Origin of the sequence: Streptomyces omiyaensis, from assembly GCF_014650895.1 — a bacterium.
GTDB lineage: Bacteria > Actinomycetota > Actinomycetes > Streptomycetales > Streptomycetaceae > Streptomyces > Streptomyces omiyaensis.
In genome coordinates this window covers 56,212-113,882 of the sequence record NZ_BMVV01000016.1, presented here as the reverse complement: position 1 = coordinate 113,882, position 57,671 = coordinate 56,212, and the positions used below count along the sequence as shown (strand labels likewise).

The 57,671-nt window shown below is 74.0% G+C and carries 45 protein-coding genes (2 of these 45 only partly in view); 24 read left to right on the top strand and 21 right to left on the bottom strand.

What is annotated here, in order from left to right; all coding sequences use genetic code 11:
* On the bottom strand, positions 1–1,813 hold the beginning of the coding sequence (locus IE287_RS24795; RefSeq protein ID WP_189851379.1) for a non-ribosomal peptide synthetase/type I polyketide synthase. It extends 10,799 nt beyond the left edge of the window; only the first 1,813 of its 12,612 coding nucleotides appear in the window; the start codon lies at positions 1,811–1,813; its stop codon lies beyond the left edge, outside the window.
* 380 nt (positions 1,814–2,193) lie between these two features.
* Entirely contained in the window at positions 2,194–2,991 is a 798-nt protein-coding gene (locus IE287_RS24790; RefSeq protein WP_189851378.1) for a helix-turn-helix transcriptional regulator, read from the bottom strand.
* A gap of 155 nt (positions 2,992–3,146) precedes the next feature.
* Between IE287_RS24790 and IE287_RS24785 the strand changes: the two genes are divergently transcribed.
* From IE287_RS24785 to IE287_RS24770, 4 genes are all read left to right on the top strand, one after another.
* Positions 3,147–3,701, top strand: coding sequence for a hypothetical protein (locus IE287_RS24785; RefSeq protein WP_189851377.1), 555 nt, complete (start codon positions 3,147–3,149; stop codon positions 3,699–3,701).
* Positions 3,702–3,878: 177 nt separating this feature from the next.
* Positions 3,879–4,394, top strand: coding sequence for a hypothetical protein (locus tag IE287_RS24780; RefSeq protein ID WP_189851376.1), 516 nt, complete (start codon positions 3,879–3,881; stop codon positions 4,392–4,394).
* Between the two features lie 169 nt (positions 4,395–4,563).
* On the top strand, positions 4,564–5,805 hold the full coding sequence (locus IE287_RS24775) for a hypothetical protein (protein WP_373307893.1): 1,242 nt from the start codon (positions 4,564–4,566) through the stop codon (positions 5,803–5,805).
* A 217-nt stretch (positions 5,806–6,022) separates the two neighbouring features.
* Positions 6,023–6,940 carry a YihY/virulence factor BrkB family protein gene (locus IE287_RS24770; protein WP_189851375.1) on the top strand — a complete coding sequence of 306 codons (918 nt, stop codon included), beginning with the start codon at positions 6,023–6,025 and terminating at the stop codon, positions 6,938–6,940.
* A 31-nt stretch (positions 6,941–6,971) separates the two neighbouring features.
* On the opposite strand, the gene IE287_RS24765 is transcribed toward IE287_RS24770, so the two are convergent.
* Positions 6,972–8,270: an MFS transporter gene (locus IE287_RS24765; protein ID WP_189851374.1), complete on the bottom strand. Its 1,299-nt coding sequence runs from the start codon at positions 8,268–8,270 to the stop codon at positions 6,972–6,974.
* Between the two features lie 138 nt (positions 8,271–8,408).
* On the opposite strand from IE287_RS24765, the gene IE287_RS24760 reads away from it, so the two are divergent.
* The gene (locus IE287_RS24760; protein WP_189851373.1) at positions 8,409–9,311 is read left to right on the top strand and encodes a winged helix-turn-helix transcriptional regulator; all 903 of its coding nucleotides are present in this window, start codon (positions 8,409–8,411) and stop codon (positions 9,309–9,311) included.
* A 134-nt stretch (positions 9,312–9,445) separates the two neighbouring features.
* Here IE287_RS24760 and IE287_RS24755 read toward each other — a convergent pair whose 3' ends face one another.
* Positions 9,446–10,660, bottom strand: coding sequence for a trans-sulfuration enzyme family protein (locus tag IE287_RS24755; protein ID WP_189851372.1), 1,215 nt, complete (start codon positions 10,658–10,660; stop codon positions 9,446–9,448).
* 209 nt (positions 10,661–10,869) lie between these two features.
* Here IE287_RS24755 and IE287_RS24750 point away from each other — a divergent pair, with 209 nt between their 5' ends.
* Entirely contained in the window at positions 10,870–11,328 is a 459-nt protein-coding gene (locus IE287_RS24750; RefSeq protein ID WP_189851371.1) for a hypothetical protein, read from the top strand.
* A 95-nt stretch (positions 11,329–11,423) separates the two neighbouring features.
* On the opposite strand, the gene IE287_RS24745 is transcribed toward IE287_RS24750, so the two are convergent.
* Both IE287_RS24745 and IE287_RS24740 read right to left on the bottom strand, forming a co-directional pair.
* A complete protein-coding gene (locus IE287_RS24745) occupies positions 11,424–11,720 on the bottom strand; it encodes an STAS domain-containing protein (protein ID WP_189851370.1) in 297 nt (98 codons plus the stop codon).
* Positions 11,717–15,910 carry a SpoIIE family protein phosphatase gene (locus tag IE287_RS24740; RefSeq protein ID WP_373307892.1) on the bottom strand — a complete coding sequence of 1,398 codons (4,194 nt, stop codon included), beginning with the start codon at positions 15,908–15,910 and terminating at the stop codon, positions 11,717–11,719. The genes IE287_RS24745 and IE287_RS24740 overlap by 4 nt, the downstream gene beginning before the upstream one ends.
* A gap of 361 nt (positions 15,911–16,271) precedes the next feature.
* Here IE287_RS24740 and IE287_RS24735 point away from each other — a divergent pair, with 361 nt between their 5' ends.
* Positions 16,272–16,628 (top strand): STAS domain-containing protein, encoded by a 357-nt coding sequence (locus IE287_RS24735; protein WP_189851369.1) that lies wholly within the window; start codon positions 16,272–16,274, stop codon positions 16,626–16,628.
* A gap of 60 nt (positions 16,629–16,688) precedes the next feature.
* Here IE287_RS24735 and IE287_RS24730 read toward each other — a convergent pair whose 3' ends face one another.
* The 8 genes from IE287_RS24730 to IE287_RS24695 form a co-directional block, all read right to left on the bottom strand.
* Complete coding sequence (locus IE287_RS24730) at positions 16,689–18,338, bottom strand: fused response regulator/phosphatase (protein WP_189851437.1); 1,650 nt, start codon at positions 18,336–18,338, stop codon at positions 16,689–16,691.
* Positions 18,338–20,185, bottom strand: a complete 1,848-nt coding sequence (locus tag IE287_RS24725; RefSeq protein WP_229883705.1) for an ATP-binding response regulator — start codon at positions 20,183–20,185, stop codon at positions 18,338–18,340. The genes IE287_RS24730 and IE287_RS24725 overlap by 1 nt, the downstream gene beginning before the upstream one ends.
* Positions 20,182–21,234, bottom strand: a complete 1,053-nt coding sequence (locus tag IE287_RS24720; protein ID WP_229883704.1) for an anti-sigma regulatory factor — start codon at positions 21,232–21,234, stop codon at positions 20,182–20,184. Before IE287_RS24720 ends, IE287_RS24725 begins: the two co-directional genes overlap by 4 nt.
* Positions 21,231–21,653, bottom strand: a complete 423-nt coding sequence (locus tag IE287_RS24715; RefSeq protein ID WP_189851367.1) for an ATP-binding protein — start codon at positions 21,651–21,653, stop codon at positions 21,231–21,233. The genes IE287_RS24720 and IE287_RS24715 overlap by 4 nt, the downstream gene beginning before the upstream one ends.
* Positions 21,650–22,027: an STAS domain-containing protein gene (locus IE287_RS24710; protein ID WP_189851366.1), complete on the bottom strand. Its 378-nt coding sequence runs from the start codon at positions 22,025–22,027 to the stop codon at positions 21,650–21,652. The genes IE287_RS24715 and IE287_RS24710 overlap by 4 nt, the downstream gene beginning before the upstream one ends.
* Positions 22,024–22,869: an STAS domain-containing protein gene (locus tag IE287_RS24705; RefSeq protein WP_189851365.1), complete on the bottom strand. Its 846-nt coding sequence runs from the start codon at positions 22,867–22,869 to the stop codon at positions 22,024–22,026. The genes IE287_RS24710 and IE287_RS24705 overlap by 4 nt, the downstream gene beginning before the upstream one ends.
* Before the next feature lie 352 nt (positions 22,870–23,221).
* A complete protein-coding gene (locus IE287_RS24700; protein WP_189851364.1) occupies positions 23,222–24,976 on the bottom strand; it encodes a lectin in 1,755 nt (584 codons plus the stop codon).
* Positions 24,977–24,998: 22 nt separating this feature from the next.
* Positions 24,999–27,854, bottom strand: a complete 2,856-nt coding sequence (locus tag IE287_RS24695) for a PQQ-dependent sugar dehydrogenase (RefSeq protein ID WP_189851363.1) — start codon at positions 27,852–27,854, stop codon at positions 24,999–25,001.
* A gap of 372 nt (positions 27,855–28,226) precedes the next feature.
* Here IE287_RS24695 and IE287_RS24690 point away from each other — a divergent pair, with 372 nt between their 5' ends.
* The 14 genes from IE287_RS24690 to IE287_RS24625 all read left to right on the top strand — a co-directional run bounded on the left by IE287_RS24690 (position 28,227) and on the right by IE287_RS24625 (position 45,930).
* Positions 28,227–30,626 (top strand): RICIN domain-containing protein, encoded by a 2,400-nt coding sequence (locus IE287_RS24690; RefSeq protein ID WP_189851362.1) that lies wholly within the window; start codon positions 28,227–28,229, stop codon positions 30,624–30,626.
* Positions 30,627–30,947: 321 nt separating this feature from the next.
* Entirely contained in the window at positions 30,948–32,129 is a 1,182-nt protein-coding gene (locus tag IE287_RS24685) for an ROK family transcriptional regulator (protein ID WP_189851435.1), read from the top strand.
* A gap of 336 nt (positions 32,130–32,465) precedes the next feature.
* Entirely contained in the window at positions 32,466–33,989 is a 1,524-nt protein-coding gene (locus IE287_RS24680) for a sugar ABC transporter ATP-binding protein (protein ID WP_189851361.1), read from the top strand.
* Positions 33,986–35,011, top strand: coding sequence for an ABC transporter permease (locus tag IE287_RS24675; RefSeq protein WP_189851360.1), 1,026 nt, complete (start codon positions 33,986–33,988; stop codon positions 35,009–35,011). The genes IE287_RS24680 and IE287_RS24675 overlap by 4 nt, the downstream gene beginning before the upstream one ends.
* Positions 35,012–35,065: 54 nt before the next feature.
* On the top strand, positions 35,066–36,118 hold the full coding sequence (locus IE287_RS24670) for a substrate-binding domain-containing protein (protein ID WP_189851359.1): 1,053 nt from the start codon (positions 35,066–35,068) through the stop codon (positions 36,116–36,118).
* A 128-nt stretch (positions 36,119–36,246) separates the two neighbouring features.
* Positions 36,247–37,509 carry a Gfo/Idh/MocA family protein gene (locus tag IE287_RS24665; RefSeq protein ID WP_189851358.1) on the top strand — a complete coding sequence of 421 codons (1,263 nt, stop codon included), beginning with the start codon at positions 36,247–36,249 and terminating at the stop codon, positions 37,507–37,509.
* A 9-nt stretch (positions 37,510–37,518) separates the two neighbouring features.
* Complete coding sequence (locus IE287_RS24660) at positions 37,519–38,526, top strand: sugar phosphate isomerase/epimerase family protein (protein ID WP_189851357.1); 1,008 nt, start codon at positions 37,519–37,521, stop codon at positions 38,524–38,526.
* 104 nt (positions 38,527–38,630) lie between these two features.
* A complete protein-coding gene (locus IE287_RS24655; RefSeq protein WP_189851356.1) occupies positions 38,631–39,812 on the top strand; it encodes an inositol-3-phosphate synthase in 1,182 nt (393 codons plus the stop codon).
* On the top strand, positions 39,809–40,939 hold the full coding sequence (locus IE287_RS24650) for an SCO3242 family prenyltransferase (protein WP_189851355.1): 1,131 nt from the start codon (positions 39,809–39,811) through the stop codon (positions 40,937–40,939). Before IE287_RS24655 ends, IE287_RS24650 begins: the two co-directional genes overlap by 4 nt.
* Positions 40,936–41,823 carry a sugar phosphate isomerase/epimerase family protein gene (locus IE287_RS24645; RefSeq protein WP_189851354.1) on the top strand — a complete coding sequence of 296 codons (888 nt, stop codon included), beginning with the start codon at positions 40,936–40,938 and terminating at the stop codon, positions 41,821–41,823. Before IE287_RS24650 ends, IE287_RS24645 begins: the two co-directional genes overlap by 4 nt.
* Positions 41,820–42,509 (top strand): EboA domain-containing protein, encoded by a 690-nt coding sequence (locus IE287_RS24640; protein ID WP_229883702.1) that lies wholly within the window; start codon positions 41,820–41,822, stop codon positions 42,507–42,509. Before IE287_RS24645 ends, IE287_RS24640 begins: the two co-directional genes overlap by 4 nt.
* Positions 42,479–43,327 (top strand): TatD family hydrolase, encoded by an 849-nt coding sequence (locus IE287_RS24635; RefSeq protein WP_189851353.1) that lies wholly within the window; start codon positions 42,479–42,481, stop codon positions 43,325–43,327. Before IE287_RS24640 ends, IE287_RS24635 begins: the two co-directional genes overlap by 31 nt.
* A gap of 15 nt (positions 43,328–43,342) precedes the next feature.
* Positions 43,343–44,515, top strand: coding sequence for a metabolite traffic protein EboE (eboE, locus tag IE287_RS24630; RefSeq protein WP_189851352.1), 1,173 nt, complete (start codon positions 43,343–43,345; stop codon positions 44,513–44,515).
* Entirely contained in the window at positions 44,512–45,930 is a 1,419-nt protein-coding gene (locus tag IE287_RS24625; protein ID WP_189851351.1) for an alkaline phosphatase family protein, read from the top strand. Before eboE ends, IE287_RS24625 begins: the two co-directional genes overlap by 4 nt.
* 213 nt (positions 45,931–46,143) lie before the next feature.
* Here IE287_RS24625 and IE287_RS24620 read toward each other — a convergent pair whose 3' ends face one another.
* The gene (locus tag IE287_RS24620; protein WP_189851350.1) at positions 46,144–46,794 is read right to left on the bottom strand and encodes a TetR/AcrR family transcriptional regulator; all 651 of its coding nucleotides are present in this window, start codon (positions 46,792–46,794) and stop codon (positions 46,144–46,146) included.
* A 61-nt stretch (positions 46,795–46,855) separates the two neighbouring features.
* Here IE287_RS24620 and IE287_RS24615 point away from each other — a divergent pair, with 61 nt between their 5' ends.
* Positions 46,856–47,710: a class I SAM-dependent methyltransferase gene (locus IE287_RS24615; protein ID WP_229883701.1), complete on the top strand. Its 855-nt coding sequence runs from the start codon at positions 46,856–46,858 to the stop codon at positions 47,708–47,710.
* Positions 47,711–47,986: 276 nt separating this feature from the next.
* Positions 47,987–49,177 (top strand): oxygenase MpaB family protein, encoded by a 1,191-nt coding sequence (locus IE287_RS24610; protein ID WP_189851349.1) that lies wholly within the window; start codon positions 47,987–47,989, stop codon positions 49,175–49,177.
* A gap of 48 nt (positions 49,178–49,225) precedes the next feature.
* Here the strand turns inward: IE287_RS24610 and IE287_RS24605 are convergent, their stop codons facing one another.
* Together IE287_RS24605 and IE287_RS24600 are read right to left on the bottom strand one after the other, a co-directional pair.
* Positions 49,226–50,404 carry a TetR/AcrR family transcriptional regulator gene (locus tag IE287_RS24605; RefSeq protein ID WP_189851348.1) on the bottom strand — a complete coding sequence of 393 codons (1,179 nt, stop codon included), beginning with the start codon at positions 50,402–50,404 and terminating at the stop codon, positions 49,226–49,228.
* Between the two features lie 96 nt (positions 50,405–50,500).
* Complete coding sequence (locus IE287_RS24600) at positions 50,501–50,998, bottom strand: DUF4334 domain-containing protein (protein ID WP_189851347.1); 498 nt, start codon at positions 50,996–50,998, stop codon at positions 50,501–50,503.
* A gap of 278 nt (positions 50,999–51,276) precedes the next feature.
* Between IE287_RS24600 and IE287_RS24595 the strand changes: the two genes are divergently transcribed.
* On the top strand, positions 51,277–51,894 hold the full coding sequence (locus tag IE287_RS24595) for a TetR/AcrR family transcriptional regulator (protein WP_189851346.1): 618 nt from the start codon (positions 51,277–51,279) through the stop codon (positions 51,892–51,894).
* Between the two features lie 41 nt (positions 51,895–51,935).
* Here the strand turns inward: IE287_RS24595 and IE287_RS24590 are convergent, their stop codons facing one another.
* The 4 genes from IE287_RS24590 to IE287_RS24575 all read right to left on the bottom strand — a co-directional run.
* Positions 51,936–53,429: an aldehyde dehydrogenase family protein gene (locus IE287_RS24590; RefSeq protein ID WP_189851345.1), complete on the bottom strand. Its 1,494-nt coding sequence runs from the start codon at positions 53,427–53,429 to the stop codon at positions 51,936–51,938.
* Positions 53,426–54,373 carry an oxygenase MpaB family protein gene (locus IE287_RS24585; protein WP_189851344.1) on the bottom strand — a complete coding sequence of 316 codons (948 nt, stop codon included), beginning with the start codon at positions 54,371–54,373 and terminating at the stop codon, positions 53,426–53,428. Before IE287_RS24585 ends, IE287_RS24590 begins: the two co-directional genes overlap by 4 nt.
* Before the next feature lie 421 nt (positions 54,374–54,794).
* Complete coding sequence (locus IE287_RS24580) at positions 54,795–55,814, bottom strand: NAD(P)H-dependent flavin oxidoreductase (protein WP_189851343.1); 1,020 nt, start codon at positions 55,812–55,814, stop codon at positions 54,795–54,797.
* Positions 55,807–57,671: the 3' portion of a 3-hydroxyacyl-CoA dehydrogenase NAD-binding domain-containing protein gene (locus IE287_RS24575; RefSeq protein ID WP_189851342.1), read on the bottom strand. It continues 298 nt past the right edge of the window; 1,865 of the gene's 2,163 nt are visible here — the last part of the coding sequence; the start codon falls outside the window, past its right edge; its stop codon occupies positions 55,807–55,809. The genes IE287_RS24580 and IE287_RS24575 overlap by 8 nt, the downstream gene beginning before the upstream one ends.

Here is a 57,671-nt window from a genome sequence, read left to right as displayed (position 1 = left end):
AGCGGTCCCGCAGCACGTGGCGGCGTATCTTGCCGCTGGTGGTGCGGGGGAACCGGCCGGGAGGCAGGGCGACGACCCGCACGTCGTCGTGGAAGAGGGCCTCGCCCACCCGGTCCGCGACCCGCCGCAGCACCTCGTCGGCCGAGCGCGGCGGACGGGCCCAGGCGACGCACACCAGCACGCGCTCGCGGCCGGTGGCGGGGTCGGTGGAGCCCACCACCGCGGCGGTTCCGGGCGGCAGCCCGGGCGTGCCGGCGGCGACCTCCTCCAGGTCGGCGGCGTGGAACTTCAGCCCGTTCAGGAAGAGGACGTCCTTGTGCCGGCCGCTGACGCACAGCCGCCCGTCCCGCAGGAAGCCCAGGTCGCCGGTGCGCAGCCAGCCCTCGGCCGTGAAGGCCGAGGCGGTGGCGTCGGGCAGCCCCCGGTAGCCGCGGGCGAGCTGCGGCCCGCGCACCTCGACGTGTCCCACGCGGCGGTCCCCGAGCACCCGTCCGCCGTCACCGACGATCCGCACGGAGCAGCCGGGCACGGGGTGGCCGAGGTCCATGAGTTCGACGACGTCACCGGCCGTACCGGCGGTACCGGCGGTACCGGCCGGGTCAAGGGCCCCGGAAACCCGGGAAGTCCGGGCACCCTCGGAGGACTCGGAGGCCCTGGTAACCCCGGAAGTCCCGGAGACCCCGGTATCCCCGGAGGCCCCGGCAATCCCGGAGACCTCCACCACCCGGCCGCGGCCGAGCGCCCCCCGGTCCACCGCCAGCGGTACGGCGATCTCGCCCGGCGGGGGGAACGTCACGGCGAGGGTCGCCTCGGCCAGCCCGTAGACGGGCTGGAGGGCGTGCGCCTCCAGTCCCGCGCGCCGCGTGCGGCGGACGAAATCGCGCCAGACGGAGGCGGAGATCGGTTCGGCCCCGACGACCACCCGGCGCACGCTGCTGAGGTCGAAGCGGGCCATGTCCGCGTCCGGTATCCGCCGGACGGCCAGCGCGAGCGCGAAGTTGGCGGCCGACAGGTGCGTGGCGCGGTGGGCGGTGGCCGTCTCGAACCAGAGACCCGGCCGCCGGGCGAACGCCAGGGGCCCGATCTTGACCTGCCGCGCACGGGCGGCGAGCGGGGCGAGATGCGTGCCGATCAGACCCATGTCGTGGAAGTACGGCATCCAGCTCACCACCACGTCGGCCTCGCCCAGATCGGACACGGCCACGATCTGGCGCAGGTTGGCCGTCACCGCCGCGTGGGTGAGTTCGACGCCCTTGGGCTGTCCGGTGCTGCCCGAGGAGAACTGCACGAACGCCAGGTCGTCCGGCCCGCACGGCACGGCCGTGCCGGGCCCGGCCGCGTCGGACGGCGGCGCACCGGGTCCGGTCCCCTCGGCCTCGGCCTCGGCCGCGTCCGGTGCGCCGCCGTCCGGCAGTCCGTCCACCCGGAGCACGACCGCCTCCGCCCCGGCGGGCAGGCCGCGCGCCACCTCTTCGCCCGCCGCGTCCACGAACAGCGGCGGCCGGCCCAGGTGCTCCCACACCGGCCCCACCCGGCGGGCGTCCGCGGCGAGCGGGACCGGGACCAGCCCGGCACCGATCAGCCCCCAGAACATCACCTGGAAGTCCTCGCTCCGCTCGGCGAGCAGGGGAACGCAGGTGCCGGGCTCCACCCCGGTCGCCCGCAACCCGCCGGCGACCCGCAGGGCGTCGGCCAGCAACTGCCGGTACGTCACGGCCAGCTCGGTCCCATCGCCGCGCACGTGCACCGTCAGCTGCTCGGGGGCCTCCCGGACGGCGTCCAGCAGGACGTTCCAGAGGGTGTCATCGCTCATGTCGTCTGCTCACACCGATTCGAAGGGGACCGTGCCACGGGCGGCGCTCCGCGCGCGGGTCCGCGCGAAGGAGCCGAGCCGTGCGGCAGGGCGGGAGGGGCCGGGCGGCTCGCGCTGTCGCGAGCCGGTCCGTACGGTAGCCCAGCGATCTTGCCGTGGCGTATCGCCCGCCTGGTCACGTCCACCGGCCGATGCCGGGCACCGGCCCCGTCCCGCGCTTCCCGGCCCGGCTTCCCCGCCTCGGCCACGCGCCCCGTGACGCCCGATCCGGTGACCGGCGCTCTCCGGGAGGGGCTCGGAGCCCGCCTCGGCCCGGAAGGCGAGGACGATGCCTGCCGTCCGACCCGGGAGGCGAGCCGTCCGGGAACGGCGACCGGGACTCAGCCGGCCCGGTCGCCGGGGCGCGGCAGCAGGCCGGCGTCCTGGGCGCGCAGCACGGCGCCGAGCCGGTCCGCGGCCCCCAGCTTCCGGTACAGCGCGTTCAGGTGCTTGTGGACGGTGCGCGGCGAGATGCCGAGCCTGCGTCCGATCACCTCGGCGGTCAGCCCCGTGGCCAGGAGGTGCAGCACGTGCGTCTCGCGCGGGGTCAGCGGTGCCGCCAGGGAGCGGTTGGCCTGCCGTCTGCGCTCGCTCCCGGAAGCCGCCCGCAGCGCCGACAGGAGGGACCGGTGGGCCGTCGCGGCCGTGAGCAGCGGCTGGACGCGTGTGGCGTACCGCTCGTCGTGCCGGGAGAAGTCGCCGCCGGAGCGGTGCACCAGGAACCCGCTGACGTGCGGCCCGCGTCCCGGCAGCGGCAGGCCGAACACGTGCCGCGTCCCGAACGCCTGGTGGAGGGCGTCGGCCGTCGGACTGCTCCGCCAGGTCCGCGCCCCCACCACCCGTGCGGCGCTCTGTGGCGTCCAGTCGCCACTGGCCCCGTAGCGGTCGATGAACGGGTACCCCGAGCGGATGTGTTCCTGCACCGGGTCGTCACCGGCGCCGATCTCCGGCAGGCGCCGGGGGGACCGGATCACCACGCTGCCCCGCTCGCGCGTCCAGGGCACCTCCTTGACCACGATCAGCTCCCCGTCGAGCGCCGCCAGCAGTTCCTCGGTGAGCATCGGCCAGACGGACTCGGGGCTTTCGGCGCTCATCACCTCGACCGCCAGGTCCAGCATGCGTGCGTACCGGTCCGACATGACGGCCACCCCTGACGTCCCCGCGGGCTGTGCCTTCCCACGGTAACCCGCCGCCGTCCATACGCACTTCTCCCCATGGTCCGCCCCGGAGGGTTCCCGCCATGATCGGCGGCGGACGGACCACGGGGTCCGCCGGTCCCACGGGGAGATCGCCCATGTTCGCGAAGACATCGGCCGCGGCGGCCGCGCCCGTCGACGCGCCGCCGCAGGCCCGCCGTCGCCGCCACGCGCTGCTCGCCGCCGTGCTCGGCACCACCGCCTGTCTGGGGGTCACGGCGCCCGCGGCGACGGCCGCCGGGCAGCGGGCGGGAGCCACCCACTGCGTCACCGTCCTGAACGGCGTCGAGCGGGGCGAGGGGGAGTCGACGGTCCGCAGCCGCACCTGCTTCTCGGGACCCGGTGCGGGCGAACGCGCCGAGCGGGCGGCACCGGCCGGCGCCACCCAGCTCATGCTCTGGGCGGAGCACGGCGACTGGGGCGGCGTGTACGACCGCGTCTACGGCTACGACGGCCCGTGCGACGCGGCCGGTTACAGCTTCACGCCGAGCACGTGGTGGTCGAACAACCTGTCCTCCTTCCAGGTGATGGGCGGCTGCAACACGTCGTATCTGAGCGGTCCGCGGGGCAACGGCTCGTTCACCGGGCAGGTGTCGTACGTCGGCGCCGCGCTGAACGACGCGGTCACCTACGTGAAGGTCTGGCGCGGCTGACACCCCGACCACCGACCGCCGCGTGCCGGCCACCGACCACCGACCGCCGCATGCCGGCCACCGACCACCGGCCATCGCGTGCCGGCCACCGACCACCGACCACCGCATGCCGGCCACCGACCACCGGTCATCGCATGCCGGCCACCGACCACCGACCACCGAAAGGGCATCCTCGACATGCGTCCACTGCCTTCCGTCCTCGCCTCCCTCGCCGCGGTGTGCGCCGTCGCGGCCGGCCTGGCCGTCACGGGGCCCGTCGCCCCGGCGCGGGCCGCCGCGTCGGACTGCACGGGCGGCGCCCGGGGCTTCCGCGACCACCCGGACAACGCCTCCGGCGACACCGACAAGCCCCGCAGGCTGGACCTCGGCGGCGGTGTCGTCATCACCCTGGAGAAGGGGGTGTACGGGGACCAGCAGATCGGCTTCGGGAAGATCAGCGGCCCCACCCGTCCGGGCGACAAGGTGTGGATGGACTGGCGGGCCGCCGGCTGGGACGACGGGGGCAGGCCCGAATGGCCGGTCCGCCCCTGGCTCCAGTGCGGCCCCTTCACCGTCCAGAGTCACGGCCAGAGCCTGACGACCCCCTTCAAGCGCACCAGCACCGACCCCCAGTACCAGTTCCGGGTGTGCGGTTCGCTCGCCTCCGACGGCGTCGTCCGCTGCGCCACCCGGAACGGCGTCGACTGGTGGTGATCCGCCGGCACCGCCGGCACCGGCGCACCCCTGAGGTCCGCCGTGGGGCGGGAGCCGGAACACCGGCACCGCACCCCACGGAGGACCGCGCTCCCGGGAGTGGGCGCTCCGGCCCACCGACCCTCCGGTCAGGCCTCGCGTGCGAGGCCTGCGCACGTCTGGACGATCCATGACCCTGTCCCGTACACGATCCCGTACGCCTTCCTCCTCCGCACGACGCCGCCCGTGGGGGCGGCCGGCCCAGGCCGGCCCGCTCGCCGCCGTCCTCGCGGCGCTCGCGGCGCTGGTCCTCGCGGTCTCCCCGCCGGCCGCGGCCCTCCCGTCACCCCATCCGATGCCCGCGACCGGGCGTGCGGACGTGCCGTCCGGAGTGACCGCGGGTGTCGCCGTCTTCGACCGCGCCTCCGGCTCCTTCACCGAACAGGTCAACCCGTCCCTGCCCTTCCGCTCGGCCTCCGTGGTCAAGCTCCTGATCGCGCTGGACCTCCTGGGCGACCGCGGACCCGACGCGCTCGGCGCGCAGGACCGCGCACGCGTCGACGCCATGCTGCGCGCCAGCGACGACGCCGCGGCCGGCCACTTCTGGACCGTCAACGGCGGCGGCGCGATCATCGACCGGATGGTGCGCAGGCTCGGCCTCACCGACACCTCCCGCCCCCCGGCGACCCACCCCGGATACTGGGGGTACACCGCGCTCTCGGCCCGGGACGCCGTCAGGACCTACCGGTACCTGCTGGACACCGCGCCCGCCCCCGTACGCGACTACGTCATGGGCGCCCTGCGCTCCTCGACCCGCTGCGCCGCCGACGGCTACGACCAGCACTTCGGCGTTCCCGGTGCCTTCGAGCGTCCCTGGGCGGTCAAGCAGGGCTGGTCGGGCTTCGACTCGGGCGGTTGCACCACACCGGCCGCGGCCGCATCACCGGCCGGGGCCGCACCACCGATCGCCGCCGCACCGGCCGCCCGCACCGGCGGTCCGGCCGCCGCGGACGTGGACCTCGCCCGGCCGGCCCTGCACACCACCGGCACCGTCGGCACCGGGGACCGCACGATCGTGGCCGTCCTCACCCTGCACCCGGGCGGCACCTCGTACGGCAAGGCGTACACCGACCTGGGCCGGCTGACCCGCTCCCTGGACGTGCCCGGAGCCACGCGCCCCGCCGGGACGTGGATCGGCACGTGGGGCAGCGGCGTCAACGTCCGCGCGGAAGCCACCACGGAGTCCCGGAAGCTGACGGCGCTGCCCGCCGGCGTCGAGGTCCTGGTCTCCTGCCAGAAGCGGGGCCAGGAGGTCAGCATCCCTCCCTACACCAACGACTGGTGGGTCTACCTGCCCCAGTACGGGGGCTACCTCACCAACATCTACCTGAACGTCCCCGAGAACCAGGTCCCGGGCCTGCGCCTGTGCTGAGCCGGGCGGCGGACCCGTCCGCCACGGCGGGGCCGGGCCGGGGCCGGCCCCGCCGTCCGACGGGTACGCGGACGGTTCCGCCGCGGGGCCCGCGGACCACGCCCCGCGCCCGTGGGGCCGGACGAGGACCGCCGGCGCCCGGCCGTACGGGGCGGACCCCGCCGGCGGTCACCGGGAAGCGGCGGATGGGAACGGCCGCACCGGGCAGGAGACCACCGTGACCTCGAACACTCTCCGCACGCGACGGAGCACCCCGGGGAACCGGCCCGCCGGCCTGCCGGGACGCGCGGGCCCGCTCCTGCGGACCACCGCCGTGCGCCTCTGGGAGGACAACGTCGCCGACCACGCGGCGGCGCTCACCTACTACGCGGTGCTGGCGCTCGTCCCCGCCCTGCTGGTCCCGGTCTCGCTGGTGGGGCTGGCCGGCACCGGCACCCGCGAGCGCCTCATCCGCGACCTCACCTCCTACCTCCCTCCCCAGTCGGCCCAGGTGCTCCGGGAGACCCTGGAAGGCCTCACCTCGGCGCCGTCCTCGCTGTGGCCGCTGATCGTCACCTGCGTCCTGAGCGCCCTGTGGTCGGCCTCCAGCTACCTGGCGGTCTTCCGCCGCGCCCTGTATGCGATGCACCGGCTGCCCGACACGCGGCCGCCGCTGCGCGCGGCACACGTCCTCGTCCTCACCGCCGGCGCGCTGCTGGCCCTGCTCGTCACGGGCGCCGCGTGCCTGGTCGCGACCGGTCCCGTGGTCCGCCGGCTCGCGGTGGCGACCGGCCACCCCGACGCGGACTCCATGGCCGTCCTGCGGTGGCCGGTGCTCCTCGTGATCGTCACCGGGCTGATCCTCGTCCTCTACCGGACCGGTCCCGCCCGGGCCCGCGGCGGCCGCCGGGGTTACCCGGGCGGCGTCCTGGCGGCCCTCCTGTGGCTCGGCGCCTCGGCGCTCTTCACCCTCTACACGCAGTTCGGCACCTACAGCCGCCTCTACGGTTCGCTGGCCGGGATCGTCGTCTTCCTCGTCTGGCTGTGGTTCGGCAACCTGGCCCTCCTCGCCGGCGCGCAGTTCGACGCGGTGCTCGCGGGGGCCGGCGAACGGACCGAAGAGACGCCGGAGGACTCCGGGAACGCCCCCTCCTGAGGACGGGCACGGGGCTCCGCCCGGGAGCCCGTCAGGACGCGGGGCGGGGCGCCGCCGGGCCGGCGCCGGCGTGCCGGACGAGGTCGCGGTGGCGGCCCACCCCGGTGGTGAAGAGGTAGAGCGGGGGCAGGAGGGCGGCGGCGCAGACGGCCCAGAGGGCGGTGTGGGCGCCGAAGCGGGTGGCGAGGAGACCGGCGGCGACGGCGCCGAGCGGCAGCGCGCCCCAGGAGACGAAGCGGACCGTGGCCATCACGCGGGAGAGCAGCTCCGGCGGCGACTGGGTCTGCCGGTAGGTGCGGGTGGTGATCGAGCCGATGACGGTGCCGAAGGCGAAGCCGGCGTTGCCCAGGGCGAACCAGTACGCGTCCTGCCCCGACGTGGTCAGCGGCGCGAGCAGGAGCAGCGCGCCACCGGCCAGGTCGGCCACGATGATGCCCCGCGCGGTCCCGAGCCGGGTGGTCACCCGGACCGCGACAGCGGCGCCGGCGAGACCGCCCACCCCGTCCATGGCGAGGACGAGGCCGAGCTCCAGGGGACCGAAGCCGGCCTCGCGGACCAGGTAGAGGGGGGTGAGGGCGAGGAGGGCCGCGTTGAGGAAGTTGGCGGCGGTCGCCCAGATCATGCAGGGCCGCATGACCGGGTGACCGGTGACGTACCGCCACCCCTCGCGCATCAGCCGGAGCGCGCTCTCGTCGCCGCGGTGCGCGGGGCGGCCCTCGGGGAGGGTGCGCAGCAGCACGGCGGAGGCCAGGTAGCTGGCGGCGTCCACGACGAGCGCGCCGACCGGTCCGGTCACGCCGATCAGGACGCCGCCGAGGGAGGGGCCGGCGGTGTCGGTGACGGAGTGCGTGCCGGACATGACGCTGTTGCGGGCGGCCAGCTCCCGGGCCGGGACGACGGCGGGCAGGAAGGTCGAGTTGCCGATGTCGAACAGGACGGTCGCCGCGCCGGTGACGAGCGCCGCGCACAGCAGGTGGGGGTAGGTCAGGGTGCCGAGCCACCAGGCGAGCGGCAGCGACCCGAGCGCCGCGCACCGCACCAGGTCGAGCGCGACCTGGAGCCGGCGCAGCGGGACGCGCTGGGCGACGACGCCGGCCGGGAGGCTGAGCAGCAGCCAGGAGACCTGTCCGGCGGCGGCGAGCAGGGCGACCTCGAAGGCGGTGGCGTCGAGGACGGTGAGGGCGACGAGCGGCAGGGCGAGCGCGGTGACGGCGGTGCCCGCGCCGCTGGTGGTGGAGGCGGCCCAGAACCGCCAGAAGACGCCCGGCGGCGAGGTGTCCGGCACGTCGTCGTGTCGGTCCTGCTGAGGAATCGTTCGTGCCCCGCCCATGCGGCGACCACCCCCGGAACTGGTCAGTCTCTTTCGGGAACCTTTTGGTTCCGAGTGAGTTTCTATAGGGAACTGACCTCATGGCGCAAGATGGTCCCCAGGAGCGGCCGCCGTGCGCGCAGGAGTGGAGACGCTGTGATGAGATCGGTGCCCGAGCGGGACGCCGCCTGCGCGATCGCGCAGGCGGCGGCAGTGGTGGGGGACTGGTGGAGCCTGCTCCTGGTCAGGGAGACCGCGCGCGGGCACCACCGCTTCGACGCCCTCCAGGAGGAGCTGGGCATCTCCCGGAAGGTGCTCACCGAGCGCCTGGCCCACCTGGTGGAGGCGGGGGTCCTGGAGAAGGTCCCCTACCAGGACAGGCCCGTGCGGCACGAGTACCGGCTGACGGAGAGCGGTCGGGGGCTGCTGCCGGTGCTGCTGTCGATGCAGGACTGGGCGGACCGCTGGATCTTCGGGGACGGTTCGCTCAGCGGCACCGCCGACGGGACGGGCGCGGAGGCGCGGCGGGTGGCGGCCCTCGTCGGCGAGCGACTGCCGCGCCTGGAGCTGCCGGGCCACCGGGACGGCGCGCCGGTGGACCCGGTGGCCGGCGCAGCCGCCACGGTCCTGTTCTGCTATCCGGCGACAGGCAGCCCCGGCCCCCTGCCGGAGGGCTGGGCGGGCATCCCCGGCACCGTCGGCTGCACGCTGGAGAACCGCCTCTTCCGGGACGCGTACGACGACTTCCGCGCCGCGGGTGCGGAAGTGCACGGCGTCAGCACCCAGCGCCCGGACGAGCAGCGGGTGTTCGCGGTCGAGGAGGGCCTGCCCTTCACGCTCCTCTCGGACGTCGACCTGCGCCTCGCCGCCGCCCTGCGGCTGCCCACCTTCCGCGCCGGGCAACTGCTGCGCCTGAAGCGGGTCGTCCTGGTCCTGGACCGCGACCGCACGGTCCGGCACGCGCGCTTCCCGGTGACGGACATCCCGGCGGCGGTCGCCGAGGCGCTGGCGGAGGCCCGGCGCCTGGCGGCGGACGGAACGGGGCGCGCGGTCACCTCCTGACGCCCCGCCGCCCCGGAAGCCCCCGGCCGGACCACCGCCGATCGGGGCCACCCGGTGTCCGGCCCCTGTCCCCACCGACGTGCCTGCCGCCGTGTCGGTCACGGGCGCCCCTGTCCGCGCCCGCACGCACGCTCCTAGAGCGCGGACGCCTTGCCCAGGGCCTGCTCCAGGTCCGTCCACAGGTCCTCGACGTGCTCGATGCCGACCGAGAGGCGGACCGTGCCGGGGCCGATGCCGGCCGCCTCCAGGGCGGCGGCGTCGAGCTGGCGGTGCGAGGTGGACGCCGGATGCATGACCAGGGTCTTCACGTCGCCGAGGGAGACCGAGAGGGAGGCCAGCCGGACCGCCTCGACGAAGGCCCGGCCGGCGTCCCGCCCGCCCGCGAGGTCCAGCGAGACCACGCCGCCCGCACCGTCCGGCAGCAGCCGCTCGGCGAGCTCCCGGTCCGGATGGCCCGCGAGGCCGGGGTAGCGGACGGCGGCCACCGCCGGGTGCCCGGCGAGCCGGCCGGCGATCTCGGCGGCGGAGGCGCAGTGGCGCTCCATCCGCAGGGACAGGGTCTGCATGCCGCGCAGGGTGAGCCAGGCGGCGAAGGGGTCGGTGCTGGCACCCGCCTCGACGGCGAAGTGGCGCAGCCGGGAGAGCAGTTCCGGGTCGTCGGCGACGACGACGCCGCCGAGGACGTCCGCGTGGCCGGCGAGGTACTTGGTGGCCGAGTGGACGACCAGGTCGGCGCCGAGCGCGAGCGGGCGGCAGAGCAGCGGGGAGGCGAAGGTGTTGTCGACGGCGACCGGGACGCCCGCCTCGCGGGCCACGGCGGCGAGGGCCGGGACGTCGGAGACGCGGGTGGTGGGGTTGGCGATGGTCTCCAGGTAGAGGAGGCGGGTGGTGGGCCGCAGCGCGGCGGCGACCTCCGCCGGGTCCGTGCCCGAGACGTGGGTGACCTCGACGCCCCAGCGCTCCGCGAGGTCGGTGAGGACCGCGTACGTGCCGCCGTACAGGCAGCGCTGGGCGATGACGTGGCCGCCGGCGGAGAGCAGACCGAACAGGACGGCGTTGATGGCGCCCATGCCGGAGGCGAAGGAGAGCGCGCCGGCGCCGCCCTCCAGGCGGGCGACCGCGTCCTCCAGGGTGCGGACGGTGGGGTTGCCCATGCGGCTGTAGAGGAAGGACCCGCCCGACTGCATGGAGTCGGCGAGGGCGTCGGCGGACTCGAAGCCGAAGACGTGCCCCTGGTGGAGGGGGACGCCGAGGGGCACGCTGCCGGTGATCTCGACCCGGGGCGGATGGACGGCGAGGGTCTCGGGACGGAGACCGCCGGCGGCGGAGTGATCGCGTTCGCTGTTCATGGGGCCAGTCTCGGGAACGGCCCGCCGCCGTCGACAGGGCCAATTCCGTTTCCGTGGTTCCCCGTCGGCACGTGACCCGGCCGAGCCCCTCCCCGTCCGCCGCGCGTGCGGGGTCTTCCGGAGGGGGCCGGATCGGTCACGATGGAGGACCGCCGGGCAGTGGGCGCGGGCCGAGCGAGGGGGGCGTCCTGGACGGGCAGCGGGAGCGGGTGGGACCGGCGCCGTGGCTCGCCCTCGCCTGCCTGGCCGGGCTCGTCCTGGCCTACGCCGTGCTGGCGAACTTCACCGGAGAGCCGCGGGCGGCCCTGTGGGGCGAGCCCGGCACCGTGAGCGAGATCGGCTGCCGGACCCACGACGCCACCGCGGCCGACGGGGGAACGCCGGAGTCCTGCTCGGGCACCTTCACCCCGGACGGCGGCGGTTCGCCGTTCGCGGCCACCGTCGAGGGCGACATCGGCTCACCGCCGGTCCGCGCGCGGCTGGACGACGCCTCCGGGACCGCGTACCTCTCGCCCACGGTGTGGGCGGGCGTGCTCCCCGTGGGGCTCTCGCTCCTCCTCGCCGGCCTTCCGGTGACGGTGACGGTGCTGTACGCGCGTCACGCCCGCGCACAAGGCGCGGGGCGCCGCCCCCGAGGACCGGAGCGGCCCGGTCCGGCGCGGGACTGAGCCGGCGCCGTCCCCTCCGACGCGGTCCGGCCCCGGCGTCCCGGGCCGTCACTCGACGGGGCCGGCGCGGGACGCCCGGCTCCCCCCTGCCGCCCTCAGCCGTCCGTCTCGCGGACGGTGGTGAGGTCGGCGAGACCGGAGACCGCCAGCACGGGGGCGATCAAGGGGGACGTGAGGAGTTCGATGCGCTCGTGACGGGCGAACAGCACGCTCAGCGCGGCGCTGTCGAGGTACTCCACCGCCGTGAGATCGACGACGATGCGGCCCGGCAGCGCGTCGAGAGCCGAGGCGAGGGCATCGGCGTTGCTCATGTCGATCTCACCGGCCGCCTTCAGGACCGGGGTGTCGTCCGCCCGGCGGCCGGGGGTGAGGAGGAGCGGAGTCGTGGTCATGGAGTGATCCTCGTGTGCATGTCGACGGTGGTCCCGGCAGGACCGGGAACGATGGTGACCTGCTGCATCAGAGCACGCATGAGGGCCACTCCGCGTCCGCGGCGGGGGAGCGCCCGGGGGTCGGGCCGCTTCCAGCGGCCGGTGTCCTCGACGCGGAGGCGCAGTGCGGCGCCCGAGGTCTCGGCGTGGAGACGCACGGTGTCGCCGGGGGAGTCCCGGTGACCGTGCTCGATCGCGTTGGCGCACGCCTCTCCGGCCGCGACGAGGACGTTCTGGGCCGTGTCCGCGGGCACGTCGCACTGCTTGAGCCAGCCGCGTAGGGCCTGGCGGACGGTCGCGAGCTGTCCCGACTCGGCGGGGAACACGAGGTCGAGGGGAGCGGGGTGGCGGTAGAGCAGCAGCGCGACGTCGTCGTCGTAGCCGTCCGCCGGCGCCAGACGGGCCATCAGGTCGCCGGCGAGGGCGTCGAGGTCCGTGCCGCGGCCGTCCTGGACGGCACGGCCCGCCCGGGCGATGCCCTGGGTGAGCGGCACCCCGCGGCGTTCGACCAGGCCGTCGGTGTACAGCAGGAGGGTGGAGCGGGCCGGCATGACGCACGTGCCGGTCGGACGGTCCCTCCCGGGAAGGACGCCGAGCGGGATGGAGCGGCCCTCTTCCAGCAGGACCGTGGCGCCGTCCGCGGGGGTGAGGATGCCCGGGGGGTGGCCGGCGCTGGAATAGCTCAGGCTTCCGGTTCGCGGATCGAGCACGCCGCAGAACACCGTGGTGCACAGCGCGCCGGGGACGCCGACCGCGAAATGGTCCAGTGCCATGAGGACCCGGGCCGGATCCGGCTGCTGCAGGAGCAGTGCCCGGCACGCGCTGCGGAGCTGCCCCATGACCGCGGCGGCTCCGAGCCCGCGGCCGACGCAGTCCCCCACGACGATGCCCATGCGTCCGTCGGCCAGGGGCACCGTGTCGTACCAGTCCCCGCCCACCTCCAGGGGCCGGACGGCGGGTTCGTAGCGCACGGCGAACCCGCCGGGAAGCCGGGAGGGACCGAGGATGGCCCGCTGCAGGGCGAGCGCGGTCTCCCTTTGCCGGTCGACCTGCCGGGCACGGCCCAGTGCCTGCGCCAGTCGCCCGGCCAGCAGGGACAGCAGCAGTTCGTCCTCCCCGCTGAAGGGGCGCCGGAGGCCGAGGTCCACCCGGAGCGCGAGCGGGCCGTCGGGATGCTCCACCAGGATGCCCGCGCCGTGATCGTCCGCCACCGGTGTGAGCGGGGGCCGCCCGCTCAGCCCGGTCAGCAGCCGCCGTTCGCCGGCGGGGAGCCGGTCCCACGTCACCGGCGCTCCCGCCACGGTCAGTTCGGGCCGCTCCCCGGCCGTGAAGACGGCTGCCGTCACCCGGTGGGCACGCCACAGACCGCGCAGCTCCTCCAGGGCGCCGGCGAGGACGCCGGTCGTACTGTCCGCCTCGGACATCCGGGAGCTCAGAGCCGCCAGGGCGTTGTCGCGCCGGACGGCGTGGTGCTCGGCGGTGACGTCGCGGAAGGTGCCCACGACGACACGCCGCCCGGTGTCCGGGTCCTCGGCCCGGGCCACGGTGACACTCACCCAGACCCGTCGCCCGTCGCGATGGGTGAAGGGGACGGTGGCGGACCCCTCTCCTGCCCGGGCCAGCCGGGTGAAGGACTCCTCCGCCTGGCGGTGGGCCTCCGGGTCGCGCCGGGAGTCGGGCCACCACGGATGCGGGGTCGGATGGGGCAGCTCCTGGGGGCCGTAGCCGAGGATGCCGGCGAAGGCGGCGTTGGTCTCGATGACCGCGCCCTCCTCGTCACAGACGAAGAAACCCTCCTGAAGGGAGTCGACGAGGGCGGTGCGCCAGCGCGCGTGGTGGTTGCGCAGCCGGGAGAGCTCCACCGCGGCGCGCACCCGGGCGAGGAGTTCGCCGGCTGCGAAGGGTTTGACGAGGTAGTCGTCCGCGCCGGCCCGCAGGCCTTCGATGGAAGCCTCCTGGCCGGCCCGGGCGGAGAGCAGCAGAACGGGGACGGTGGCGGTGCGGGGGTCGGCGCGCAGCGCGGCCACGAGCGCCAGGCCGTCCAGGCGGGGCATCATGACGTCGCTGACGACCAGGTCGGGGGCCTGCTCTCGGATCGCGGCGAGAGCCTCCTGGCCGTCGTGCACGCTCCGCACCTCGTGACCGGCACCGGACAAAAGACGGGTCAGGTACTCGCGCATGTCCGCGTTGTCGTCGGCCACGACGATCTTCGTCGAGCCGGCTGCCGCGCGGTTCCGGGCCGGTTCCGGGACGGTTCCCGCCGCCGGGCCGCTTGCGACGGAGACCGGATCCCCTTCCTGCGCCGGTTCGGGAAGCCAGCGCAGCGCCTCCTGCAGGTACGGCTCGGCGGTGTCGCCCGTGGTGGCCGGCGGGCCCGCGGGGGCCACTGCTTCCGGAGGCAGGTGCGCCGTACCGAAGGGCAGGCGCACCGTGAACCGTGTGCCCCGGCCCTCGGCGGACCGGACCGTGATCACACCGCCGTGCAGGAGCACCAGCTCCCGGACCAGGGCGAGTCCGATGCCGCTGCCCTCGCCGGAGCGCGCGCGGGCGTGCGCGACGCGGTGGAAGCGCTCGAAGAGCCGGGGGACCTCGTGTTCCGGCACCCCCGTGCCGGTGTCCGTGACCACCACCACCGCCTGCGCCCCCTCCGCCCGCACGGAGACCCCGATCGTCCCCTCGAAGGTGAACTTCAGCGCGTTGGAGAGCAGGTTGAGGACGACCTTCTCCCACATGCCGCGGTCCACGTACACCGGGACCCGCAGCGGCCGGCAGTCGACCACGAGACCGATCCCGGCCCTGTCGACGGCGGAACGGAACACGCTGGCCAGGTCGGCGGTGACCGCGGCCAGGTCCACGGGCTCGTAGCGCGCCTCCACGCGCCCGGCCTCGATGCGGGAGAACTCGAGCAGGTTATTGACCAGCCGGCCCATCCGCAGTCCGTTGCGGTGGATGACGTCGAGTTCCTCGCGCACCGCGGCACCGGCGTCGGCCAACCGGGTCCGCAGTTCCTCGACGGGACCCATGATCAGGGTCAGGGGGGTCCTGAACTCGTGGCTGATGTTGGAGAAGAAGGTGGTCTTGGCCCGGTCGAGCTCGGCGAGCTCCTCCGCACGCCGTTGCTGCGCCCGATAGCTGCGGGCACGGGAGACGCCGGCCGAGAGGTGTCCCGCGACCAGCTCGACGAAGCCGCGGTAGTCCTCGTCCAGCGGCCGGTAGCGGTTCAGGGCGGTCACGAGGAAGCCGTACGGCGTGGTGTCCTGGCCCGGCAGCGGCGTGATCAGCGCGTGCGTGGGCGGTTCCGGCCAGGCACCGCCGGGCAGGGCCGCGTGGGCCGGACCGTCCAGCGCCACCGGAACGGTCTCCTGCCGGGTCTCCCGCCCCGCCGGCCACGGCACCGGCCACGGGGCCGACGCGTCGTCGGCCACCAGCCTCTCGGGGGCCGCGGGGTGCCCCGCGGCGATTCCGGTCGACGCCTCCAGCCGGGCCGAGCCGTCCTCCTGGAACAGGTACGTGAGGGTGAACGGCAGGTCCTTGGTGTTGCGCTCCAGCTGCCGGCTGGCGAAGGCGACCGACTCCTGCTCGGTCAGAAGCGCGAGGGGAACCGACCCCAGGTCCCGCAGCGTGCTCATCCGGCGTTCGGCGACGACGCGGTCGGTCTCCTCGCTGACGACGCACAGCACGCCGACGACCCGGCCGTCGTCGTCCCGGAGCGGACTGTACGAGAAGGTGTGATAGCTCTCCTCGGAGAACCCGGAGCGCCGCAGGAACAGCAGCAGGGCCTCGTCCCACGTGGAGCTTCCGGCGAGGACGCTGTCGACACGCGGCCGCACGTCCTCCCAGACCTCCGCCCAGACCTCCCGCACCGGCCGGCCGAGCGCCCAGGGATACTTGCGTCCCAGCGTGTCGCGCCGGTAGGCGGCGTTGCAGAAGAACGTCAGCTCGGGCCCCCACGCCATCCACATGGAGAAGCGGGACGACAACAGGATGCTGACCGCGGTGAGCAGACTCTGCGGCCAGTCCTCCGGGCGGCCCAGCGGAGTCGCCGCCCAGTCCACTTCCGCGAGGTCACGGCCGATCTCCGGATCGGCGGCGAACGCCCCGGGCGGGCCCGCTTCCGGCACGGGGGACTTCAGGCCCTCGCCCTCGACCACCGACAGTCCTCCCTTTTCCGTGTTCCGCCGTTCCCCGCATCACGCCGTCGCACCGGGTTCGTGGGGGCGCCGGCCACGCGCGCCTGCCCCGATCCCCGGCCGACACGCCCGCGTGCCGCGAGAACAGGGCATGATCCGTAGGATAAACCTGTCACCGCATCCGAGGGCGTGTGCGCATGACCCGCGAGGCCGCGGCGGAGAAGCGGGGTCCGGTGCGCATGGGCCCGCCCGGCAGGGAGGCCGGTGACACATACTTCGTCGAGCCGTGGAGAGGCGGAGGACATCGGGGACGAGGCCGTTGCTCCACACCTCCTCGCCCGGACCGGCCGCCCGTACCCACCCCAGCCGCACAGGAGAACCGGTGAACGAGCACACCCTCACCGTCAGCCCCCGGCCCGCCGCACCGGGCGCCACCGTCTTGGTCGTGGACGGTGAACTCGACCACCACACCGCGCCGCTCCTCGCCCGGTGGCTCGGGGGGGAGCTGTTCGCCCCGGGCGCCCGTGTCGTCCTCGATCTCACCGCGCTCACTTACTGCGACTCCACCGGGGTGACCGTCCTCGTCGGTGCCTACCAGAAGGCGCATGCGACCGGGTGCGCCCTTTCCCTCGCGGGCGTGAACGACGACCTGACCCGCGTTTTCACGATCATGGGCCTGGACCAGGTCTTCAGTTTCGCGCCCACGGCCGCCGACGCGCTGGGACCCGACCGGCCCTGACCGCGCGCGCCACCGCTCCGCGGCGCCGACGGGACCGAAGGCCGCCGATGCGGCCCTCCCTCACCCCGCCGGGCCCGTGACACGGACCGCCATCAGGGCGACGTCGTCCTCCCCGTCGGGCGGGAACGCCGTCAGCAGGCCGTCGCACACCTTCTCCACATCGGCCGGCAGCGTCCCCATGACGCCGGCCAGCCGTGTCAGCGAGTCCCCGATGTCCTCGTGGCGCCGCTCGATCAGGCCGTCCGTCGTCATGACGAGCACCGATCCCGCCGGCGCCGCCACCTCCGCCGCCGGCGGCTGAGGGAGCCTCAGGCCCAGAAGGGGACCGTGGTCCTCGATGAAACGGACGTCTCCGTCCGGGGTGCGCAGAAGCGGAGGCAGGTGCCCGGCGTTGGCGACGTGCAGCAGTCCCGTGTCGCCGTCCACGAGAACGATGCACAGAGTGAGGGTGAGCGGAGCCTCGATGGCCGTGAGCAGGTTCTCGATCCGGTCGAGGATCGCCCGCGGCGAGTGCTCCTCGATCGCGTAGGCGCGCAGGGCATGGCGGATCTGTCCCATCAGCATGGCCGCGTCGAGGGAATGGCCCGCCACGTCTCCGACGGCGAGCAGGAGCCCGCCCCGGGTGGGCAGCGCCTCGTAGAAGTCACCGCCGATCTCCGCGTGCTCGCTGGCGGGCAGATAGCGCACCGCCAGATCGGCCAGCGGAGAACGGGGCAGGGTGTCGGGAAGGAAGCTCCGCTGGAGCGTCAGCGCCAGGTCGTGCTCCTCCGTGTAGCTGCGCAGCGCTTCCAGGGCCAGGGCGCACGCCTGGGCCAGCTGGGTGAGCAGCCGCTCGTCGTCCGAGGTCACCACGGCACCGGTGGGTACGGCGAGGCAGACCGGGGGGCGCCCCGGCTTGGCCCGGGCGATACCGGCGGCAAGCACGCCTCCGGGTATCAGGTGCCGGGGAAAGTCCGGCCAGGACTCGGCGTCGACCCGCAGGAGCCGGGTGCCGGTGCGCTCGCCGAGCTCCTGGTACGACGGCAGTTCCCGCACGTCGAACTCGCCGACGGCGTCGCCGGAGGCGGTCGCGGCGTCCGGGCCGGGGGTCCTTCGGCCGGCCCGTGCCGCCGTGCCGACCGCCGATGTGGGTTCGCCGTGCGGAGAGATGAGGGTCGCCACCGCCGTCGTTCCCAGCACGATCGCGGCGCCTTCCGCCGCCGCTCGTGCGACCTCGGCGGCGGTGTCCGCGTGGTAGAGCAGATGGGTGGCTTCGTTGAGGTGCAGGAGACGGTCGGCCAGGTGCTCGGCCCGGCGCCGGGCGCGTGCGTAGCGCAGGGCGGCGGTGACGGTGGCGAGGAGCTCGTCCGGGGCGATGGGTTCGGTCAGGTAGGCGTCGGCCCCGCGATTGAGGCCCTGCGTCCGGTCGGTGGCGGTGATCGCCGACGCGGAGACGTGGATGACCGGGAGAGCCGCCGTGACGGGATCCGCCTTGATGCGCTCGCAGACGTCGAACCCGGTCATGTCGGGCAGGCGCACGTCGACGAGGGCGACCTCCGGCAGCGGTTCACCGGCCTTCAGGATGGTCAGTGCCCGGGTGCCGTCCTCGGCCTCGACGACCGTGTGACCCGCCCGCGACAGCGTGGTCCTCAGCACGTACCGGTTCGTCGGGTTGTCGTCCACGACGAGGATGCTCGCCGGCGAGTTGTCGGACGGGGACGGTTCGGGGATCACGCTGTCGTCCTGCCGCTCTCGGCGGGCGCGTCGCCCGCCACGGGGGAAGCGGGAGCGGACACGGCCGGGGCGAGCCCCAGGGCCAGCAGGATGCGCTCCCGGTCGAGATGGGTCTTGTTCAGTACGGAACGGGCATGGGTGAGCCGGGTCCGGTCCACTTCGCTGGGGTCGGTGGAGGTCAGCACCACCACGGGGATGCGCGCCGTGACCGGGTCGCGGGCGAGCACTCCGAGCAGGGTGTAGCCGTCCGGCGCGGGCATGACGAGGTCGACCAGGATCGCGTCCGGCTTGCGCTTCCGGATCACCTCGAAGGCCCGCGAGCTGACCGTGACCTCGGTGACCTCTTCGGCGATGCGCTCCAGCGTCGGCCGCAGCAGACCGAGGAACGTCGGGTCGTCGTCCACCACCACGAGGGAGCCGAGCCGGCCCACGGGTTCCGCGGTCCGGGGTGCGTCCCGGTCCGGATCCGACGCGTTCGCGGCGGGCGCGTCGAGCTCGGCAGGCACGTCCACGCGCACGGTGGTCCCCTCGCCCGGGGCACTGCTCAGCGCGAGGGTGCCCCCCAGGATCGTGGTGAGCCGGCGTGCGTACGGCAGCCCCAGGCCGGTCCCGGACTGTCCGCGCTGGTGCATCCCCAGCACCTGGTAGAACTCCTCGAACACCCGGTCCTGCTGATCCAGCGGAATCCCGATGCCCGTATCGGTGGTGGTGAACACGAACCAGGTCCGTCCGCCCCGCGTCTCCGTCTCGACCGTCAGCCTGACCTCGCCCGACGTGGTGAACTTCAGCCCGTTGGACAGGACGTTGCGCAGGACGCGGGTCAGCATCACCTCGTCGGTGACCAGCCGGGGAAAATCGGACACGTCGGGAATGTCGAGACGGACCCCCTCGTGTGCCGTGCCGCCCAGGGTTCCGCGGAGCTGGTGCAGCAGGGTCCGCAGATCGGTGTCGGCCGGCGCCGGCTCCAGCCGCCCGGATTCCGCCTTGGCCACGTCCAGGAGCTCCTCCACGAGAGCCAGGAGGGTGCTGCCGGAACCGGCTATCAGGGAGAGCTGCTGCCGCTGGTCCGGCGTCAGCGGATCGGCGTCGGAGGCCATGAGCAGCCGCGCCAGGGAGATGACCGAGTTGACCGGGGCGCGCAGCTCGTGGCTGACGTTGGCCCAGAACCTCGTCTTGGCCTCGCTGGCCAGACGCAGCTGCCGCGTCTTGTCCTCCAGCTCGGCGTAGAGGGCGACCACGCCCGTGTTGGTCTCCTCCAGCTCCGAGGACAACTCGCTGTAGAGGGCGACCACCCCCTTGTTGGTCTCCTCCAGCTCCTCGTTCAGCCGCCGCAGCTCCTCCTGCTGGGCCCGCGACTCCTCCAGGGCCCGGAGCAGCTGGCGGTTCTGCGAACGCAGTTCCTCGCTCATGCTGAGGTCGCCCGAACCGAGGACCGCCCCGTGGGCCTGCTCGATGAGCTGTCGGCGGGAAGTGCCCGTCGAGGGCAGCCGCTGTCCCACTGTCAGGGTGTGCCCTTCCTCCGAGGTGCGGTACTCGCTGCGGTCGAGGAGCCGGCGCGCCGCCCGCACGGTCTCCGCACCGGGGCGGCCGGAACCCCTCCAGGTGAAGGAGGCGAGAAAGCAGGCCCCTTCGGACCGCTCCTCGGCCCGGAGCTCCACCTGGAGTCCGGAAGATCCCAGCAGATCACGCCCCACCTCGCTCAGCACGGTTACCACGCGGACCAGCTCATGGCCCTTCAGCCCCAGGGCTTTGCAGAGCAACTGTCCCTGCCTGCGGAGTTCAAACACGTCCCTGTCGACGTCCAGCGACAGGACGCCGAGCCGGTGGGACCCCGCGTACGTCACGGGGCGGTCGCCTTGACGACCACGATGCCGGCGTCGTCCCGCCGCACGCCCGCCTGGCCCAGTATCTGCGCGGCGATGAGCGCGGGACGCCGTCCGAACAGACCGGGGAAGGACGCCGGGGTCCAGCGGTCGCTCAGCCCGTCGGAGTGGAGGATCACCACACCGTCCCGCTCCAGGGGCGCTTGATAGGTCCTCAGGTTCGGCATCTGATGGCCCACGATCCCCGGCAGCGACAGCAGGGTGCTCCGCTTGTCCCCGTGGACGGCACAGGCACTGATGTTGCCCACACCGCAGTGCTCGACAACGCCGCGGGAGAGGTCGGCACGTGCCACCGCGACCGCCGCGCCACGGGTTCCCTTCAGTTGGTCGTGCAGTGCCCTGACGATCATCTCGGGCGATCGGTGGGAATTGTTCCTGAAGGCGGCCCGTGCCCGTTCGGCGGCCAGCGCCGCCAGCGGACCGTGCCCCAGCCCGTCGCACATCATCGCGGTGACGACGGGCCCGCCGGGTCCCTCGTCGGTGCGTGCGGCCCAGCTGTCCCCGCACACGCTCTCGCCGCTGATCGGCCGGGTCAGCCCCGCCACCCACGGTTCGGCGGCCGGGACCGCGCCGTCGCCCTGGACGGACCAGAACCGGGCGAGGAGCGCCGTCCCCGCGTGCGGCAGCGAGTGCACGTCGAACGTGTCGGCGCACCGGGCGATGGAGCCCAGGCCCACGCCGAGCGTGCCCCTGCTGGAGGTGCCGTCGGCGAGCGCCGCGGACAGGTCGGGGATGCCGGGACCGTTGTCCAGCGAGATCAGCTCGACGGCTGCCCGGTCGGGCAGGGTCACGACGCGCAGGGCGAGGGAGCCGTCCTTCGCGTGCTTCTGCAGGTTGGTGGCGGCCTCGGTGACGGCGAGCTCCACCTGGGCCACCCGGTCGGCGGGCATCCCGACGCGGCGCGCCAGACGCGCGGCCTCACGGCGCGCGACCGCGTCCAGCGCCGCTCCCAGACGTATCCACACCACGTCCTCGGCCTCTATGCCGCGGCCGTCCGCCACGGGGTTCACCGCGCCCACTTCAGCACCGTCACCGTGGTGCCGACACCGGGCGTCGAGTCGAGTTCGAACTCGTCGACGAGCCGGCGCGCTCCGCTGAGGCCCAGCCCCATGCCGCTCCCGGACGTCCACCCGTCCGTGAGGGCCAGCTCCATGTCCGGGATCCCGGGACCGGCGTCGGCGAAACGCACCCACACGCCCACCCGGGCCACATCGCGGACGACCACGGCCTCCACCGTGCCGCCGCCCCCGTAGATGAGGGTGTTGCGGCCGAGCTCACTGGCGGCGGTGACCAGCTTCGTCTGGTTGACCAGGGACAGGCCGGCCTGCTGGGCGAGCAGGCGTACCGTCTGGCGTGCCTTCACCACGTCCCCGCTCGCCTGGATCGGCACTTCCTCGCGCGAGGCCTCGTCGGCCGGGTAGTCCCTCACCGGTTTTCCGGGGATGACGCCTGTGCGCGGCGGAGGTACCCCAGTCCGAGCTCCAGGTTGAGCGCGGTGCGGACACCTCCCAGGGATAGTCCGAGCTCCACCAGGGTCATGGCGACGGCGGGCCGCATGCCGACGACGACCGTCTCCGCCCCGAGGACGCGGGAGATGGCCGCCGTGGTGGCGAGCATCCGCCCCACGAACGAGTCGACGATCTCCAGCGCGGAGATGTCGATGACGACACCGCGGGCGGAGGTGGCGACGATCTTCTGGGACAGGTCGTCCTGCAGGTCGAGCACCATCTGGTCCTCCAGGTCGACCTGGATGGACACCAGCAGGATGTCCCCGATCTTGAGGACGGGAACGCGATCGCTCACAGCAGGCCCGCCGCACGGGTCGAAGCGGCCTTGTCGATCTCGACGAGAGCGTGACGCAGGGCGTCCGCCAGGGTGGCCTTGGTCGGGATGTCGCCGAATTCGATGCCCAGCCCCACGATGGTCTGCGCGATCTGCGGCCGGATGCCCGAGATGACGCACTCCGCACCCATCATGCGCGCCGCGACGACGGTCTTGAGCAGGTGCTGCGCGACCTGGGTGTCCACTGCGGGGACACCCGTGATGTCGATGATCGCGTGAGTGGAGTTCGAGTCCAGCAGGGCCTGCAGGAGCTTCTCCATGACCACCTGCGTGCGGGCGGAGTCCAGCGTCCCGACCAGGGGGACGCCCACGACGCCGTCCCACAGCTTCACCACGGGTGTGGACAGCTCCAGGAGCTGCTGCGACTGCGCGGAGATGATCTCCTCGCGGGTCCGCGCGTACTCCTCCACCGTGAACAGCCCCAGGTCGTCCAGGAGGTGCGAGAACTGCAGGTAGGCGCGGATCTCCTCGACGGACCCGCCGAGCAGGGACTCCAGCACCTCCTTGAGGGAGAAGACGCTCACGGCGGTCTCGGTCGGGGTGAAGCCCTGGCGCGCCCGGTTCCTCGACAGCTCGACCAGCAGACTGCGCACCACCCCGTACTCCGGGCCGCGCCCCGCGAGGCCGCCGGCGGCCAGCGCCTCGGTGATGGCGTCGTACAGCTCGCTCAGCTCACGGCCGAGCTCCACGGTGCTCAGTCGGCCGTGCAGGGAGGCGGCCACGGTCTGCTCCCACTGCGCGATCAGCTCGGCACGGCGTGCCGAGAGCAGCTCCAGCAGCCGCTTCGAGTCGTCGCTGTCCATACGGGGTCCCCTCCACATGTCACCTAATCAGAACGCTGCCGACCTTACGGCACTGATCAGGGCACCGTTCAAAACCGCTGTCCCCCGGAGGGGCCGAGCGTCCCGGTCGCCCCCTTGCCCATGGGCGGACACCTGCCCCAGGACGCCCGGTCCACACCGTGAGCGCGCGCGTGAGACGCGTCACTCCCGGAGTGAACCTTTCCCCCTCAGGGTGACGCGTGACGCAGGAGGGGCAAGGCCCGGACGACCGCGGTGACGCGGGGGCGTCGCGGCGTCCGTGCAGAGCGTGACCGTGTCCCGGCGGCCGGTGACGGCCGCCGGGACACGGTTCACCCCCTTCTCGCGGGGCCGGTCACGGAAGGGTCCACTTCTGGTTGGGGCCGGTGTGGCAGGTCCACAGGTGGACGGGGGTGCCGTCGTTCCAGGTGCCGCCGGAGGCGTCGAGGCACTTGCCGGACTGGGGGTTGCGGACGGTGCCGTCGCTCTGGGGCGTCCACTTCTGGGCGCCGGTGCCGTTGCAGCTCCAGAGCTGGATCCTCGTGCCGTCGGCGGTTCCGCCGCCGGAGACGTCGAGGCACTTGCCCAGCGCCTTCACCGTGCCGTCGTCGGCGACCGTCCACTTCTGGGCGCCGGTGCCGTTGCAGCTCCAGAGCTGGATCTTCGTGCCGTCGGCGGTCAGCGCGTTGTCCACGTCGAGGCACTTGCCGTTCACGCCCTTCACCTCGCCGGTCCGGGGGCCGGGCTGCTGCCCGCCGAGCTGCTTGACCCGGACGTCGCGGAAGGACACCTCGTCGCCGTCGCCGTGGTTCTGGATGCCGACGTGGCCCTGGCGCAGGCTGCGGGCGGGGTCGGTGTTGGTGAAGTCGTTGATCTTCCGGCCGTTGAGGAAGATCTCCAGTCGCTCGCCGGTCACCCGGAGCTCGTAGGTGTTCCACTCGCCCGGCGGGTTCAGTGCGGCGTCCCTGGCGGCGATGTCCGCGGACCTGAAGCCGTAGACGGCGCCGGTGGTGCGGTCGGTACCGTCCGTGGCGTCGATCTGGATCTCGTAGCCGTTGTTCACCGCGGACCAGGGGTCGTCGGAGGCGGGGAAACCGAGGAAGACACCGGAGTTGTCGTCCCCGGCCGCCTTCCAGTCGAGTTTGACGGAGTAGTCGCCGGTGAGCTCCCGGGCCGCGTACCAGAGCATGCCCAGCCCGCCCCGCGAGGTGAGGGTGCCGTCCGCGAGGTCGAAGCCTCCGGGGCCGGCCTGCCGCCAGCCCGTGGTGGACGAGCCGTCGAACAGCGGGGTGTAGCCGGTCTCGGGCCGGCAGTCGGCGTCGGTCATGCCCGCGGCCCACCGGATGCCGCCGAGGAGGTGGCGGCGGAAGGCGGGCTCGGCGTAGGACTCGTCGGTGTGGCCGCCGCCGGTGTAGAAGGCGCGGCCGCCCCGGTACTCCTTGCACCAGGCGATCGGGTGGTCGCCGGCCATGTTCCCGCCGGAGTAGCTGGACTCGTCGAGGGAGGCGAGGACGCGGGCGGTCGTGCGCGGGTTGGTGCGGTAGTCGTACCACTCGTCGGTGCGCTGCCAGGTGCCGCCCAGGTGGGCCGTGGCGTCGTGGGCGCGGTCCTCCACGTCGACGGTGGCGGACTGGATCGCCGGGTGCGAGTGGAAGAGGGCGCCGGCGAGACCTTCGTAGAAGGGCCAGTCGTACTCGGTGTCGGCGGCGGCGTGGATGCCGACGTATCCGCCGCCGCCCTGGACGTACTGCTCGAACGCGGTCTGCTGGGGGCCGTCCAGGACGTCACCCGTCGTGGAGAGGAACACGACGGCCTTGTACTGGGCGAGGTTGCCGCCGGTGAACGCCTGGGAGTCCTCGGTGGCGTCGACGGAGAAGTCGTGGGCCGTGCCGAGGGCGCGCAGGGCCGCGACGCCGTCGTCGATCGAGGAGTGGCGGAAGCCGGCGGTCCTGGAGAAGACGAGGACCTTGTACGCGGGATCGGCCGCCGCGCGCGCCTCGGGGGCGGCGACGGGGACGGGCGTCGCCGAGGGCAGGGCCGCGGCCTGCGGGGCCAGTGCGAGCGTGGCGCCGGCGAACAGACCGAGGATCGCTTGCAGAGGGGTTCGCATGGGGGTCGTCCTCCTTTCTGGGCTACGGAAGGGTCCACTTCTGGTTGGGGCCGGTGTGGCAGGTCCACAGGTGGACGGGGGTGCCGTCGTTCCAGGTGCCGCCGGAGGCGTCGAGGCACTTGCCGGACTTCGGGTTGCGGACGGTGCCGTCGGCCCGTGGCGCCCACTTCTGGGCGTCGGTGCCGTTGCAGGTCCACAGCTGGATCTTCGTCCCGTCGGCGGTTCCGCCGCCGGAGACGTCCAGGCACTTGCCCAGGGCCTTCACCGTGCCGTCGCCGGGAAGCGTCCACCGCTGGGCGGAGGAGGCGTTGCAGGTCCAGAGCTGGATCTTCGTACCGTCCGCGGTCAGCGCGTTGTCCACGTCGAGGCACTTGCCGTTCACGCCCTTCACCGCTCCTGCCGTCGAGCCGCCGGCGGGCGAGGTGGCGAAGGAGAACTCGTCGACGTCGAAGAGGGAGCCGCTGCCGCCCTTGAAGACGAGGTACAGCGTGGTCGATCCCGCCGGACCGCCGGCGAGCGGGGCGGTCACGTCCTGGAAGGTCTCCCAGCCGCCGGTGACGGGGACGGTGGCGGTGCCCAGGAGCGTGCCGGTGGGGGAGCCCGCGCGCACCTCGATCGTGCCGCCCGCTCCCGCCGAGGAGACGCGTGCGGTGAGCCGGGTGACGTTGTCGAGGGCGTAGGGGGAGAAGGAGATCCAGTCGCCGTCGTCGATGTACCCGACGGTCCTGCCGCCGTGGGCGGGGGCGTGGGTGACCACCTGGACGCCGGAGGAGGCGCCGTGGTGCTCGGCCTGCCGGTGGCTGGGCTGGGTGACGTGCTGGGCGTGCGCGGTCAGGGCCGGCTGGCCGTTCGCCCCCTTGTCGGTGTACTCGGCGTCGACCACGCCGAAGATGTTGGCGTTGGGGTCGTGCTCGCCGTCCGCGAGGGTCTGCAGGGTGCCCGAGCAGCCCGTGGTCGAGGTCTGGGGGTGGCCGTGGCTGTCGTGCCCGACGACGAAGGTGATCCTGACCTTGGAGCAGTCGACGGCGCCGTCCTCGGGGTCGGAGACCGTCACCCTGAAGGGGATCGCGGCGCCGAAGTCGTAGACGCGGCCGTTCACGGGGAGTTCCAGCCGCACGGTGGGGGCGGTGTTGCCGACCGTGATCCGGACCGAGGCCGTGGCGGACCTGCCGGTGGCGTCCGTGACCTTGAGCGTGGCCGTGTACTGCCCGTTCGCGGTGTACGTGTGGGAGGGGTCGGCGGCGGTCGAGGTGGCGCCGTCGCCGAAGGTCCACGCGTAGGAGAGCGCGTCGCCGTCGGGGTCGGCGCTGCCGGCCGAGGAGAAGGCGACGGACAGCGGCGCCGCGCCGGAGGTGACGCCGGCCGTGGCCTGCGCGGTCGGTGCGAGGCCGCCGGTGACGTGCTCGATGCGGTACAGGGCGGAGTTCTGGTCCCCGCTGAAGTAGCCGGTGCCGTAGTCGAGGACGTACAGGGCGCCGTCCGGTCCGAAGGCCATGTCCATCACCTGGGTGCCGCTCCAGGGGAACGCGTGGATGGACTGCACCGTGCCCCCGGCGTCGGAGGCGACGCGCCTGATCCAGCGGCGGCCGAACTCCCCGGCGAAGTACTGCCCGTCGAACTCCTGCGGGAACTTCACGTCGGAGGTGGAAGCGGCGTCGTAGCGGTAGACGGGACCGCCCATCGGGGATTCCGAGCCGCCGCCGAACTCCGGCACCGAGTCGCCGTCGTAGGGGATCCAGGCGGCCCGGGCGGGCGGCAGGTCGGTGAGTCCGGTGTTGTTCGGCGAGGTGTTCTTCGGGGCGGCGCAGCTGAAGGCCGAACCGGAGGCGCCCGTGGCGAAGTCGTGGTCGACGTAGGCGTCGTTGTCGCCGGTGCAGTACGGCCAGCCGTAGTTGCCCGCGCCGGTGATCCGGTTGAACTCCACCTGGCCCGCGGGGCCGCGGGTGGGGCTGGCGCTGCCGGCGTCGGGACCGTAGTCGCCGAGGTAGACGGTGCCGGTGGCCTTGTCGACGCTCATCCGGAAGGGGTTGCGGAAGCCCATGGCGTAGATCTCGGGGCGGGTCCTCGCCGTGCCGGGTGCGAAGAGGTTGCCGGACGGGATCGTGTACGAGCCGTCCGCGGCCACCTTGATCCGCAGGACCTTGCCGCGCAGGTCGTTGGTGTTGCCCGCCGAGCGCTGGGCGTCGTACGCGGGGTTGCGCGACGGGCGTTCGTCGATGGGGGTGTAGCTGTCGGAGGCGAACGGGTTGGTGTCGTCACCGGTCGACAGGTACAGGTTCCCGGCGGCGTCGAAGTCGAGGTCGCCGCCGACGTGGCAGCAGATGCCCCGGGAGGCGGGTACGTCGAGGATCCGCTTCTCGCTGCCCGGGTCCAGGGTGCCGTCCGCCTTGAGGACGAACCGGGACAGGCGGTTGACCCCGTCGAACGGGGCGAAGTCGGCGGCGGTGCCGTCGCCGGGGGCGTCACCGGCCGGGGTGGCGAGCTTGGGCGCGTAGTAGAGGAAGACGTGCCGGTTGGAGGAGAAGGCCGGGTCCACGGCGATGCCCTGGAGGCCCTCCTCGTCATGGCTGTACACGTCGACCTTCCCCGCCACGCTCGTCGTGCCCGCGGCGTCGGTCCGGCGCACCGTGCCGTCCCGGGACGTGTGCAGCACGGAGCGGTCCGGCAGCACGGCCAGGGTCATCGGCTCGCCCGTCTCGGCCACGCCCTTGGCGAGCGTGACCTGCTGGAACTCAGGAGCGGCCGCCGGGACCGGGGCCGGGTCGTGGTGCGGCGGCGGAGAGGCGGCGGCCGGGGACACCGGGAGCAGGAACCCGGCGGTGCAGGCCAGGCCGGTCAGGAGGTGGAGGCGCTTGCGTCTGGGCGTTCTCGTGCGCACAGAAGGTCTCCCGAAGAGAGAGGGGGGTGACGGCGGCCTCGCCGGGCCACCGGGTGTGTCTACGGGCGCGCGCCGTCACGCCGTAGCGACCGGTCGCGATCGCATGACCGGTACATTTCAAAGAAGTTAGCGCCCTTTGTCGGGCTCCGTAACCCGGGCGGCGCAAGTTCTCGGTACTTCTTCCCGGTGCGGGACAAAGCATGGACGGGTCCGGAGGAAGTCCCTACTGTGTGCGGCGCGGCGGTGCGCAGGGTCCCGAACTCCCTCCCGCCCGAGCCTCCGTGACCGGGACGACGGCGCGCCCCGGCCGGCGGTGGAACCCCCGATTGCCCGATCGAACCCCTCCTCGCCGAGGGGTCGTCAGGAGGTCACGTGTATCCACGGCTGTACGCCCGCCGGCCGGGCAGACGCCTCGCCGGAACGCTCCTCGTCTCCCTGCTCGCCCTCGGCCTCACGGCGGCTCCGGCTCCCGCGGACGACGCCGCTGCCGCCGCCTTGCCGCCGCAGGAACCGGGGGTCACCCTCCGGGTCTTCGACGTCCAGGTGCCACTCAACGACATATGCGCCCTGAAACCCGGCCAGACGCCCAACATCGACAAGCTGATGCCGCTGATCGACTGGACCTCGCCGGCCGACTTCGGCCTCGACAGCAACTTCGTCACCCAGGTCGTCGGCAACCTGAACGCCCCCGCGGCGGGCACGTACGCCCTCCGCCTCACCAGCGACGACGGCTCGCGCCTCTGGGTCGACGACCAGCTGGTGATCGACCACGGCGGCCTGCACGGCCCGGAACCGAAGGAAGCCGGGATCGGCTTGACGGCGGGGCACCACGCCCTGCGCATCGAGCACTTCGAGCGAGGCGGCGGCGAGCGGTTGACACTGGAATGGAAGCCGCCCGGCGCCTCCGGCTTCACCGTCGTCCCGAACTCGGCCCTCAGCACGGACGCCGGCGTCGTCCGCGTGACGGCACCGGGGCGCAAGGAGTGCGAGGCCGGCACGGACTCGCCCGGCGACGGCCTGCCGCTCGCCGGCGTCCACCCGAACTACACCCTCACGAACCTGCGGCCGCCCGGCTTCGAACCCCAGGTCTCCGCGATGGACTGGCTCCCCGACGGACGCCTGGCCGTGACGACGTGGGGCGGCAGCAACACCACCGCCGGCGAGGTCTACCTCCTGTCGAACGTGACGGGGAACACCGGACCGGACAAGGTGACGTACAAGAAGATCGCCTCGGGCCTCAAGGAGCCCATGGGGATCAAGCACGTCGACGGCAAGCTCTACGTGTCGCAGAAGCACGAGCTGACCGAGCTGGCCGACACCGACGGCGACGAGGTCACCGACCGGTACCGCAGGGTCGCCACCTGGCCCTTCGGCGGCAACTTCCACGAGTTCGGCTTCGGGCTCCTCTACAAGGACGGGTTCTTCTACCTGAACCTGTCGGTCTCGATCGACTACGGCGGGGCGACCACGGACCCGCAGCCCGCACCGAACCGAGGCACCACCATCAAGGTGGACAAGTCGACGGGCGCGGTCTCCTACGTCGCCGGAGGACTGCGCACCCCCAACGGCATCGGCTGGGGTCCCGAGGGCGACATGTTCGTCACCGACAACCAGGGCGGCTGGCTCCCTTCGTCCAAGCTCGTGCACATCAAGCAAGACCGCTTCTTCAACCACTACACCAACCCCTCCGGTCCCTTCGACGGCCGGCCCGTCACCAAGCCGGTGCTCTGGCTGCCCCAGAACGAGATCGCCAACTCGCCCAGCACCCCGCTCCAGCTGGCCGAGGGGCCGTTCGCCGGCCAGATGCTGTTCGGTGACGTCACCTACGGCGGAATCCAGCGCGGCTTCCTGGAGAAGGTCGGAGGGGAGTACCAGGGCGCGGTCTTCCGGCTCACCCAGGGCCTGGAGGCCGGTGTCACCCGGATCAGCGTCGGCCCGGACGGTGCGCTGTACGCCGGCGGGCTCGGCGCGGGCGGCAACTGGGGCCAGGAGGGCAAGCTCGCCCACGGTCTCCAGAAGCTCACGCCCAACGGCACCGTCGCCTTCGACATCCGCGCCATGCGGGCCGTGCCCGGCGGCTTCGCGCTCGAATACACCCAGCCGTTGTCGGCGGAGACCGCGGCCGACCTCGCCCAGCACTACAAGGTCAAGCAGTGGCGGTACGCGCCGACCGCCGACTACGGCGGGCCGAAGGTCGACGAGGAGACCCTCCCCGTCCAGTCCGCGGCCCTGTCCGGCGACGCCCGCACGGTCACCCTCGCGATCCCGGGCCTGAAGGCCGACCGGGTCGTCCACGTCCGCTCGCCCCGTCCCTTCGGTTCCGCGAGCGGCGAGTCCCTGTGGAGCACCGAAGCCTGGTACACGCTGAACCGGCTGCCGGGAGGAAGCGCGGGCACGGGCGAGGTGAAGGGCGTGGGCGGCAAGTGCCTCGACGTCGACAACGCGCAGACGGCGGACGGCACGAAGATCCAGCTGTGGACCTGCAACGGCACGGCCGCCCAGCGGTGGACGCTTCCCGGCGACGGCACGGTGAAGGCGCTGGGCAAGTGCCTGGACGTGTCGAACGGCGGCAGCGCGGACGGCACCAGGGTCCAGCTGTGGACGTGCAACGGCACGGCCGCGCAGCAGTGGGAGCCGCGGGGCGACGGCACGGTCCGCAACCCGCGGTCCGCCAAGTGCCTGGACGCCTCGGGAGGCGTCTGGAACGACGGCACGGCCGTCCACCTGTGGACCTGTCACACCGGCGCGAACCAGAGGTGGACGCTCCCCTGACGTGAGGTGCCGCCCGGCCTCCCCGGCCGGGCGGCACCCCGCTCCGTGACCACCGCGCCGACGCGGTGGTCACGGAGCGGGGTGCCGTGAGCGACGCCGGTGCCGCCGTACGACCGGGGCCCCGGAGCGGTAGGACCCGGGGCGCGGCCTCCTTTGTCCTCACTTCGGAAAAAGTCTCACCGTACTTCTGCGCAAGTTCTTCCGCCCCCGGAAACCGGCTGCTACGTTCCCCTCGAAAGCAGCCCGACCCCGCGGACGATCCCCTCCCCGGGACGACCGCGGGGCCGCCGGACGGCAGGGAGAGGAAGGCACGTGCGACGCATGACGGCCCGGCCCGGCAACGCGCACCAGGCACGGCTGCTCCGCCTGCTGCGCGACGGCGGTCCCCACTCCCGCGCCCAGCTCGGCGATCTCGTCGACCTCTCCCGCTCCAAGCTCGCGGTCGAGGTGGACCGGCTCCTGGAGACGGGACTCGTCGTCGCGGACGGTCTCGCCGCCTCGCGCGGCGGGCGCCGCTCGCACAACATCCGTCTCGCCCCCGGCCTGCGCTTCCTCGGCGTCGACATCGGCGCGACCTCGATCGACGTCGCCGTCACCAACGCCGAACTGGAGGTGCTGGGCCACCTCAACCACGCGATGGACGTGCGCGAAGGCCCGGTCGCGGTCTTCGAGCAGGTGCTGTCGATGGTCGCCAAGCTCAAGTCGCTCGGACTGGCCGACGGGCTGGACGGCGCCGGCATCGGGGTGCCCGGCCCGGTCCGCTTCCCCGAGGGCGTCCCCGTGGCGCCCCCGATCATGCCCGGCTGGGACGGTTTCCCCGTCCGCGAGGCCCTCAGCCAGGACCTCGGCTGCCCCGTCATGGTCGACAACGACGCCAACCTCATGGCCCTGGGCGAGCAGCACGCCGGCGTCGCCCGGTCCGTCGCCGACTTCCTGTACGTCAAGATCGGTACGGGCATCGGCTGCGGCATCGTCCTCGGCGGTGCGGTCCACCGCGGCACGACCGGCAGCGCGGGCGACATCGGCCACATCCAGGTCGAGCCGGACGGCCGGGCCTGCGGCTGTGGCAACCGGGGCTGCCTGGAGGCCCACTTCAGCGGATCCGCGCTCGCCCGGGACGCCGAGGACGCGGCGCGCGCGGGCGGCTCGGCCGAGCTCTCCACACGGCTGGAGACCCTCGGCAAGCTGAGCTCCGCGGACGTGGCCGCGGCCGCGGCCACGGGCGACCAGGTCGCCCTCGACCTCATCCGCGCGGGCGGTGACCGGGTCGGCCAGGTGATCGCCGGACTCGTCAACTCCTTCAACCCCGGGATGGTCGTCATCGGCGGTGGCGTCACCGGCCTCGGCCACACGCTGCTGGCCAGCGTGCGCACCCAGGTCTACCGGCGCTCCCTGCCGCTGGCGACCAGGAACCTCCCCATCGTCCTCGGCGAGCTCGGCTCGACCGCCGGCGTGATCGGCGCGGCCCGCCTCATCAGCGACCACCTGTTCTCCCCGGCCTGATCCCGCGGTCCGGCGTCCGCCGGAGACCGGGACCGGACCCGCACCGGCACCACCGCACGGCAGCACCCGTACCGGCACCACCGCACGGCAGCACCCGTACCAGGCGCGCCCCGCACCGCGGCACCGCAGTCACCGCAGTCACCGCACACGGTCCGCTCTCTCGCGGGCTCGTGTGGCGCTCCGTCACACCCGCAGACAAGTCGACCAGTTGCTCATCCCCGTGTCCCGCGGCTCGCACGCCGCACCGCGTGCACGCCCCGCTCCGCCCCGGCCCCCTCCGCCCCACCCCGCCCCTCCGCCCCGCCCGTTCGCGGCCGTACTCGCCGAGGAATCGTCATGGCACCAGAACCGCCCCTGCTCACCATGTCCGGCATCACCAAGCACTTTCCCGGCGTCCGCGCCCTCGACGGCGTGGACCTGGAGGTCGCGCCCGGTGAGGTCCACTGCGTCCTCGGCCAGAACGGCGCGGGCAAGTCCACCCTGATCAAGGTGCTCGCCGGCGCCCACCGGCCCGACGGAGGCACCATCGCCTGGCGCGGGGAGACGGTCGCCCCCGCCTCGCCGATCGCCGCGATGCGTCTCGGGATCGCCACCATCTACCAGGAGCTCGACCTGGTGGAGGGCCTGTCCGTGGCCGAGAACGTCTTCCTCGGCCACGAACCGACCTCCGCGGGCTTCGTCGTCCGGGCCGGGGCCGCCCGCTCCGCCACCGTCGGGCTGCTGGAGCGGCTCGGGCACGGCGAGATCGATCCCGGCGCCCCGGTCGGCGAACTCTCCGCCGCTCAGCGGCAGATCGTCTCCATGGCCCGGGCGCTCTCCCACGAGGTGCGGCTCATCGTCATGGACGAGCCGTCCGCCGCCCTCGATCCGGAGGAGGTCCGCAACCTCTTCCGCACGGTCGGGGACCTGACCGCCGACGGCGTCGCCGTGGTCTACATCTCCCACCGCCTGGAGGAGATCCGCCGGATCGGTGACCGCGTCACCGTCATCAAGGACGGCCGGACCGTCGCCGGCGGGCTCCCCGCGAAGTCCACCTCCACGGACGAGGTCGTCCGCCTGATGACCGGACGCGACGTCGCGTACGTCTTCCCCGAGCGCCCCGACCCTCCCGCCGGGCCCGCCGCCGAGCCCGTGCTCCGGGTCGAAGGACTCGCCCGGGAGGGCGAGTTCGCCCCCTTCGACCTGGAACTGCGCCCCGGCGAGATCGTCGGCCTGGCCGGACTGGTCGGCTCGGGCCGCAGCGAGATCCTGGAGACCGTCTACGGCGCCCGCCGGCCCGGCGCGGGCCGGGTGCTGGTCGACGGGGTCGCCCTGCGGCCGGGCAGCGTCCCCGCCGCCGTCCGCGCCGGTCTCGGCCTCGCCCCCGAGGAGCGCAAGGCGCAGGGCCTGCTCCTGATGGAGTCCGTCACCCGCAACGTCACCTTGTCGACCCTCTCCCGCTTCTCGCGTGCCGGCTGGCTCGACCGGCGGCGCGAGCGGAGCGCCGCACGGCAGGAGACCCGGGGACTCTCCCTGCGTCCGGACGACCCCGACGCCGCGATCCGCACCCTCTCCGGCGGCAACCAGCAGAAGGCGGTCCTGGCCCGGTGGCTGCTGCGCGGCTGCAAGGTGCTGCTGCTCGACGAACCGACCCGGGGGGTCGACATCGGGGCCCGTGCCGAGCTGTACGCGGTCATCCGGCGGCTCGCCGACGACGGCCTCGCCGTCCTCCTCGTCTCCAGCGAGGTGCCCGAGGTCCTCGGCCTCGCCGACCGCGTCCTGGTGCTCCGTGAGGGCCGCGTCGTCCACACCGCCGACGCCCGGGAACTCGACGAGCACCGCGTACTCGACCTCGTGATGGAAGGAAGCCCGACGGCATGACCCACTCAGCCACCCCCGCGGGACGGGAAGCGCCCCCCGCCCCCGCCGTGTCCGGCGGGAAGACCTCCGCGCTCCGGCCGCCGGTCCTCCGTCCCGACGTCCGCACCCTCTCCCTCCTCGGCGTCCTCGCCGCCCTGGTGGCCGTCGGGGGGCTCACCCGGCCCGCCGAGTTCCTCGCCACCAGCAATCTCCAGCTCGTCCTCACCCAGGCGTCGGTCATCGGCGTGGTGACCGTCGGCATGACCTTCGTCATCACCGGCGGCGGCATCGACCTGTCGGTCGGTGCGATCGTCGCCCTCGCCTCCGTCTGGGCCACCACGGTCGCCACCCAGGAGTACGGTTTCACCGGCATCCTCTTCACCGCCGTGGCCGTGGGCGTCGGCTGCGGACTCGTGAACGGCGTCCTCGTGGCGTACGGCGGCATGGTCCCCTTCATCGCCACGCTCGCCATGTTCGCCTCCGCGCGGGGTCTCGCCCTCCAGCTCACGGACGGCAAGACGCAGATCGTGACCGTCGACTCCGTCCTCGACCTGGGGATCAAGGACGCCTACGTCCTCGGCGTCCCGCCGCTGGTCCTCGTCTTCGCGGCCGTCACGGTCGTGGGCTGGCTGGTCTTCAACCGCACCACCTTCGGGCGGCGGACGGTCGCGGTGGGCGGCAACGCGGAGGCGGCCCGCCTCGCGGGCATCGACGTCCGCCGCCAGCGCCTCTGGCTGTACCTCCTGTCGGGTCTGTGCTGCGGCATCGCCGCCTTCATGCTGATCGTGCTGGCCGGCTCCGGGCAGAACACCAACGGCAACCTGTACGAGCTGGACGCCATCGCCGCCGCCATCATCGGCGGCACCCTCCTCAGCGGCGGCCGCGGCACCATCGCCGGCTCCGTGCTCGGGGTCCTCGTCTTCACCACGATCACCAACATCTTCGCCCTCAACAACCTGGAGAGCGCCGTCCAGCAGATCGCCAAGGGCGCGATCATCGTGGCCGCCGTCCTGATCCAGCGCCGCACCCTGCGCGACGACTGACCCCCCTCACATCCCCCCGCATCCCGTCCCGCCCCTCCCGGAGGTCGATCCGTCATGCCCGAGTCCCGCATCCCCAGCCGCAGAGGACTGCTCCTCGGCTCCGCCGCCGTCTCCGCCGGAGCGCTCCTCACGGCCTGCACCAGCAACGAACCCAAGAACCAGGCCGCCCCCAGCGCCGCCGGCAACGCGCCCGTCGCGGACGACAAGCCCGGAAAGCCCGTCACCATCGGCTTCGCCGGACCGCAGGCCGACCACGGCTGGCTCAACGCCATCAACCAGAACGCCAGGGACCGCGCGAAGAAGTACGCCGACGTCACGCTGGAGATCACCGAGGGCTCCAACGACACCGCCGCGCAGATCGGCCAGATCCAGACCCTCATCAACAAGAAGGTCGACGTCCTCGTCATCCTCCCGGCCGACGGCAAGGCGCTCACCCAGGTCGGCCTCCAGGCCATGGCCGCCGGCATCCCCGTCGTCAACCTGGACCGCGTCTTCGCCTCCCCGCAGGCGTACCGCTGCTGGATCGGCGGCGACAACTACGGCATGGGCCTCAACGCCGGCCGGTACATCGGGGAACAGCTCAAGGGCAAGCCGGACGCCAAGGTCGTCGAGCTCGCCGGTCTGGACAACCTCGAACTGACCAAGCAGCGCTCCCAGGGCTTCGACGACGCCCTGAAGAACTACCCCAACATCACCAAGGTGGCCCGGCAGGCGGCCGAGTTCACCGTCGAGTCCGGCCAGGCCAAGATGGCCCAACTCCTCCAGGCCCAGCCCCGGTTCGACGCCCTGTGGAACCACGACGACGACCAGGGCGTCGGCGCCCTCCGCGCCATCGCCCAGGCCGGCCGCAAGGACTTCCTCATGGTGGGCGGCGCCGGCGCCAGATCGGCCATGGACGCCATCAAGGCCGACGACGGCGTCCTCAAGGCCACCGTCCTCTACCCGCCGACCATGGCCGCCTCCGCCATCGACCTCGCCCGCGCCCTCGGACAGGGCAAGGGCATCGGCGGCATGGCCGAACTGGAGATCCCCTCGTCGGTGACCCTCTACTCGGCCGTCGTCACCAAGGACAACGTCGGCGACTACCTTCCCACCGGCTTCAACTGACGGCCCGTGCGCCGCCCCGGACGGACCCGGCGACCCCGCAGCCGCACCGCCCGGGACCCCGGCTCACCGAGCACCACGGAGCCGACGGCTCCACCGGCCGCCGCGGCCGGTACCGCGATTGGAGACCCATGGAACAGAGGGACAGCGAGACCGCGCCGACACTCGGCGTCGGCCTGATCGGCTACGCGTTCATGGGCGCCGCCCACTCCCAGGGGTGGCGCACCGCCGGCCGCGTCTTCGACCTGCCACTGCGTCCGGTCCTCGCCGCCGTCGCCGGCCGGGACCGCGCCGCCGTGCACGCCGCCGCCGCACGGCACGGCTGGGCAGCCGCAGAGACCGACTGGCGGCGCCTCATCGCCCGCGACGACGTCCAGCTCGTCGACATCTGCACCCCGGGCGACCGGCACGCCGAGATCGCCGTCGCGGCGCTCGACGCCGGCAAGCACGTGCTGTGCGAGAAGCCGCTCGCCAACACCGTCGCCGAGGCCGAGGCGATGACCGAGGCCGCCGAACGGGCCAGGAGCCGCGGCCAGGTGGCGATGGTCGGCTTCAACTACCGGCGCGTCCCCGCGATCGCCCTCGCCCGCCGGCTCGTCGAGGAGGGACGCATCGGCGCTCTCCGCCACGTACGCCTGACGTACCTCCAGGACTGGCTCGTGGCCCCGGACTTCCCGCTGACCTGGCGGCTGGAGCGGCAGCACGCCGGCTCCGGCGCCCTCGGTGACCTCGGTGCGCACATCGTGGACCTCGCCCAGTTCCTGGCGGGGGAGCCGCTGGCCGGGGTCTCGGCGCAGCTGGAGACCTTCGTCAGGGAACGCCCCCTGCTCGCGGGCGTCTCCGCCGGGCCGGGCGCGTCCGGCGGCGCCGGACGCGGCCCCGTCACCGTCGACGACGCGGCCGTCTTCACCGGCCGCCTCGCCTCCGGGGCGCTGGCCACCTTCGAGGCCAGCCGCATGGCCCCCGGCCGCAAGAACGCCCTGCGGCTGGAGATCAGCGGATCCCTCGGCTCCCTCGCCTTCGACCTGGAACGGCTCAACGAACTGCTCTACCACGACCACCGAGAGCCGGCCGCCACCGCGGGATTCCGCCGGATCCTCGTCACCGAGCCCGACCACCCCTACCTGGAGGCGTGGTGGCCGCCCGGCCACGTCCTCGGATACGAGCACACCTTCGCCCACCAGGCCCGCGACCTGGTCCTCGCCATCGCCGCGGGCGCAGACCCCTCGCCCTCCTTCGCCGACGGACTCCAGGTGCAGCGGGTCCTCGCGGCCGTGGAGGAGAGCGCCGCGAACAACGCCGTCTACACGCCCGTACCCGTGACCCGCCCCGCGTCCCCGCCGTCCGCGACGAGTGCGCCGGCCGCCGCCGCCCGTACCGAGGCCCAGGTCTGAGGAGACACCATGGCCCGTCCGTTCACCCTGTTCACCGGTCAGTGGGCCGACCTGCCGCTCGAACAGGTCTGCTCCCTCGCCCGCGACTTCGGCTATGACGGTCTCGAACTCGCCTGCTGGGGCGACCACTTCGAGGTCGACAAGGCCCTCGCCGACCCCTCGTACCTGCACAGCCGCCACGACCTCCTGGAGAAGTACGGCCTGCGGTGCTGGGCCGTCTCCCAGCACCTGGTCGGCCAGGCCGTCTGCGACGACCCCGTCGACGAACGCCACCGGGCCATCCTGCCCGCCCGGATCTGGGGCGACGGAGAGCCCGAGGGGGTGCGCAGGCGGGCCGCCGCGGAGATGAAGGACACCGCGCGGGCCGCGGCCGCCTTCGGCGTCGACACCGTCGTCGGCTTCACCGGCTCCTCGATCTGGCACCTGGTCGCCATGTTCCCGCCCGTCCCCGAGCACATGGTCGAGCGCGGCTACGAGGACTTCGCCGAGCGCTGGAACCCGGTCCTCGACGTCTTCGACGCCGAAGGCGTCCGCTTCGCCCACGAGGTCCACCCCAGCGAGATCGCCTACGACTACTGGACCACGAAGCGGGCGCTGGAGGCCGTCGGCAACCGGCCCGCCTTCGGGCTCAACTTCGACCCCAGCCACTTCGTCTGGCAGGACATCGACCCGGTCGGCTTCCTCTACGACTTCCGCGACCGGATCTACCACGTGGACTGCAAGGAGGCCCGCACCCGCCTCGACGGGCGCAACGGACGCCTGGGCTCCCACCTGCCCTGGGGCGACCCGCGCCGGGGCTGGGACTTCGTCTCCGCCGGACGCGGCAACGTCCCCTGGGAGGACGTCTTCCGGATGCTGCGCTCGATCGGCTACGACGGCCCGGTCTCGGTGGAGTGGGAGGACGCGGGCATGGACCGGCTCGCGGGCGCGCCGGAGGCCCTCGCCCACCTCAAGCGCTTCGACGTCGACCCGCCGGCCGCCGCCTTCGACGCCGCCTTCACGGGGCGGGGCGAGTAGCCCCGCCGCACGGACCCCGCCGCGCGCCGCCGCGCACGCGGGGTCACCCACGAGCGACGGCGGGCGAGGGGGCGCCGTACCCCCCGCCCGCCGTCTCCACCCCGATGACACCCCACACGTCAGGGAGGCAGCCCGTGCACCACGGGAACGCTCAGCCCACACCGGCCGACGACCGGACCGGACGCACCGGAGTCTGGTTCGTCGGGGCCCGCGGCTCGGTGGCGACCACGGCCGTCGCCGGCTGCGCCGCCGTCACCGCCGGACTCCATCCCCCGACCGGCATGGTCACCGAGATCCCCCCGTTCGCCGACGCCGGGCTCCCTCCGCTCGACACCCTCGTCTTCGGCGGCCACGACACCGCCGACTGCCCGCTGCCGAAACGCGCCGAGGACCTCACCGCGGCCGGGGTCCTGCCCACCGGCCTCGCCCGGGCCGTCCACGCCGAACTGGCCGCGGCGGACGAGGAGATACGGCCCGGCGGCCCACTGCCCGGCGACCTCCGGACCGACGAGGAACTGATCGACCGCTTCACCGACGACCTCGCCGGGTTCCGCACCCGCCACGCCCTCGCCCGGGTCGTCGTCGTCCACGTCGCCTCCACGGAGCCGCTCCCGGACCCGGACGCCCCCCGCCTCCCGGCGAGCGCGCTCTACGCCGCCGCCGCGCTCCGCGCCGGCTGCCCCCACGTCAACTTCACCCCCTCCGCCGGCCTGCTCGCCCCCGCCCTCGCCGAGGCCGTCGCCGCGGGCGCCGTCCCGCACGCGGGCCGCGACGGCAAGACGGGCCAGACGCTGCTGCGGTCCGTCCTCGCCCCGATGTTCGTGCAACGGGCGCTCGCCGTGCGCGCCTGGTCCGGCACCAATCTGCTCGGCGGCGGCGACGGCGCCACGCTGGCCGATCCGGCCGCCGCCGCGGCGAAGAACGCCGGCAAGGAACGCGTGCTCGCCGACACCCTCGGCCCCGGTGTCGAGGGCACCGTCCACATCGACGACGTCCCGGCCCTCGGCGAATGGAAGACGGCCTGGGACCACGTCGCCTTCGACGGATTCCTCGGCTCCCGCATGATCCTCCAGACCGTGTGGCAGGGCTGCGACTCGGCCCTCGCCGCCCCCCTCGTCCTGGACCTGGCCCGGTTCGTCGCCCGCGCCCACGAGGCCGGCCTCACCGGCCCCCGTCCCGAACTCGGCTTCTACTTCAAGGACCCGGACGGCGGCCCCGCCGCCCTGGCCGAGCAGTTCGACGCCCTCCTCGCCTTCGCGAGCCGGCTCCGGGACGGGGCCCGATGACCGGCGTCCCGCCGCGCCCGGGGACCGCACGGGCGTGGAGCGAGCTGCTGCGGGTGTCGGCGCTGCCCAGCGTCCCCGGCGACGCCCTCGCGGGGGCGGCGGCCGCCGGACCGGGGCCCGGCCGGGGAACGGCGTGGGCCGTCGGCGCCTCCGTCTGCCTGTACGAGGCGGGCATGGCGCTCAACGACTGGGCGGACCGCCACGTCGACGCCGTCGAACGCCCGGGGCGGCCCCTGCCGTCGGGCCGCGTCGCCCCGGCCGCCGCCCTCGGCGCGGCCGGCGTCCTCACCGCCGCGGGCCTGGCCCTCGCCTCCCGCGCGGGACGGCCGGCGCTGGCCGCCGCCTCGGCACTGGCCGCGACGGTGTGGGCCTACGACCTCCGCCTCAAGCACACGGCCGCCGGACCGGCGGCGATGGGCGCCGCCCGCGGCCTGGACGTCCTCCTCGGCGCCCTGGCGACGGCCTCCGCGGGACGGGTGCGGGAGACCCGTCCCGCGGCGCAGGGACCCCCGCGAACCGGGGCGGCGGCGGGCGGCGGGCGGGCCGTGACCGCCGCCCTGGCCGCCGCCGCGCCGTCCGCCGCGGCCCTGGCCGCGCACACCTACGCCGTCACCGCCGTCTCCCGGCACGAAGCCGACGGCGGCTCCACCGCGGCTCCGGCGGGCGCCCTCGCCGCGGCGGTGCTCCTCGCCCTCCTCGCCGCCGGCTCCGGACCGCCCTCGCCCGCCGCGGAGCGCCGCACCCCGCCGCGCACCGGCAGCGGCGACCGGCACGGCACCGCGACGCGGCTCCCCCGCGCGATCCTCCGGCGGGCCGCCCCACCACCCGCACCCGCCCCACCACCCGCGCCCGCCCCGTCTCCGGCGGGCCGCCACCGCGTCGCGTCGGACCGGGTCGCGGTGATCATGGCCGGCGCCTACCTCCGTACCGTCGCCGGCCCTCTCCTCCACGCGGTCCTGAACCCTTCCCCCCACCTCACGCAACGTGCGGTCGGCGGCGGTGTCCGGGCCATGATCCCCCTCCAGGCCGTGCTGGCCGCCCGTTCCGGCTCACCCGTGGCGGGCACGGCCCTGCTCGGTCTCGCGCCGGTCGCCCGCCGCCTCGCGCGAAAGGTCAGCCCCACGTGAACCGGACCCCGCCCGCCGGCCCCGCGACCGGTCTCCGCTTCGGCTACGGCACCAACGGCCTCACCGACCTGCGGCTCGACGACGCCCTCGGCCTCCTCGCCGACCTCGGCTACGACGGCGTCGGCCTCACCCTCGACCACATGCACCTCGACCCCCTCGCCCCCGGCCTGGCCGCCCGCACCGCACGCGTGGCGCGCCGACTGGGCTCCCTCGGCCTCACCGCCACCGTCGAGACCGGCGCCCGCTACGTCCTCGATCCGCGCCGCAAGCACGGTCCCTCCCTGCTCGACCCCGACCCGCGGGCCCGCACGGCACGTGTCCGGCTGCTCCTCACCGCCGTGCGCACCGCCGCCGACCTCGGCGCCCACGCCGTGCACTGCTTCAGCGGGCCCACCCCGCCGGGAACCGGCCCGGACACCGCCTGGGCACGTCTCGCGGCCGCCCTCGCCCCGGTGGTCGAGGCGGCCGACGCCGCGGGCGTCCCGCTCGCGATCGAGCCCGAACCCGGCCATCTCCTCGCCACCCTCGCCGACTTCCACCACTTCCGTGCCCTCGTCGGGAGCCCCGGAGTCCTCGGCCTCACGCTCGACATCGGCCACTGCCGGTGCCTGGAACCCGCGCCGGTCGCCGACTGCGTCCGGGAAGCGGCCCCCTGGCTGCGCCACGTCCAGATCGAGGACATGCGGCGCGGCGTCCACGAGCACCTGCCGTTCGGCGACGGCGAGATCGACTTCCCGCCGGTCCTCGACGCCCTCGCCTCCACCGGCTACCGCGGCCTCACCGTGGTCGAACTCCCGCGCCACTCCCACGCCGGACCGGAACTCGCCCGCTCCTCCCTGTCCTTCCTCCGCGCCCGGCAGCCGAAAGGATCGCTGACCGCGTGAACGCCACCCCGCCCCAGGACACCCTCTCCCCCCTGCGCGCCGCCCTCCGCGCACGGCTTCCCCCGGCGGCCCGCGCCTGGCTGGACGACGCCCTCGCCGAGGCGGAACGAGACGGCGGCACGCCCGCGGCCGACCCTCCGGGCGCCGCCCCCGCCTGGGAACCGCTGTTCGCCGCCGCCGGACGCTCCTGCGGGGCCGAGCACGCCGACGCCGCCCGCACCCTCCTCCTCGCGGCGGCCCGGCCCGGCCCGGAGGACCTCACGCGTCTCTACCACCGCGGCAGCGCCGCCGAACGCCGCGCCGTCCTGCTCGCCCTGCCCCACCTCGTCCCCGGCCCGGCGGCCCTGCCGCTCGTGCACGACGCCCTGCGCACCCACGACGCACGGCTCGTCGCCGCCGCCGTGGGCCCCTACGCCGCGGCCCACCTCGACCCGCACGCGTGGCGGCACGCGGTCCTCAAGTGCCTCTTCACCCAGGTCCCCGTCTCCGCCGTCGCCGACCTGCCCCGGCGCGCCCACGGCGACACCGACCTGGCGCGCATGCTCACCGATCACGCCGCCGAGCGCACCGCCGCCGGCCGCCCCGTCCCCGACGACCTGCACCACGTGCTCGCCCTGGCCGCCCGCGGCCCCCACCCGCCCCCGGAGGAGTGCCGATGCGCATCTTCGACCCGCACGTCCACATGAGCTCCCGCACCACCGACGACTACGAGGCGATGTACGCCGCCGGGGTGCGCGCCCTGGTCGAGCCCGCCTTCTGGCTCGGCCAGCCCCGCACCTCCCCGGCCAGCTTCCTCGACTACTTCGACGCGCTCCTGGGCTGGGAGCCGTACCGGGCCGCCCAGTACGGCATCGCGCACCACTGCGCCCTCGCGCTCAACCCCAAGGAGGCGAACGACCCCCGCTGCCTCCCGGTCCTCGACGTCCTGCCCCGCTACCTCGCCAAGGACTCCGTCGTCGCCGTCGGCGAGATCGGCTACGACTCGATGACGCCCGCCGAGGACACGGCCTTCGCCGCGCAGCTCCAGATGGCGGCCGACCACGGGCTGCCCGCCCTCGTCCACACCCCGCACCGCGACAAGCTCGCCGGACTGCGCCACACGATCGACGTCGTGCGGGAATCGGCGCTGGCGCCCGACCGCGTGCTCCTCGACCACCTCAACGAGACGACGGTGGGGGAGGCGAAGGAGAGCGGCTGCTGGCTCGGCTTCTCCGTCTACCCGGACACCAAGATGGACGAGGACCGGATGGTCGCGGTCCTGCGCGCCCACGGGCCGGAGAAGGTGCTCGTCAACTCGGCCGCGGACTGGGGGAGGAGCGACCCGCTCAAGACCCGCAGGGTCGCCGACGCGATGCTCGCCTCGGGGTTCGGCGAGGACGACGTGGACCTGGTCCTGTGGCGCAACCCCGTCGCCTTCTACGGGGCCGGCGGCCGCCTCGCCCTCGACGCACCACCGGCGCACGGCACCCACGAGGGCAACTCGGTGCTGCGCGGCGGGGAATGAGGAGGCGGACGAGCGATGCGCTTCCGCCACCCCGACGGCTCCGTCGTCCACCTCTCCTACTGCACCAACGTCCACCCGGCCGAAACCCTCGACGGCGTCCTCGCCCAGCTCCGCGACCACTGCGAACCCGTCCGCCGGAGACTCGGCCGTGACCGGCTCGGTGTCGGACTCTGGCTCGCCAGGCCCGCGGCCCGCGCCCTCGTCGACGACCCCGGGGCGCTGCGGGGCCTGCGGACCGAACTGGACCGCCGCGGCCTGGAGGTCGTCACCCTCAACGGCTTCCCGTACGAGGGCTTCGGCGGGGAGGAGGTCAAGTACCGCGTGTACGCGCCGGACTGGGCCGACCCCGCCCGCCTGGCCCACACCACCGACCTGGCCCGCCTCCTCGCCGCGCTGCTCCCCGACGACGTCACCGAGGGCACGATCTCCACCCTGCCCCTCGGCTGGCGCACCCGCTTCGGCCCCGCCCGCGCCGAGAGCGGCCGCAGGGCCCTCGCCACGCTCGCGGAACGGCTCGACGCGTTGCAGGAACTGACCGGAAAGTCCCTCCGCGTGGCGCTCGAACCCGAACCCGGCTGCGTCGTGGAGACGACCACCGACGCCGTCGCCCCCCTCACCGCCGTCGGGGCGCCGCACCGCCTCGGCGTCTGCGTCGACACCTGCCACCTCGCCACCTCGTTCGAGGACCCGTCCACCGCCCTCGCCGCCCTGCACGCGGCGGGCGTCCCCGTCCCCAAGGCCCAGCTCTCCGCGGCCCTCCACGCCGAGCACCCGCACCTCCCCGCCGTGCGGGAGGCGCTCGCCGCCTACGCCGAACCCCGCTTCCTCCACCAGACCCGCACCCTCACCCCCGAAGGCCGGCACGGCACCGACGACCTCGACGAAGCCCTCGCCGGAGCCGCCCTCCCCGACACGGGTCCCTGGCGCGCCCACTTCCACGTCCCCCTGCACGCGCGGCCCGCCCCGCCGCTCACCTCCACCCTGCCGGTGCTCCGGGAGACCCTGGCGCTGCTCGTCGGCGGCCCCGTCCCCCGCACCCGCCACCTGGAGGTCGAGACGTACACCTGGCAGGCCCTGCCCCCCGCGCTGCGGCCGCGCACGAGGGCCCGGCTCCACGACGGCATCGCCGCCGAACTCGACCTGGCCCGCGCCCTCCTGACCGACCTCGGCCTCAAGGAGCTCCCATGACCACCCCCGCCGCCGCGCCGGCCGACCGCCCCACCCCGCTCCTCGTCCTGGACGTCGTCGGTCTCACCCCCCGGCTCCTCGCCCACATGCCGCACCTGCGGGCCCTCGCCGCCTCCGGCTCGCACGCCCCGCTGACCACCGTCCTGCCGGCCGTCACGTGCACCGCCCAGACCACCTTCCTCACCGGCACGCTCCCCTCGGAGCACGGCATCGTCGCCAACGGCTGGTACTTCCGCGAACTCGGCGACGTCCTGCTCTGGCGCCAGCACAACGCCCTCGTCGCCGGCGACCGCCTCTGGGACGCGGCCCGCCGCGTCTGGCCCGGCTACACCGTCGCCAACATCTGCTGGTGGTACGCGATGGGCGCGGACACCGACATCACCGTCACCCCCCGTCCCGTGTACTACGCCGACGGGCGCAAGGAACCCGACTGCTACACCCGCCCGCCCGCCCTCCACGACGAACTCACCGAGCTGCTGGGCACCTTCCCCCTCTTCCGCTTCTGGGGCCCCGGCGCGGACCTCGCCTCCAGCCGCTGGATCGCCGACGCCACCCGGCACGTCCTGCGCACCCGCCGCCCCGACCTCGCCCTGTGCTACCTGCCCCACCTCGACTACGACCTCCAGCGCTACGGCCCCGACGACCCGCGCGCGCACCGGGCCGCCGCCGCACTCGACACCGTCATCGGCCCGCTCCTGGAGGACGCGCGGCGCGAAGGACGCACGGTCGTGGCCCTGTCCGAGTACGGCATCACCCGTGTGCACCGCCCCGTCGACGTCAACCGCGCCCTGCGGCGCGCCGGACTCCTGGAGGTCCACACCCAGGACGGCATGGAGTACCTCGACCCGGCCGCCTCCCGCGCCTTCGCGGTCGCCGACCACCAGCTCGCCCACGTGTACGTCCGCAGGCCCGAGGACGTCCCGGCCGCGCGCGAAGCCCTCGCCGCCCTCCCCGGCGTCGAGCAGGTCCTCGACAGCGACGGCAAGAAGGCGCACGGCCTCGACCATCCGCGCTCCGGCGAACTCGTGGCCGTCGCGGAACCGGACGCGTGGTTCACGTACTACTACTGGCTCGACGACGCCAGGGCCCCCGACTTCGCGCAACTGGTCGAGATCCACCGCAAACCCGGCTACGACCCCGCCGAGCTCTTCATGGACCCCCGGGACCCCTACGTACGCGTCAAGGCGGCCGGCGCCCTCGTCCGCAAGAAGCTCGGCCTGCGCTACCGCATGGCCGTGGTCCCCCTCGACCCCTCTTCCGTCCGGGGCAGCCACGGCCGCCTCCCCGCCTCCGACGACGAGGGCCCGCTCCTCCTGTGCTCGGTGCCGCGCGCGGTGCGGGACCGTCTGGCGGCCACGGAGGTGAAGTCCCTGCTCCTGACCCTGGCCGGGGCACGGCCGGACGGCCCCGGGTGAACCGTCCGCCCCGCCCCGGCCCCCGGGGCAACCCTCAGGGGCGGCTGCTCTCGTGGTACATCCGTGGTGCATCCGCGCGTGCCACCCGGCCCCGTCCCGATGCGACGGACGGCGGTGCGCCAGAGGGCCGGGCAGGGTTCTGCGGCGGATCCCCCCGTCCGCCTCGGCCACCAGGGCGGAGGGTTCCCGGCGGGTGCGGCGCGCGGCGTTCCTTCAGGGCCGGGTCGGTCGGGGTGCTCCGTCGGCCAGCAGCTGGGAGGCGAGGGTGTCGTGGGCCCATCGCTCCCACTTGGCCGGTGACCACGAGCGGTCGCGGGTGAGGACCAGGAAGAGCTCGGGGCTGAGAACGGCGTAGACGATGTCCGCCGCTTCTCCGGCGGGGACGGCGGGGCGGGCGCCTGGTTTCCCGGCCAGGGACGTCGCCGCTGCCGAGAGCACCGTGTACCGGGGGTCCGCCCCGTCCGGCCACAGGTCCCGGATCTCCGGGTTGGCGGCCGTCGCGGCGCGGACCATCTCGTGGACGGCCGCGACGCGTTCGAGTGTCGCGCGGGTGCCGGCGACCAGCGCGGCCAGGGCGGACCCGGCGGTGGGCGCGGTCAGGACCTCCGTGAACCAGGGGCGATCCATCGTCGGCACGGGTTCGTCGTCGCCCGCGATCGCGACGTCGACGAGTTCCTTGAGCAGCGAGGGCTTGTTCCGGAAGACGAAGTAGATCGTCTGCACCGCCACGCCCGCCCGGTCGGCGATCTCCTGCAGCTTCGTCGCCCCGTAGCCCTGCTCGACGAAGAGCGCGCCGGCCGCCTCGATGATCCGGCGCCGCGTCTCCCGGGCCCTGCTTCTCTGCTTCCCCTTGCCTTCGCTCATGACGAGAGCCTATATCTAGAGTTGAACTCTAGAGGTGGGCTCCAGAGGAAGGGGAGGGGCCGTGTACACGATCGCCAACCGCCGGCAGGCAGAGGCGTGGAACGACTGGGAGGGCGTCCACTGGGCCGAACACCCCGAGCGGTACGACGGGATGATGGGCGCGTTCAACGCGCCCCTGTTCGCGGCCGCGGGCATCGGACCCCGGGACCGGGTCCTCGACGTGGGCTGTGGCACCGGTCGGACGACGCGCCTTGCGGGACGGAGGGCCCACGACGGAAACGCCGTGGGGATCGACCTGTCCGCGCCGATGCTGGAGCGCGCCCGCCGTGACGCGGCCGCGGAAGGGCTCGCCAACGTCACCTTCGAGCAGGGCGACGCACAGGTGCACCCGCTCCCCGTCCACGGGTTCGACGTCCTCATCAGCCGCGGCGGCGTCATGTTCTTCGCCGACCACGTCGCGGCCTTCACGCACCTCGGGCACGCGCTCGTGCCGGCCGGCCGCCTCGCCTTCCTCTGCCCGCGGCCCGGGGATCCGGGCGGTGCGTACGCCCGCGCGACCGCCGCGCTCTCCCCGTTCATGCGCGAGGCGTCCCCCGCTTCCCGGGGCATGGGCTCGCTCCTCGACCCCGCGCGCATCCGCCACGTGCTCGCCGCCGGCGGGTTCACCGGCATCGAGGTGGTCGCGTGCGAGGCGCCCATGACCTTCGGCGCCGACGCGGGCGACGCCGCGGACTTCGTCCTCTCCATGGGTCCGACGCGCCACAACCTCCGCCACGCCGGCCCGTCGACCCTCGCCCGCATCCGTGCCGAACTCCGCGACGCGCTCGCGGAGTTCGAGACCGCGGACGGCGTCCGCATCCCCGGGTCGGTCTGGATCGTGACGGCGACGCGCGGGTCCGACCCTTCGAGCGGGTGACGGACGGCCCCGGACGCGAGGACGGAGACCGCCCGGCGGACGGGAACCGGGCGCCGCCGCGGTTGCCCGGACCCGCGGCCCGCCGTTGCTTCCCGAGGTGGGCGCGAGAGGAGCGGGAAGCCCTGCGTCACGCCCATTGCCGCAGGGCGAACGCCTCGCTATGTTAATCAAAAATCACATCCGTGCGACGGGTGTCCCCTCTGTGCGTGCTGCTCGAACGGCAAGTCCGTCAAGGAATCTCGAAGCAACCGAGTCCTCAGGGAAGCAGGTAAGTCAATGGAGAACCTCAGTAGGCGGAAGGCGTTGTCACTCGGCGTGGCCCTGGGCCTCGTGGGCGCGGCGAACCCCCTCCAGGCGTGGGCGGCGACGAGCCCGGCGGCCCCGGGCACCAACCCCGAGTGGATCTGGGACGACGCGGCGGACCCGCTGATGGTCTCGATGCTCGAACAGGGCGAGGTGCCGGGGATCAACGCCGCCTGGGCGTCCTGGGTGAACAACGACGACCCGCTGCCCGCCGGGCTGCCGCCCGAGTTCGCCGCGTACCTGGGACGGGTCAACCGGCTGCCCTCCTGGGCCGACCCGGCCAAGCTCGCCCGCGCCGCCGACTTCAACCGGCGCCGGGACACGTACCTCTTCATGCTGTACGGCCTCGGCAGCGGCATCATGAGCACCGTCATCCCCCGCGAGGCCAAGAGCGTCTACTGGTCCGCGGGCGGTGCGGACATGCAGGACCGCGCCGCCAAGACGTTCACCTTCGGCTACGACCTGGCGGAACTGAACGCCTTCGAGCCGTCCGGACAGTTCGTCGTCACGGCCAACAAGACGCGCGTGGTGCACGCCGCCGTGCGCCACCTGCTGCCGCAGTCGCCCCATTGGCGGGCGGTGGCCGACGAGACCGTCCCGATCAGCGCCGCCGACGTCCTCGTCACCTTCCACAGCCTGGGCACGTACGTGTACCGGAAGCTGCGCGACTGGCGGATCCCCTTTCCGGCCGCCGACCAGGAGGCGTTCCTGCACTCGTGGCAGGTCGCCGTCCATCTGCTCGGCGTGCCCGTCGAGCACATCCCCCGGACCTGGGCGGAGGCGGAGCGGCAGTCGGCGCAGGTCCTCACCCCGATCCTCACCCCGTCGACCGAGGGCATCGCGCTGGCCGAGGAGCTGCTCGGCCTGACCGCCCAGGTCGACCTGGGCGTCACCCGCGGCTTCCTGAACGAGTTCGTCCGGTACGTCCTCAGCGACCAGGTCGGCGACTGGCTCGGGCTGCGGCGCGACTACGCGGCGGCGGCGCTGGTCCGCACCGCCTGGCCGGCCTTCGTCCTCTTCCGCGAGGGGCTGTCGCCGATCATGCCGAACAGCTTCTTCATGCTGGACCAGTTCGTGCGGGCCCTGGCCATGCTCTTCCTCAACAAGGGGACCTCGGGCAAGACGACCCCCATCACGATCCCCACGGGGAACCGGGCCGCCTGAGGCAGGCCCGCAGGGTCCCGTCCCCTCCGCGGCGTCCGGCCGGGGCGCTCAGAGGCCCAGTGCCGCCGTGGCCAGGCCGGTCGCGGCAGCCCGTTCGGCGGGGCCGTCCTGCCAGCGCAGATGGCGGCCCGCCTCCACCACCACGCCGAACGCGGCGTGTGCCAGCGCCCTGGCCTGGCGCGAGTCCAGCTCCGGGCGGACCAGCCGCAACTGCTGCTCCCAGATGCCGACGTGCCGCCGCTGCGCGAGCACCAGGGGGTCCCGCAGTCCGTCGGGAAGACCGGGGAGCTCGGCCTCGGCGACGCTGTTGAGGTCGGTGTACTCGAAGCCGTAGGCCACGTACGTCGCCGCCAGCGCGACGAGGGCCTCCCGGGGATCCGTCACCCCCCGGAGGCTCTGCTCCACGCCCTGGGACAGCAGCTCCGCCGCCTGGAGGCACGCCGCGGCCAGGATGTCGATCTTCCCGGGGTAGTGGCGGTAGAGCGCGGACGGGGTCAGTCCCACGGCTTCCGCGATCTGTCCGTTCGTGACGTTGGCGAACCCGTCCCGGGCGAACAGGGGGACGGAGGCCGCGAGGATCTCCTCGCGGCGCGTGCGCGGCACCGGCCGCACGGGCAGCGCGACGGCGGGCGCGTCGCGCACCTCCCTCGCCGGGTCGGTCGCGGCCACCTGCAGCGCGGCCGCCACCAGCAGCTCCTCGGCCCGCCGGGGGGCGATGGAGGTGTGGTGCATGGTGATGGACCCGATCGCGCCGAGGGCCGCCGTGGCCCGCAGGCGCGCGTCGGGCAGCGGGCGCTCGTCCTGCACGGCGGCGTCCACCCGTTCCACGAGGCGGTCGAACTTCCCCCCGAGCCGTCGGCGGTCCTCGCGGTTGAGGTACCGCGCCTCCCACCGGTACACCCCGCCCGACGCGCGATGGGCGATGGTGATGCGGGCGGCGGCCGTGAGGACCTCGGCCAGGGGCGCCTCGGGCGCCACCTCGTCGAGCGCCTCCACCAGCCCGTCCACCATGACATCGGCGCACTCCGCGAACAGCGCGTACTTGTTCGGGAAGTGCCGGTACAGCGCGGTCGCGGTGATGCCCACGCCGACGGCGACCTCCTCCATGGAGGCGGCGTGGTAGCCGCGCTCGCTGAAGACCCGCCCGGCCGCGTCGAGGATGAGCTGTCTGCGGTTGCGCGGCCGGGTGGCCGGGACGGGGCGGGCGGACGGGGAGGCGGGAACCATGCCGATCAGTGAATCACACGCGATCGGACGGCAGGGGCCTTCCGCCGCACGCCCGTCACCGGCGGTCGCCGCCGGGCGTACGGACCCGGGCGCGGCTCATGCCGGCTCCCCGGCCTCCGGAGGGCGCTCCAGGAAGAAGTAGAGGAAGGGGCCTTCGGCCGGCACCCCCTTGGCGTTCATGATCCCCATCAGGGTGGTGTCGTCCACCCGCTTGAAGTGGTCGAGGACCGGCCGTCCGTCGTAGACCATGGTGGCCGTCGTCTCCCCGCGGAACTCGACGCTCCACAGACTGGCCTCACCCTTGCCGAGCGCGCGATCGGAGTAGAACGCTCCCGCGGAGTCCCGGCAGACCAGCGGCTTGGCGTCGTGCCGGGAGAGGAACGTCTTGCCGTACCAGCCGGCCTTCGCCAGAGTGCCGTTCAGGGGGTGGCCGGTGCGGAACTCGCCGCCCTTCCAGACGCCGAGGATCTCCTCGGGGCGGACGGTGGGCAGCGCGGCCCAGATCGCGTCGAGCACGGCCGGGGCGACCGGTCCCTCCTCCTCCCGGCGTCCCCGGAGCTCCCGGAACCGGGCGCGGGCCTCGTGCACGTCCATGCGGATGTCCTCTCGTCGGTGCCGGCGGCGCGGACGCGGTCCGCCGGCGGTACGGGCGCGGGCGCGGGTGCGGGTGCGTGCTCGCGCAAGGGTGTGGAGACGGGTGCGCGGGGCGGGTGCCCGTACCGGCGCCGGGCCGCGGATCCCGCGGCCGGACGGCGAGCCGCCGGATTCCCTCCGGCGTCCGGTACGCCACCGGGAGACGGGAGGCGCCGCACCGGATCCCGCAGGGGAACGCACCGGATCCCGGGGGAGAACGCGCCGGTATCGTGAGCGCCATGAGCACTGACACGGACCACCCGGGGGGACCCGTCCGGGTGGGGGCGGAGGACCGCACGGCGCTGAGGATCCTCGACGCCGCCCTGGAGCAGTTCACCCTGCTGGGTCTGCGCCGCTCCTCCGTGGACGACGTGGCCAAGCGCGCCGGGGTCTCCCGCGTCACGGTCTTCCGGCGCTTCCGGAGCAAGGACAGGCTGGTCGAGGCCACCCTGCTGCGCGAACTCGCCCGGTTCTACGAGCTGCTGGACGCGACGGTGGCGCCGCTGCCGACCATGGAGGAGCGGGTCGTCGAGGGCTTCGTCGTCACCCTGCGCCACACCCGGGTCCACCCGCTCTTCGGCGGGCTGCTGCGCCTCGAACCCGAACTGGTCCTGCCCCACCTCACCGTGCGGGGCGGTTCCACGCTCTCCTCGACCGTCGACTACCTGACCGTCCACCTGCGCCGCGCGCAGAAGGCCGAGGGGCGCCCCGGCGACGATCCCCGTCCGCTGGCCGAACTGATGGTGCGCGTCGCCGTGTCCTTCCTGCTCAACCCGGCCGGCTGCGTCGCGATGGACGACGAGGAGCAGGCGCGGGCCTTCGCCCGCCGCTACCTCGCCCCGCTCCTGGCCGCCTGACCGGGTCCGCCCGTCCCACCGGTCCGGGCGCGACGCGCCGCTCAGCGGCGCCGGTGCAGGGACCGGGCGAGCCGCACGGCCCGTTCCCGGGCCGCGGCCGGGACCGTGAACGAGGTCAGGGCGATCGGCGGGGCGAACCGCTGGACCGTCATCGACTGCGCCGAACTGAAGGCCCGCAGCCCCTCCTCGCCGTGGATCCGTCCGAAGCCCGACTCCCGCGAGCCGCCGAACGGCAGCGCCGGCACCGCCGCGAAGCCCAGCACCGAGTTCACCGACACCGCCCCCGCGTGCAGCCGCGCGGCGATCGCCGCACCGGCCCGTCCGCTGCCGCAGAAGACCGCGGCCCCCAGGGCGTAGCGGGAGGCGTTGGCCCGTGCCACCGCCTCGTCCACGTCGGCCACCGGATTGATCGCCATCACGGGGCCGAAGGTCTCCTCCGTCATCGCCGCCGCGTCCTCCGGCACCCCGGTCAGCACCACCGGCGAGACGTACGGCGCCCGCACCGACCCCGGTCCGCCCAGCAGGGCCCGCGCCCCCTGTGCGACCGCCCCGGTCACGTGCCGCTCGACGACCGCGAGCTGCGCCGGAAGCGTCATCGGACCGTAGGGGGAGTCCGTCTCGGAGCCGGGCCGCAGCGCTCCCGCCCGCTCCACCACCCGCTCGCACAGCGCCGCGTGGATCTCCCGTACGGCGTAGACGCGCTCCACCCCCGCGCAGGTCTGCCCGGCATTGCTCAGGGCGCCCCACACGATCGCGTCGGCGGCGGCGTCCAGGTCCGCGTCCGCGGTGACGATCACCGCGTCCTTCCCGCCGCACTCGGCGAGGAACGGCGTCAGGGTCCGCGCGCACGCTTCCATCACCGCGCGGGCGGTCCCCGGCGAACCGGTGAAGGCCAGCTTGTCGACCCCTGAGCGGGCCAGGGCGTCCCCGGTGGAGGCCGGACCGGTGACGGTGGTGAGCAGCCCGGAGTGCTCGGGCACGGCGGCGTCGAAGAGCCGCGCGAGCAGCACGCCGGTGCCCGGAGTCAGCTCGGACGGCTTGAGGACCACGGCGTTGCCCGCCGCCAGGGCGTAGCCGACGGAACCCATCGGCGTGTACAGCGGATAGTTCCAGGGGCCGATCACCCCGACCACGCCCAGCGGCCGGTACGTCAGGGAGGCCCGCTGGTGGAGGGCGAAGAGGCCGGTGCCCACCCTCCGCCGGCGCAGCGCGCTCCCGGCGTTGCGGGCGGCCCAGGCCAGGTGCTCCAGGGTGAGGACGACCTCCAGCGCCGCGTCCCCGGCGGGCTTGCCGGTCTCCTCGGCGATGACGCCCGCCACCGCGTCCAGCTCGCCGGCGAGCGCCTTCTTCCAGCGCAGCAGGTGATCGCGCCGCCGGGCGGCGGACAGCGCCGCCCACCCCGCCTGGACGCTCCTCGCCCGTTCCACGGCGCGGGAGACCTCCTGCGGCCCGGCGACCGGGTGCTCGGCCACCGGCGTGCCGGTGGCGGGGGAGTGGACGGCGAAGACTGCGGCGGCCGGTGCGGTGTCGGTCATCGGGGCTCCTGACGGGAGGCGCGGGCGGTGGACGGCGGTACGGAGGAGGGGGCGGGGGCCGGCTGCGGAGGGCTCTCGTCCCCCAGCGGTTCCGGCGCGCGGGAGTGCGCCCAATGGGGACCCAGGTCGTCCAGGGTCCAGCCGAAGGGGTAGGTGCGCGCCACGGGCTTCCGGGGGAACCGGTCCGGCCTGCCGGGCAGCATCCGGATCAGCACGGCGCGGACGCGGAACGCGCGGTGGACCACGGCCCGCAGCCGGCGCGGCTGCGGACGGAAGCCGAGCGCCTCCAGCAGCGGCTCGTCCAGGGTGGCGAGCACGATCCGGGACGCCACCCGCCGCAGCGGGGCCGGATACCAGGACGCCATGGTCCGCAGGGTCGCCGCCGCGACCCTGCGGTTGGCGGGGTCGTACGCGAACATCTCGCGCTCGTAGGCGTCGTGGAGGCGCTCGAAGGCGTCGTAGGTGTCGGGCACTCCGGAGAGGCCCATCATCTCGCCCATCCGCCGCCCCACCAGCGCCAGGCTCTCGGTCTCCTGCCGGGACAGCCGCCGCCAGCCGTACCGGTCGATCCACCGCTTCGGCCCCACCACCGTGGTGGCCAGGACGTAGAGGAAGTCCTCGTTGGGGATGCGGTAGCGCCCGTGGATGCGGTTCAGGTGGCGGGCGGCCGCCCTGCCGTGCTCCGAGTCCATCCCCTCGCGGACCAGCTCGTAGGCGAGCAGCACCGTGTCGTCGTACCGCTTCTGGCCGGCCCGCTCGAACTCCTGGGTGCGGTCCAGGAGCCGGGAGATGCGCGGGACGCCGTAGTCGCGCAGGAAGGCGACCGACGTCCCGTGGAGGTAGTCGCGGGAGAAGTCGTACTGGGTGATCCACCGGAAGATCAGCTCGTGGTCCCGCCGCGGGTCCATCTGCCGGATGCGGCGGAGCCGGCTGTGGCGGCCCATGGGGGTGGTCCCTTCTGTCGGCACCGCCGCCACCGGCGCGCGGTGCGTGTGGACGTGGGGAAGGGGCGAGGGCGTCCGTGCCGGGACGGTGACGTCGTCGCGCGGTGCCGCGCGGGTCGTGGGCGGCGGGGACCTCGGTGGGGCGGACCGGGGCCATGGGGAGCGTCCCGGAGAGTCGATGAGACTGAAACTATTGACCCGTATCACAAGGCGTCAAGACTCCGGATGCGCCGGAGACGGAGATGTTCTTCACGTACCTTCTGTCCTTCAAGTTCCTTCTGCGGAAAGATAAATGACGGGCAGTCATATTTATGTCAGGTGCCGGCGCTCCCGCCCGGACGGACGGGAGCGGGGGTACGCCGGAGGGGCGTCCGCCGCGCGGGCCGGGCACCGCGGCGGACGACGGGACGCGGGCGCGCCGCTACGCCGGACGCGTCCCGCCCGTCCCGGCGAACGCCCGGTGCATCCGCTCGACCACCTCCCGCGCCTCGCGCACGATCCGCTCCACGAGCAGGCCGGCCGGGGCGATGTCGCGCACCAGCCCCTGGGACAGGCCGACGGACCAGATCCCGGCTTCGAGGTCGCCGTCCTCGAAGACCCGGCGACCGCGGGCCCCCGCCACCAACGGCCGGACGTCGGCGAACGCACCGCCGTCCGCCAGGATCCGGACGACCTCCTCGCTGACCGTGTTGCGTGCCACCCGGGCCGTGTTGCGCAGCTCGCGGAAGACGAGCCGGGTGTCGAGCTCGGACGCCTCGACGATCCTCCGCTTGACGGCCTCGGCCACCGGCGCCTCCTCGGAACACAGGAAACGGGTGCCCATGTTCACCCCGTCCGCACCGAGGGCCAGCGCCGCCGCGAGACCGCGTCCGTCGGTGAACCCGCCCGAGGCGATGAAGGGGACCGTGAGGGCGTCCGCGGCGGCGGGAACCAGGACCAGGCCCGGCACGTCGTCCTCGCCGGGGTGACCCGCGCACTCGAATCCGTCGATCGACACCGCGGCCACCCCGAGCCGCTCGGCCTTCACCGCGTGCCGCACGCTCGTGCACTTGTGGACGACGCGCACGCCGTGGCGCGCGAAGAACTCCATGTGCGGCGCGGGGCTGGAGCCCGCCGTCTCGACGATCGTCACCCCGCAGTCGACGATCACCCGCCGGTACTCCTCGTAGGGCGGCGGCGTGATCGCCGGCAGGATCGTGAGATTGACGCCGAACGGCTTGTCGGTGAGCGCGCGGGTCCGCTCGATCTCCCGGGCCAGGTCCGCCGGGGTGGGCTGGGTGAGGGCCGTGAGGACGCCGAGCCCGCCCGCCTCCGAGACGGCGGCGGCCAGCTCGGCCCGCCCCACCCACATCATCCCGCCCTGCACCACGGGGTGCTCGATCCCCAACAGTTCGGTGAACCGGGTGCGCAGGCGCGGCACGGCGGCGACGGCCTCAGACATAGGTCTCGCCCCGCCCGGCACGCTCCACCAGCGACGCGGGCGGCAGGAACCGGTCGCCATAGGCCGCGGCCAGCTCGCGCGCCCTGGCGACGAACCCCGGGAGGCCCCCCTCGTACTGGTTGACGTACTGCAGGACGCCACCGGTCCAGGCCGGGAAGCCGATGCCCTGGATCGATCCCACGTTGGCGTCGGCCACGCCGGTCAGCACGCCCGTGTCCAGGCAGTCGACGGCGTCGAGGGCCTCCGCGAACAGCATCCGCTCCTGGAGGTCCCGCAGCGGCAGGACGAGCCGCCCCGAACCGTACCGTTCGCGGACGCCCGGCCAGATGCCGGTCCGCCTGCCGGAGACGTCGTAGTCGTACCAGCCGGCACGCTCACGCCGTCCGACACGGCCCTGCTCCAGCATCCAGTCGACGACGTCCTCCGAGGGGTGCGCCACCCAGGTCCTCCCCTCGGCCTCCTCGGCGGCCCGGGTCTCGACGCGGATCCTCTGCGTCAGGGACAGGGTCAGCTCGTCCATCAGCTGGAGCGCGCCCGCCGGGTAGCCCGCCTGGAGCGCCGCCTGCTCGACGCTGGCCGGCTCGACGCCCTCGCCGACGGCGGCGACGGCCTCGGCGAGGAAGCGGCCGATCACCCGGGAGGTGAAGAAGCCGCGCGAGTCGTTGACCACGATGGGGGTCTTGCCGATCTGAAGGACGTAGTCGAAGACCTTGGCCAGCGTCTCGTCGCTGGTGTGCGCGCCCCGGACGATCTCGACCAGGGACATCCTGTCGACCGGGCTGAAGAAGTGGACGCCGATGAAGTCGCGGGCGCGCGCCACCCCCTGGGCCAGCAGGCCGATCGGCAGGGTGGAGGTGTTGGACCCGAGCACCGCGTCGGGTTCCACGACGTCCTGGATCTCCTGGAAGGCCTGCTGCTTCACCGGCACCGACTCGAAGACGGCCTCGACCACGAAGTCCACTCCGGCGAAGTCGGCCGCCTCCGCCGTCGTGCGGATCCGTCCCAGCAGCGCGTCGGAGCGCTCCCGCGAGGTCCGGCCCGCGGCCAGGGCCTTCGACTCCAGCTTCCGGGCGTAGTCCTTGCCCCGCTCCGCCGCCTCGGGGGTGACGTCCTTGAGGACGACGTCGATGCCGGCCTTGGCGCTCACGTACGCGATGCCCGCGCCCATCATGCCCGCGCCGACGACCCCGACCCTGCGCGCGGCGAACCGCTCGAATCCGTCCGGCCGGCTCGATCCGGACCTGATCTGCTGCAGGTCGAAGAAGAAGGCCTTGATCATGTTCTTGGTGACCTGGCCGCCGAGCAGGTTCACCAGGTACCGGGTCTCCACCAGCGAGGCGGTGTCGAAGTCGACGTGGGCGCCCTCGACGGCGGCGGCCAGTGCGGCGCGCGGCGCCGGCACGGGTGCCCCTCCGGTCCGCCGCCGCAGCAGTCCCGACAGCGCCGGCAGGGTCGCGGCGACCTCCGGACTCCGGACGTCTCCGCCGGGGAGCCGGAACCCCTTCACGTCCCAGGGCTGCGCCGCGTCCGGGTGCTCGGCGATCCAGGTCCGGGCCCGGGCCTCGGCCTCCTGCCCGTCCGCGACGACCTCGTCCACCAGGCCGACGGCCAGGGCCGCCCGCGGGTCGAACTTCCGGGCGGACAGGATGACGTCGGACAGGGCCTTGTGCAGGCCGAGCATGCGCACGGTGCGCGTGATGCCGCCTCCGCCGGGCAGCAGACCGAGACCGACCTCGGGCAGGCCGAAGCGGCTTCCGGGCAGGTCGACGGCGATCCGGTGGTGGGCGCAGAGGGCGACCTCCAGGCCGCCGCCCAGGGCGGTGCCGTTCAGCACCGCGACGACCGGCCGGCCGAGCT

What these genes read in the sequence shown, in the direction of transcription:
- IE287_RS24685 (WP_189851435.1), top strand. Translation starts at nt 30,948, where the DNA reads ATGACGGCCCGGCCCGGCAACGCGCACCAGGCACGGCTGCTCCGCCTG.
- IE287_RS24650 (WP_189851355.1), top strand. Translation starts at nt 39,809, where the DNA reads ATGACCGGCGTCCCGCCGCGCCCGGGGACCGCACGGGCGTGGAGCGAG.
- IE287_RS24700 (WP_189851364.1), bottom strand. Translation starts at nt 24,976, where the DNA reads ATGCGAACCCCTCTGCAAGCGATCCTCGGTCTGTTCGCCGGCGCCACG.
- IE287_RS24635 (WP_189851353.1), top strand. Translation starts at nt 42,479, where the DNA reads ATGCGCATCTTCGACCCGCACGTCCACATGAGCTCCCGCACCACCGAC.
- IE287_RS24625 (WP_189851351.1), top strand. Translation starts at nt 44,512, where the DNA reads ATGACCACCCCCGCCGCCGCGCCGGCCGACCGCCCCACCCCGCTCCTC.
- IE287_RS24595 (WP_189851346.1), top strand. Translation starts at nt 51,277, where the DNA reads ATGAGCACTGACACGGACCACCCGGGGGGACCCGTCCGGGTGGGGGCG.
- IE287_RS24705 (WP_189851365.1), bottom strand. Translation starts at nt 22,869, where the DNA reads ATGGACAGCGACGACTCGAAGCGGCTGCTGGAGCTGCTCTCGGCACGC.
- IE287_RS24620 (WP_189851350.1), bottom strand. Translation starts at nt 46,794, where the DNA reads ATGAGCGAAGGCAAGGGGAAGCAGAGAAGCAGGGCCCGGGAGACGCGG.
- IE287_RS24600 (WP_189851347.1), bottom strand. Translation starts at nt 50,998, where the DNA reads ATGGACGTGCACGAGGCCCGCGCCCGGTTCCGGGAGCTCCGGGGACGC.
- IE287_RS24745 (WP_189851370.1), bottom strand. Translation starts at nt 11,720, where the DNA reads ATGACCACGACTCCGCTCCTCCTCACCCCCGGCCGCCGGGCGGACGAC.
- IE287_RS24585 (WP_189851344.1), bottom strand. Translation starts at nt 54,373, where the DNA reads ATGGGCCGCCACAGCCGGCTCCGCCGCATCCGGCAGATGGACCCGCGG.
- IE287_RS24760 (WP_189851373.1), top strand. Translation starts at nt 8,409, where the DNA reads ATGAGATCGGTGCCCGAGCGGGACGCCGCCTGCGCGATCGCGCAGGCG.
- IE287_RS24765 (WP_189851374.1), bottom strand. Translation starts at nt 8,270, where the DNA reads ATGGGCGGGGCACGAACGATTCCTCAGCAGGACCGACACGACGACGTG.
- IE287_RS24580 (WP_189851343.1), bottom strand. Translation starts at nt 55,814, where the DNA reads ATGTCTGAGGCCGTCGCCGCCGTGCCGCGCCTGCGCACCCGGTTCACC.
- IE287_RS24670 (WP_189851359.1), top strand. Translation starts at nt 35,066, where the DNA reads ATGCCCGAGTCCCGCATCCCCAGCCGCAGAGGACTGCTCCTCGGCTCC.
- IE287_RS24790 (WP_189851378.1), bottom strand. Translation starts at nt 2,991, where the DNA reads ATGTCGGACCGGTACGCACGCATGCTGGACCTGGCGGTCGAGGTGATG.
- IE287_RS24780 (WP_189851376.1), top strand. Translation starts at nt 3,879, where the DNA reads ATGCGTCCACTGCCTTCCGTCCTCGCCTCCCTCGCCGCGGTGTGCGCC.
- IE287_RS24660 (WP_189851357.1), top strand. Translation starts at nt 37,519, where the DNA reads ATGGCCCGTCCGTTCACCCTGTTCACCGGTCAGTGGGCCGACCTGCCG.
- IE287_RS24655 (WP_189851356.1), top strand. Translation starts at nt 38,631, where the DNA reads ATGACACCCCACACGTCAGGGAGGCAGCCCGTGCACCACGGGAACGCT.
- IE287_RS24605 (WP_189851348.1), bottom strand. Translation starts at nt 50,404, where the DNA reads ATGGTTCCCGCCTCCCCGTCCGCCCGCCCCGTCCCGGCCACCCGGCCG.
- IE287_RS24675 (WP_189851360.1), top strand. Translation starts at nt 33,986, where the DNA reads ATGACCCACTCAGCCACCCCCGCGGGACGGGAAGCGCCCCCCGCCCCC.
- IE287_RS24775 (WP_373307893.1), top strand. Translation starts at nt 4,564, where the DNA reads ATGACCCTGTCCCGTACACGATCCCGTACGCCTTCCTCCTCCGCACGA.
- IE287_RS24590 (WP_189851345.1), bottom strand. Translation starts at nt 53,429, where the DNA reads ATGACCGACACCGCACCGGCCGCCGCAGTCTTCGCCGTCCACTCCCCC.
- IE287_RS24755 (WP_189851372.1), bottom strand. Translation starts at nt 10,660, where the DNA reads ATGAACAGCGAACGCGATCACTCCGCCGCCGGCGGTCTCCGTCCCGAG.
- IE287_RS24680 (WP_189851361.1), top strand. Translation starts at nt 32,466, where the DNA reads ATGGCACCAGAACCGCCCCTGCTCACCATGTCCGGCATCACCAAGCAC.
- IE287_RS24785 (WP_189851377.1), top strand. Translation starts at nt 3,147, where the DNA reads ATGTTCGCGAAGACATCGGCCGCGGCGGCCGCGCCCGTCGACGCGCCG.
- IE287_RS24665 (WP_189851358.1), top strand. Translation starts at nt 36,247, where the DNA reads ATGGAACAGAGGGACAGCGAGACCGCGCCGACACTCGGCGTCGGCCTG.
- IE287_RS24610 (WP_189851349.1), top strand. Translation starts at nt 47,987, where the DNA reads ATGGAGAACCTCAGTAGGCGGAAGGCGTTGTCACTCGGCGTGGCCCTG.
- eboE (WP_189851352.1), top strand. Translation starts at nt 43,343, where the DNA reads ATGCGCTTCCGCCACCCCGACGGCTCCGTCGTCCACCTCTCCTACTGC.